52 protein-coding genes and 1 pseudogene (2 of these 53 cut by a window edge) are annotated in these 55,603 nt (G+C 72.3%); 34 read left to right on the top strand and 19 right to left on the bottom strand.

The window, feature by feature from the left end:
* From ACZ3II_RS23500 to ACZ3II_RS23490, 3 genes are all read right to left on the bottom strand, one after another.
* Positions 1 to 160: the 5' portion of an efflux RND transporter periplasmic adaptor subunit gene (locus tag ACZ3II_RS23500; protein WP_465519845.1), read on the bottom strand. It extends 1,184 nt beyond the left edge of the window; 160 of the gene's 1,344 nt are visible here — the first part of the coding sequence; the start codon lies at positions 158 to 160; its stop codon lies beyond the left edge, outside the window.
* Between the two features lie 110 nt (positions 161 to 270).
* Positions 271 to 972 (bottom strand): L,D-transpeptidase family protein, encoded by a 702-nt coding sequence (locus ACZ3II_RS23495; RefSeq protein ID WP_465519887.1) that lies wholly within the window; start codon positions 970 to 972, stop codon positions 271 to 273.
* 172 nt (positions 973 to 1,144) lie between these two features.
* The gene (locus ACZ3II_RS23490) at positions 1,145 to 1,693 is read right to left on the bottom strand and encodes a CAP domain-containing protein (RefSeq protein ID WP_465519844.1); all 549 of its coding nucleotides are present in this window, start codon (positions 1,691 to 1,693) and stop codon (positions 1,145 to 1,147) included.
* 204 nt (positions 1,694 to 1,897) lie between these two features.
* Between ACZ3II_RS23490 and ACZ3II_RS23485 the strand changes: the two genes are divergently transcribed.
* The 8 genes from ACZ3II_RS23485 to ACZ3II_RS23450 all read left to right on the top strand — a co-directional run bounded on the left by ACZ3II_RS23485 (position 1,898) and on the right by ACZ3II_RS23450 (position 12,298).
* Positions 1,898 to 3,193 carry an acyltransferase family protein gene (locus ACZ3II_RS23485; RefSeq protein ID WP_465519843.1) on the top strand — a complete coding sequence of 432 codons (1,296 nt, stop codon included), beginning with the start codon at positions 1,898 to 1,900 and terminating at the stop codon, positions 3,191 to 3,193.
* A 100-nt stretch (positions 3,194 to 3,293) separates the two neighbouring features.
* The gene (locus ACZ3II_RS23480; protein ID WP_465519842.1) at positions 3,294 to 3,785 is read left to right on the top strand and encodes a chemotaxis protein CheW; all 492 of its coding nucleotides are present in this window, start codon (positions 3,294 to 3,296) and stop codon (positions 3,783 to 3,785) included.
* Positions 3,782 to 5,173, top strand: coding sequence for a CheR family methyltransferase (locus ACZ3II_RS23475; protein WP_465519841.1), 1,392 nt, complete (start codon positions 3,782 to 3,784; stop codon positions 5,171 to 5,173). Before ACZ3II_RS23480 ends, ACZ3II_RS23475 begins: the two co-directional genes overlap by 4 nt.
* Positions 5,170 to 5,700: a chemotaxis protein CheW gene (locus ACZ3II_RS23470; protein ID WP_465519840.1), complete on the top strand. Its 531-nt coding sequence runs from the start codon at positions 5,170 to 5,172 to the stop codon at positions 5,698 to 5,700. Before ACZ3II_RS23475 ends, ACZ3II_RS23470 begins: the two co-directional genes overlap by 4 nt.
* Entirely contained in the window at positions 5,697 to 7,166 is a 1,470-nt protein-coding gene (locus ACZ3II_RS23465; protein ID WP_465519839.1) for a methyl-accepting chemotaxis protein, read from the top strand. Before ACZ3II_RS23470 ends, ACZ3II_RS23465 begins: the two co-directional genes overlap by 4 nt.
* Before the next feature lie 10 nt (positions 7,167 to 7,176).
* Entirely contained in the window at positions 7,177 to 9,249 is a 2,073-nt protein-coding gene (locus tag ACZ3II_RS23460; RefSeq protein ID WP_465519838.1) for a hybrid sensor histidine kinase/response regulator, read from the top strand.
* On the top strand, positions 9,246 to 10,313 hold the full coding sequence (gene cheB, locus ACZ3II_RS23455) for a chemotaxis-specific protein-glutamate methyltransferase CheB (RefSeq protein WP_465519837.1): 1,068 nt from the start codon (positions 9,246 to 9,248) through the stop codon (positions 10,311 to 10,313). Before ACZ3II_RS23460 ends, cheB begins: the two co-directional genes overlap by 4 nt.
* A complete protein-coding gene (locus ACZ3II_RS23450) occupies positions 10,310 to 12,298 on the top strand; it encodes a response regulator (protein ID WP_465519836.1) in 1,989 nt (662 codons plus the stop codon). The genes cheB and ACZ3II_RS23450 overlap by 4 nt, the downstream gene beginning before the upstream one ends.
* A 3-nt stretch (positions 12,299 to 12,301) precedes the next feature.
* On the opposite strand, the gene ACZ3II_RS23445 is transcribed toward ACZ3II_RS23450, so the two are convergent.
* The 3 genes from ACZ3II_RS23445 to ACZ3II_RS23435 all read right to left on the bottom strand — a co-directional run bounded on the left by ACZ3II_RS23445 (position 12,302) and on the right by ACZ3II_RS23435 (position 17,866).
* Positions 12,302 to 14,473 carry an N-acetylmuramoyl-L-alanine amidase gene (locus ACZ3II_RS23445; protein WP_465519835.1) on the bottom strand — a complete coding sequence of 724 codons (2,172 nt, stop codon included), beginning with the start codon at positions 14,471 to 14,473 and terminating at the stop codon, positions 12,302 to 12,304.
* Positions 14,474 to 14,594: 121 nt separating this feature from the next.
* Positions 14,595 to 17,102, bottom strand: coding sequence for an FtsX-like permease family protein (locus tag ACZ3II_RS23440; protein WP_465519834.1), 2,508 nt, complete (start codon positions 17,100 to 17,102; stop codon positions 14,595 to 14,597).
* The gene (locus ACZ3II_RS23435; RefSeq protein ID WP_465519833.1) at positions 17,099 to 17,866 is read right to left on the bottom strand and encodes an ABC transporter ATP-binding protein; all 768 of its coding nucleotides are present in this window, start codon (positions 17,864 to 17,866) and stop codon (positions 17,099 to 17,101) included. The genes ACZ3II_RS23440 and ACZ3II_RS23435 overlap by 4 nt, the downstream gene beginning before the upstream one ends.
* 139 nt (positions 17,867 to 18,005) lie before the next feature.
* On the opposite strand from ACZ3II_RS23435, the gene ACZ3II_RS23430 reads away from it, so the two are divergent.
* Both ACZ3II_RS23430 and ACZ3II_RS23425 read left to right on the top strand, forming a co-directional pair.
* Positions 18,006 to 19,172, top strand: coding sequence for a sensor histidine kinase (locus ACZ3II_RS23430; RefSeq protein ID WP_465519832.1), 1,167 nt, complete (start codon positions 18,006 to 18,008; stop codon positions 19,170 to 19,172).
* The gene (locus ACZ3II_RS23425; protein WP_465519831.1) at positions 19,169 to 19,807 is read left to right on the top strand and encodes a response regulator; all 639 of its coding nucleotides are present in this window, start codon (positions 19,169 to 19,171) and stop codon (positions 19,805 to 19,807) included. The genes ACZ3II_RS23430 and ACZ3II_RS23425 overlap by 4 nt, the downstream gene beginning before the upstream one ends.
* 70 nt (positions 19,808 to 19,877) lie before the next feature.
* Here ACZ3II_RS23425 and ACZ3II_RS23420 read toward each other — a convergent pair whose 3' ends face one another.
* Positions 19,878 to 20,780, bottom strand: coding sequence for a DMT family transporter (locus ACZ3II_RS23420; RefSeq protein WP_465519830.1), 903 nt, complete (start codon positions 20,778 to 20,780; stop codon positions 19,878 to 19,880).
* A 70-nt stretch (positions 20,781 to 20,850) separates the two neighbouring features.
* Here ACZ3II_RS23420 and ACZ3II_RS23415 point away from each other — a divergent pair, with 70 nt between their 5' ends.
* Positions 20,851 to 21,765, top strand: coding sequence for a LysR family transcriptional regulator (locus ACZ3II_RS23415; RefSeq protein ID WP_465519829.1), 915 nt, complete (start codon positions 20,851 to 20,853; stop codon positions 21,763 to 21,765).
* Positions 21,766 to 21,841: 76 nt separating this feature from the next.
* On the opposite strand, the gene ACZ3II_RS23410 is transcribed toward ACZ3II_RS23415, so the two are convergent.
* Together ACZ3II_RS23410 and ACZ3II_RS23405 are read right to left on the bottom strand one after the other, a co-directional pair.
* Positions 21,842 to 22,366, bottom strand: a complete 525-nt coding sequence (locus ACZ3II_RS23410) for a DUF305 domain-containing protein (protein ID WP_465519828.1) — start codon at positions 22,364 to 22,366, stop codon at positions 21,842 to 21,844.
* A gap of 71 nt (positions 22,367 to 22,437) precedes the next feature.
* Positions 22,438 to 23,193 (bottom strand): lytic polysaccharide monooxygenase, encoded by a 756-nt coding sequence (locus ACZ3II_RS23405; protein ID WP_465519827.1) that lies wholly within the window; start codon positions 23,191 to 23,193, stop codon positions 22,438 to 22,440.
* 122 nt (positions 23,194 to 23,315) lie between these two features.
* On the opposite strand from ACZ3II_RS23405, the gene ACZ3II_RS23400 reads away from it, so the two are divergent.
* Both ACZ3II_RS23400 and ACZ3II_RS23395 read left to right on the top strand, forming a co-directional pair.
* Complete coding sequence (locus ACZ3II_RS23400) at positions 23,316 to 23,663, top strand: VOC family protein (protein ID WP_465519826.1); 348 nt, start codon at positions 23,316 to 23,318, stop codon at positions 23,661 to 23,663.
* Positions 23,664 to 23,672: 9 nt separating this feature from the next.
* Complete coding sequence (locus ACZ3II_RS23395; protein ID WP_465519825.1) at positions 23,673 to 23,975, top strand: DUF1905 domain-containing protein; 303 nt, start codon at positions 23,673 to 23,675, stop codon at positions 23,973 to 23,975.
* A gap of 45 nt (positions 23,976 to 24,020) precedes the next feature.
* On the opposite strand, the pseudogene ACZ3II_RS23390 reads toward ACZ3II_RS23395, so the two are convergent.
* Positions 24,021 to 25,205, bottom strand: a pseudogene (locus ACZ3II_RS23390) (putative bifunctional diguanylate cyclase/phosphodiesterase); the annotation flags it as partial.
* Between the two features lie 1,041 nt (positions 25,206 to 26,246).
* Between ACZ3II_RS23390 and ACZ3II_RS23385 the strand changes: the two are divergent.
* Complete coding sequence (locus tag ACZ3II_RS23385; RefSeq protein WP_465519824.1) at positions 26,247 to 28,007, top strand: methyl-accepting chemotaxis protein; 1,761 nt, start codon at positions 26,247 to 26,249, stop codon at positions 28,005 to 28,007.
* Between the two features lie 23 nt (positions 28,008 to 28,030).
* Positions 28,031 to 28,690, top strand: coding sequence for a phosphatase PAP2 family protein (locus ACZ3II_RS23380; RefSeq protein WP_465519823.1), 660 nt, complete (start codon positions 28,031 to 28,033; stop codon positions 28,688 to 28,690).
* Between the two features lie 453 nt (positions 28,691 to 29,143).
* Here ACZ3II_RS23380 and ACZ3II_RS23375 read toward each other — a convergent pair whose 3' ends face one another.
* The 3 genes from ACZ3II_RS23375 to ACZ3II_RS23365 all read right to left on the bottom strand — a co-directional run bounded on the left by ACZ3II_RS23375 (position 29,144) and on the right by ACZ3II_RS23365 (position 33,359).
* A complete protein-coding gene (locus ACZ3II_RS23375; protein WP_465519822.1) occupies positions 29,144 to 29,527 on the bottom strand; it encodes a DoxX family protein in 384 nt (127 codons plus the stop codon).
* Between the two features lie 346 nt (positions 29,528 to 29,873).
* Positions 29,874 to 31,247 (bottom strand): hypothetical protein, encoded by a 1,374-nt coding sequence (locus ACZ3II_RS23370; protein ID WP_465519821.1) that lies wholly within the window; start codon positions 31,245 to 31,247, stop codon positions 29,874 to 29,876.
* Between the two features lie 84 nt (positions 31,248 to 31,331).
* Positions 31,332 to 33,359: a hypothetical protein gene (locus tag ACZ3II_RS23365; protein WP_465519820.1), complete on the bottom strand. Its 2,028-nt coding sequence runs from the start codon at positions 33,357 to 33,359 to the stop codon at positions 31,332 to 31,334.
* A gap of 31 nt (positions 33,360 to 33,390) precedes the next feature.
* Between ACZ3II_RS23365 and ACZ3II_RS23360 the strand changes: the two genes are divergently transcribed.
* On the top strand, positions 33,391 to 34,446 hold the full coding sequence (locus ACZ3II_RS23360; protein WP_465519819.1) for a hypothetical protein: 1,056 nt from the start codon (positions 33,391 to 33,393) through the stop codon (positions 34,444 to 34,446).
* 16 nt (positions 34,447 to 34,462) lie between these two features.
* Positions 34,463 to 35,101, top strand: coding sequence for a 4a-hydroxytetrahydrobiopterin dehydratase (locus ACZ3II_RS23355; RefSeq protein WP_465519818.1), 639 nt, complete (start codon positions 34,463 to 34,465; stop codon positions 35,099 to 35,101).
* Positions 35,102 to 35,209: 108 nt separating this feature from the next.
* Here ACZ3II_RS23355 and aceB read toward each other — a convergent pair whose 3' ends face one another.
* Together aceB and aceA are read right to left on the bottom strand one after the other, a co-directional pair.
* Positions 35,210 to 36,835 (bottom strand): malate synthase A, encoded by a 1,626-nt coding sequence (gene aceB / locus ACZ3II_RS23350; RefSeq protein WP_465519817.1) that lies wholly within the window; start codon positions 36,833 to 36,835, stop codon positions 35,210 to 35,212.
* A gap of 22 nt (positions 36,836 to 36,857) precedes the next feature.
* Positions 36,858 to 38,141, bottom strand: a complete 1,284-nt coding sequence (gene aceA / locus ACZ3II_RS23345; RefSeq protein ID WP_465519816.1) for an isocitrate lyase — start codon at positions 38,139 to 38,141, stop codon at positions 36,858 to 36,860.
* 128 nt (positions 38,142 to 38,269) lie between these two features.
* On the opposite strand from aceA, the gene ACZ3II_RS23340 reads away from it, so the two are divergent.
* From ACZ3II_RS23340 to ACZ3II_RS23320, 5 genes are all read left to right on the top strand, one after another.
* The gene (locus tag ACZ3II_RS23340; protein ID WP_465519815.1) at positions 38,270 to 39,727 is read left to right on the top strand and encodes a helix-turn-helix domain-containing protein; all 1,458 of its coding nucleotides are present in this window, start codon (positions 38,270 to 38,272) and stop codon (positions 39,725 to 39,727) included.
* Between the two features lie 54 nt (positions 39,728 to 39,781).
* Positions 39,782 to 40,447 carry a response regulator transcription factor gene (locus tag ACZ3II_RS23335; RefSeq protein ID WP_465519814.1) on the top strand — a complete coding sequence of 222 codons (666 nt, stop codon included), beginning with the start codon at positions 39,782 to 39,784 and terminating at the stop codon, positions 40,445 to 40,447.
* Complete coding sequence (locus tag ACZ3II_RS23330) at positions 40,444 to 42,162, top strand: HAMP domain-containing sensor histidine kinase (RefSeq protein ID WP_465519813.1); 1,719 nt, start codon at positions 40,444 to 40,446, stop codon at positions 42,160 to 42,162. The genes ACZ3II_RS23335 and ACZ3II_RS23330 overlap by 4 nt, the downstream gene beginning before the upstream one ends.
* Positions 42,163 to 42,335: 173 nt before the next feature.
* The gene (locus ACZ3II_RS23325; protein ID WP_465519812.1) at positions 42,336 to 43,268 is read left to right on the top strand and encodes an ATP-binding cassette domain-containing protein; all 933 of its coding nucleotides are present in this window, start codon (positions 42,336 to 42,338) and stop codon (positions 43,266 to 43,268) included.
* Positions 43,265 to 44,017 (top strand): ABC transporter permease, encoded by a 753-nt coding sequence (locus tag ACZ3II_RS23320; RefSeq protein ID WP_465519811.1) that lies wholly within the window; start codon positions 43,265 to 43,267, stop codon positions 44,015 to 44,017. Before ACZ3II_RS23325 ends, ACZ3II_RS23320 begins: the two co-directional genes overlap by 4 nt.
* 160 nt (positions 44,018 to 44,177) lie before the next feature.
* On the opposite strand, the gene ACZ3II_RS23315 is transcribed toward ACZ3II_RS23320, so the two are convergent.
* Positions 44,178 to 44,579 (bottom strand): RidA family protein, encoded by a 402-nt coding sequence (locus tag ACZ3II_RS23315; RefSeq protein ID WP_465519810.1) that lies wholly within the window; start codon positions 44,577 to 44,579, stop codon positions 44,178 to 44,180.
* Between the two features lie 14 nt (positions 44,580 to 44,593).
* On the bottom strand, positions 44,594 to 46,033 hold the full coding sequence (locus ACZ3II_RS23310) for an ATP-binding protein (RefSeq protein ID WP_465519809.1): 1,440 nt from the start codon (positions 46,031 to 46,033) through the stop codon (positions 44,594 to 44,596).
* Positions 46,034 to 46,097: 64 nt separating this feature from the next.
* Between ACZ3II_RS23310 and ACZ3II_RS23305 the strand changes: the two genes are divergently transcribed.
* From ACZ3II_RS23305 to ACZ3II_RS23285, 5 genes are read left to right on the top strand one after another with little or no spacing between them, the layout of a single operon-like run.
* Complete coding sequence (locus tag ACZ3II_RS23305) at positions 46,098 to 46,559, top strand: hypothetical protein (protein WP_465519808.1); 462 nt, start codon at positions 46,098 to 46,100, stop codon at positions 46,557 to 46,559.
* 28 nt (positions 46,560 to 46,587) lie between these two features.
* Positions 46,588 to 46,773, top strand: coding sequence for an antitoxin (locus ACZ3II_RS23300; protein ID WP_043533728.1), 186 nt, complete (start codon positions 46,588 to 46,590; stop codon positions 46,771 to 46,773).
* Positions 46,774 to 46,781: 8 nt separating this feature from the next.
* The gene (locus ACZ3II_RS23295) at positions 46,782 to 48,584 is read left to right on the top strand and encodes a glycoside hydrolase family 15 protein (protein WP_465519807.1); all 1,803 of its coding nucleotides are present in this window, start codon (positions 46,782 to 46,784) and stop codon (positions 48,582 to 48,584) included.
* 43 nt (positions 48,585 to 48,627) lie between these two features.
* Positions 48,628 to 48,906, top strand: coding sequence for a hypothetical protein (locus tag ACZ3II_RS23290; protein ID WP_465519806.1), 279 nt, complete (start codon positions 48,628 to 48,630; stop codon positions 48,904 to 48,906).
* Between the two features lie 53 nt (positions 48,907 to 48,959).
* Positions 48,960 to 49,517 (top strand): hypothetical protein, encoded by a 558-nt coding sequence (locus ACZ3II_RS23285; protein WP_465519805.1) that lies wholly within the window; start codon positions 48,960 to 48,962, stop codon positions 49,515 to 49,517.
* 21 nt (positions 49,518 to 49,538) lie between these two features.
* Here the strand turns inward: ACZ3II_RS23285 and ACZ3II_RS23280 are convergent, their stop codons facing one another.
* Positions 49,539 to 50,465: an alpha/beta hydrolase family protein gene (locus ACZ3II_RS23280; protein WP_465519804.1), complete on the bottom strand. Its 927-nt coding sequence runs from the start codon at positions 50,463 to 50,465 to the stop codon at positions 49,539 to 49,541.
* Between the two features lie 66 nt (positions 50,466 to 50,531).
* Here ACZ3II_RS23280 and ACZ3II_RS23275 point away from each other — a divergent pair, with 66 nt between their 5' ends.
* Together ACZ3II_RS23275 and ACZ3II_RS23270 are read left to right on the top strand one after the other, a co-directional pair.
* Complete coding sequence (locus ACZ3II_RS23275) at positions 50,532 to 50,930, top strand: SRPBCC family protein (protein WP_465519803.1); 399 nt, start codon at positions 50,532 to 50,534, stop codon at positions 50,928 to 50,930.
* 43 nt (positions 50,931 to 50,973) lie between these two features.
* The gene (locus ACZ3II_RS23270) at positions 50,974 to 51,618 is read left to right on the top strand and encodes a LysE family translocator (protein ID WP_465519802.1); all 645 of its coding nucleotides are present in this window, start codon (positions 50,974 to 50,976) and stop codon (positions 51,616 to 51,618) included.
* A 152-nt stretch (positions 51,619 to 51,770) separates the two neighbouring features.
* Here ACZ3II_RS23270 and ACZ3II_RS23265 read toward each other — a convergent pair whose 3' ends face one another.
* On the bottom strand, positions 51,771 to 52,157 hold the full coding sequence (locus tag ACZ3II_RS23265) for a hypothetical protein (RefSeq protein ID WP_465519801.1): 387 nt from the start codon (positions 52,155 to 52,157) through the stop codon (positions 51,771 to 51,773).
* Between the two features lie 347 nt (positions 52,158 to 52,504).
* On the opposite strand from ACZ3II_RS23265, the gene ACZ3II_RS23260 reads away from it, so the two are divergent.
* The 5 genes from ACZ3II_RS23260 to ACZ3II_RS23240 all read left to right on the top strand — a co-directional run.
* Positions 52,505 to 53,908 carry a cellulase family glycosylhydrolase gene (locus tag ACZ3II_RS23260; protein ID WP_465519800.1) on the top strand — a complete coding sequence of 468 codons (1,404 nt, stop codon included), beginning with the start codon at positions 52,505 to 52,507 and terminating at the stop codon, positions 53,906 to 53,908.
* Positions 53,909 to 54,020: 112 nt separating this feature from the next.
* A complete protein-coding gene (locus ACZ3II_RS23255; protein ID WP_465519799.1) occupies positions 54,021 to 54,389 on the top strand; it encodes an ArsR/SmtB family transcription factor in 369 nt (122 codons plus the stop codon).
* Positions 54,386 to 55,018: an SRPBCC family protein gene (locus ACZ3II_RS23250; protein WP_465519798.1), complete on the top strand. Its 633-nt coding sequence runs from the start codon at positions 54,386 to 54,388 to the stop codon at positions 55,016 to 55,018. Before ACZ3II_RS23255 ends, ACZ3II_RS23250 begins: the two co-directional genes overlap by 4 nt.
* Positions 55,015 to 55,365: an MmcQ/YjbR family DNA-binding protein gene (locus ACZ3II_RS23245; RefSeq protein WP_465519797.1), complete on the top strand. Its 351-nt coding sequence runs from the start codon at positions 55,015 to 55,017 to the stop codon at positions 55,363 to 55,365. The genes ACZ3II_RS23250 and ACZ3II_RS23245 overlap by 4 nt, the downstream gene beginning before the upstream one ends.
* Before the next feature lie 69 nt (positions 55,366 to 55,434).
* On the top strand, positions 55,435 to 55,603 hold the beginning of the coding sequence (locus ACZ3II_RS23240) for an arylamine N-acetyltransferase family protein (RefSeq protein ID WP_465519796.1). It continues 596 nt past the right edge of the window; the window shows 169 of its 765 coding nt (coding positions 1–169); it begins with the start codon at positions 55,435 to 55,437; its stop codon lies off the right edge, out of view.

Here is a 55,603-nt window from a genome sequence, read left to right as displayed (position 1 = left end):
TCACCGAGCCGGGCGCCTCGACGATCTCGTCGACGGTGCCGAGCTGGGCGGACCCGAGCCGGACGGAACTGGCCGGGTCGTCGCACGAGGCCGCGGTGAGCGGCATCAGGACCAGGACACCGGCGGCGATGATCACTGCACGTGAACGGCTGCGATACACAGTGGCCACTGTAGGCCGCCGTCCGCCGATCCTCATCCAACCGTGGGTTGATATGCGGAACGGGCCGTCCCCGATGGTCTCGGAGACGGCCCGTACGTGGCGGAAAAGGATCAGGTGCCGGGACGGCGCCCGAACGTCTTCACCGTCATGCCGATCGCGCCGAGGTCGTAGTACCGCTTCGCGTCAGCCGGCAGCAGGTTCACGCAGCCGTGCGACCCGCGCCACTTGTCGTGGATGTAGGTCGTGGTCTGGTGGAAGCCCATCCCGCCCTTGAAGCGCTGCCAGAACGGCAGCCACACCTCGTACGGGTCGGACCATTCCTTCTTCGTCCGCTTGTTGATCTTGTAGGTGCCGGCCGGCGTCCGGTACCCCTTCATGCCGGTACGGACGACGGTGGGCGTGGTGAGCACCTTGCCGTTCTTCATGACCCAGCTGGTCTGCAGGGTCAGGTTGACGCAGAAGGTGATGCCCGTCTTCTTGGCGCCGCAGGACGCCGTGTTCGACGCCGCGATCCGCTGCGCCACGTCGAACGTGGTCGGGCCGGCCAGACCCTTCGCCGGCTGGATGCCGAAACGCTTCTGGAACTTCACGATCGCGGCGCAGTCGGCGGCCGACTGCTTGCCGTCGACGGTGACCGGACCGTAGGCGCCGGACTTCTTGAGGTACGTCTCGAGCTGCCTCTGGTACTTACCGGTCGCGCACGACGCGGCAGCCGCCTTGGTGACCACCGCGGTGGTCACCGGCGCGGCCGCGCCGGCACTCGCCGGCGTCAGCGCGATCGCGCCGAGACCTCCACCGACCAGCACCGACATGACGGTGCCGGCGAGGCGGGCGGTAACCCGTCCCGTTGCCACAACTTCCTCCCCAGGAACTGATGTCCGCACATCGAAGCACAGCCGTCCCACCGATGACCTTCCGGAGAGGGGCAGTGACACGAAACCGGTATGCCATCGGCGCGCGCGGGCAGTCAGTTGAGGGAAGGAGTCACCGGGGAGTGGCGAACTCCTGCACCCAGTACGGGGTGCCGTCGGACGACAGGGCCAGGCCGACGCCCATCTGGTCCAGGCGGCAGTCGACGATGTTCTCCCGGTGGCCGGGGCTGTTCATCCAGTCGGTCATCACCTCGAACGGGCTGTCCTGGCCGCGGGCGATGTTCTCGCCGTACCGGCTCCACACGTACCCCGCGTCGGCGACCCGGCGGCCGGCCCGCTCCCCGCCCGGCGACTCGTGGTCGAAGTACCCGCGCCGGGCCATGTCGGCGGCGTGCCGGCTGGCCGCCGTGATCAGCCGCTGGTCGATCGTGATGGTCCCGCACCCGGCCGCCCGCCGGTTCCGGTTGACCAGCGCCAGCACCTGCTGCTGAACCGGGGCCTGCGGGCTGGTCGAGACGGACGCGGCGGTGACCGCGGTCCGCGACGCCACGATCGGGTCCGCTCCGGAGTCGCTCACCTGTCGCATCTCCAGTGTGTTCGCCTGCTGTGCCGCCGCCGCCATCAGGACGGCCGCACCGAGCACTACCAGAGGTTTCCGCATGTCCGCGCTGATTCCCTTCGGTCCGCCGGCGCCCCGGCCGATCCGGGGCGCTCGCCAGTTGACCAACGGCGGGCCGAGCACACGGGTCGCACAGTCGCACAGGATTCCGGCGTTCTTCCCACTACCGGGGTAATCCGCTCAGTCCACATGTATCGACCGCCCGTACGGTGCCGGCACCCGACCGGCCGCCGCTACCTTTCCCCGGTGCGAAATCGATACCTGGACCTGCTCCGTGCCGCAGCCATCGTCCGGGTCGTCGTCTATCACTCGTACGGCTGGCCCTGGCTGTCCATCGTGTTCCCTGCCATGGGCGTCATGTTCGCCGTGGCCGGCTCGCTGACCGCCGCGTCGCTGGACAACCGCCCCGCCGCGCAGGTGGTCACCTCCCGGGTGCGCCGCCTGCTCCCGCCGGTGTGGCTGCTCGGTCTGGTGGCCGTACCGGTGATGCTCCATCTCGGATGGCGGGCCGAGACCGGCGGGACCCACCCGTTCCAGCCGGCCACCCTGGGTTTCTGGATCCTGCCGCTGGGCGACCCGCCGGGCAGCGACGACGCCGCCTTCCTCTGGGACGCGCTCTGGTACGTGCGCACCTACCTGTGGCTGGTGCTGCTCTCCCCGCTGCTGTACCCGGTGTTCAAACGGGTCGGCTGGCCGCTGCTCGCGGCGCCGCTGGCGGGCATGGCGCTGCTGGGGCACGGCGACTTCGGCATGCCCGCGGCGGTCGAGTCGGCGTTGTGGGATTTGACCACCTACGGCGCGTGCTGGCTGGCCGGGTTCGCGCACCGGGACGGCAGGCTGTCCCGGCTGCACCCGGCGCTGACCGTGGCGGCGGCCGTGGCCCTCGGCGGGCTCGGCCTGCACTGGCTGTCCCAGGACGGCGCGGAGAACGGCTGGGACCTGAACAACGCCTCCGAGGCGCAGGCCGTGTACTGCCTGGCCGGGGTGCTGCTCCTGCTGCGCTGGCAGCCGTCGACGGACTGGCTGGGCCGGGCCGCGCCGGTCCGCAAGCTGGTCACGCTGCTGAACTCGCGCGCGGTGACGATCTACCTGTGGCACGGCGCCGCGATCGCCGCGACCTGGCCGGTGCTGGAGCGCGTCGGCATGGACGACCTGGGCGGCATGGAGGCGCCGGTGACGCTCGCCGTCACGTTCGCGCTCACCGCGGTGGCGGTGGCGGTCTTCGGCTGGGCCGAGGACCTGGCGGCCCGGCGGCGGCCCCGGCTGTGGCCGGCCGGCGGCTCCGGGAACCCGGCTCCGGAGAAGGCCGCCCCGGAGCCGGCCACCGGGATCACCCCGCTGCCGGCCGGCTGGCCGGAGAACGCGCCGCAGCGGGAGCCGGTCACCCAGCGGCTCCCGCGGGAGCTGCCGGTGGCGGGACGGCAGCCGGAGAGCCTGCCGGACGGGTACGAGGGCGTGCCGTGGAGCGGGCAGAACGCGCCACCCCAGGGCGGGCACCCGCTGCCGATGCGGTTCACCGGCGGTGACCGTGACCAACCATGAGCAGGCCGGTCCCGGTGGAGCGGGTACGGTTGTCCGACGTACCCCCACCTAATGCCTGAAAGGCGAGCGAAGCTCGCAAAACGCTGGCTAGCCTGAGGCCGTGGGGGGGCAGCCAGGCGGTGTGGACGAGGCGGTGGACTCCAAGGTCCTCGCGCTGGTCTTCCGTGCCGGGCCGGTGTTCTGCGCGATCGCGCTGGACGAGGTCGTGGAGACCATGCGGCCGCTGGCGACCCGGCCGCTCGCCGGGACGCCGCCCTACGTGCGCGGGCTGACCATCCTGCGCGGCGCCCCGGCCCCGGTGATCGACGTGACCCGGCTGCTGACCGGCGTCGACGGCGAGATCGATCGCTATGTCGCGGTGCGGGCCGGCCGGGGGCCGATCGCCTGCGCCACCGGGCCGGTGCTGGGTGTCCAGGACGTCCGGGTGGCGCCGCCGGACGGGCCGGCCGCGCTGTTCACCGGCGTCTCCAAGGCCCTGATCGCGGCGGTCGGCACGATCGGCGCGGAGCCGCTGCTGTTGCTGCGCAGCATCAGCGCGGTGCCGGACGAGGTCTGGGAGGCCGCCGGGCAGGCGGCGGAGGATCCGCCATGATCAGCGCGGCGACGCTGACCCGGTTCAGGGAGCTGCTGCAGAAGCGGCTGGGCTGGTCGTTCGCCGACAACGATCTGGGACCGGCGACCCAGGTGCTGGCCGCCCGGGCCCGGGCGCACGGGCTGACCGAGCGGGAGTACCTGGACCGGCTCGGCGGGCGGCGCTGGACCGCCGAGATCGCCGAGCTGGCGCAGGCGCTGAGCATCACCGAGACCTACTTCTTCCGGCACCAGGAGCAGTTCCAGGTGCTGCGCGAACAGGTGCTGCCGGAGCTGGTGACGGCCCGGGCCGGCCAGCGGGTGCTGCGGCTGTTCTCGGTCGGGTGCTCGTCCGGCGAGGAGGCGTACTCGCTGGCCATCACCGCCGCCGCCGGCCGCCCCTCCCCCGACTGGATCATCTCGGTCACCGGCGTCGACGCCAACCGGGAGATGCTGGCCCGGGCCCGGTCGGCGACCTACTCGGCGTGGTCGTTGCGGGACACCCCAGCGGAGGTACGGGAACGCTGGTTCCAGGACACCGCGGAGGGTCTCCGGGTGGCGCCCGAGGTGGTGTCCACGGTCCGGTTCGCCGAGCACAACGTCGCCACCGACGACCCGCAGCTCTGGCATCCCGCCCGCTACGACGTGATCTTCTGCCGGAACCTGCTGATGTACCTGACCGGCGAGGTCGCCGCCGCGCTGGTCCGGAAGATGACCCGGGCCCTGACCGACGGCGGGTACCTCTTCCTCGGGCACACCGATTCGCTCGGCAGCCGGCCCGACGGGCTGACCGTGCGCCACGCCGGCGGGACCGTGTACTACCAGCGGCGGCCGGACCCGGCGGACGTGACGCCCGCACTCTCCGCCCGCCCGGGCCGGACCGCCCGGCCCGCGCCTCCCGCCCGGCCGGCGCCTCCCGCCCGGCCGGCGCCGAAGCAGGACGACGGGCGGCGGGCGTACGGGCTGCTGCGCGAGGACCGGTTCGCCGAGGCCCTCGAGGTCCTCGGCGACCACGACATGCTGCTGCGCGGGGTGCTGCTGGCCCAGCTCGGGCGGGTCGACGAGGCCCGGGCCACCGCGCACCGGCTGATCGACGCCGGCGGGCCGCAGCCGGACGCCCACCAGCTGCTCGGCGTGTGTCACGAGCTGGACTGCGCGGATCAGGCGGTCGGGCAGTACCGGCTGGCGGCGTACCTCGATCCGCAGTTCGCCATGCCGCGGCTGCGGATGGGCCTGCTGGCCCGGCGGCGCGGCGACACCCGGGGCGCCGCCGACCACCTGGAAGCGGCGCTGCGGCTGCTGATCCGCGAGTCCGAGGACCGGATCGCGCTGTTCGGCGGCGGGTTCGGCCGGCTCGCGCTGACCACCCTGTGCCGCACCGAACTCGACGCCTGCGGGGTACGCCGATGATCGAGATCAAGGTCGCGGAGCGGGTGGCGCGGCTGCGCAGCGACTTCGACAGGTCGTTCGCCGAGCCGGCCCGGGTGTCCGGCGGGGAGTCGATCGAGCTGCTCGCGGTCAACGCCGGTGGCCGCCCGTACGCCTTCAAGCTCACCCAGGCCTCCGGGGTGCACCCGGACCGCCCGGTCACCGCGCTGCCGACCACCGTCCGGGCCCTGCTCGGGGTGGCCGGTTTCGCCGGTGTCGTGCTGCCCGTCTACGACCTGGCCGCCCTGCTCGGCCACCCGATCCCGGAGCGGCCGCGCTGGCTGCTGCTGACCGCCGGGACCCCACCGCTGGCGCTGGCCTTCCACGAGCTGGACCGGCATCTGCGGGTGCCGGTCGGCAGCGTGATCGACAGTGCCGCCGGTGACGGCTGCCTGCGCGGGGTGGTCCGGCTGCCGGACGGCGACCGGGCGATCGTCGACGTCCCGGCGGCCCGCGCACTCGTCCACGAACTGGCCGGACAGCGGCCCGTCCCCGAGGAGATCCGATGATGGCTGGACGAACGTACGGCCGCAAGCTGGCCGTGGGTGTCGGTGTGACGATCTGCTGCACCCTGCTCACCATCATCACCGCCCTGATCGGCCTGGGTGTGGTGGTGAGCGCCAAGGACGCGACGATCGCGTCGGCGACCGGGGACCTGACCGGCGCGGAGAACCTCAGCCGCACCATGGAGGCCCGGATCGCCGACTACCGGGCGTACCTGCTGGACGCCTCGGCCGAGAACAGCAGGCTGACCGACGACAACCACACCAAGTTCCGTGAGCAGCTCGACGACCTGCGCGGCACCGTCACCGACGAGGACGCCCGGGGCCTGCTGGACCGGATCGCCGGCCTGGACGACCGGCACGCGGCGGCCAGCCTGACGGTGATGAACGCCCGCGCCGAGAACGCCGACATACCCACCATCAACCGGCTCAACGACACCGAGGTGGTGCCGATCCGCAAGCAGCTGCAGAGCGCCCTCGCCGAGCTGATCGCGCGGGTGCAGGCGCGGGTCGCCGCCGACCGTACGGCGTCCTCGGAACGCGCCACCCAGGTGATGGCCCTGGTCATCGGGCTGGGTGCGCTGACCACCGGCAGCGCGATCGTGGTGGCCTGGCGGCTGGCCCGCGACCTGAAGCGTGAGGTCGGCGCGGCGGTCGGGCACATCCAGAGCTCCTCGGCGCAGCTGGAGGCCGCCGCCGCGCAGCAGGTCAGCGGCGGCCGGGACCAGGCCAGCGCGATGAACGAGATCACCACGACGATCAGCGAGCTGCTGATCACCTCGCGGCAGATCGCCGAGGCGGCGCAGCGGGTCTCGAAGATCGCCGAGGACACCGAGGCGGCGGCCCGGACCGGGGACGCCACCATCGACCAGACCCGCAACTCGATCATCGCGATCCGGTCCCAGGTCGACCAGATCGTGCAGCACATGCTGGCCCTCGGCGAGAAGTCGCAGCAGATCGGGCTGGTCGTGGACCTGGTGTCGGAACTCGCCGAACAGACCAACATCCTGGCCATCAACGCGACCATCGAGGCCAGCGGGGCCGGCGAGTGGGGACGCCGGTTCGCGGTGGTGGCCGAGGAGATCCGGAAGCTGGCGGACCGTACCGCGGCGTCGGCCAAGGAGATCCGGGCGCTGATCGAGGACGTCCGCGGCGCGGTCAACACCACGGTGATGGCCACCGAGATCGGGGCCAAGGCGGTCGACGCCGGGGCCCGGCAGTTCGACGACGCGACCGACAGCTTCCGGCAGATCGTGCAGCTCGTCGCGACCACCAACGACGCCACCCGCGAGATCGAGCTGTCCACCAAGCAGCAGACCACCGCGGTGGAGCAGGTCAACGTGGCCGCCTCGGACACCGCCCGGGTGTCACGGGAGACCGAGGCCAGCGCCGTGCAGACCAAGCAGACCGCCACCCACCTCTCCACCCTCTCCGGCGACCTGCTCGAACTCGTCGGCACCGGACGGCACTGAGAGGCCCCTGATGCCAGAACCGAAGGACCCGCTGCGCTACTTCCGGATCGAGGCGCGGGAACTGGTCGACCAGATCAGCTCCGGCGTGCTCGACCTGGACCAGCGGCCCGGGCCGGAGCCGGTGGCGCAACTGCTGCGGGCCGCGCACACCCTCAAGGGTGCGGCCCGCGTGGTCAAGCAGAAGGAGATCGCCGACCACGCGCACGCGTTCGAGGAGATCCTGGTCCCGCACCGCGGTGAGGCCGCCGCGCCGCTGGCCGCCGAGCAGATGCGGGAGCTGCTGCGGCTCAACGACGAGATCGCGGCCCGGGTCGGCCTGCTGGAGAAGCCGCCGGAGCCGCCCGCCGCGGCCGGCGCCGCCACCGCCACCGCGACGCCCGCCGTGCCGGAGCGGGAGGAGATCGTGGTCAACCCGCGGGCGGCGACCGCGGACCTCGACGAACTGCTCGACGCGATCGGTGAGACCAACGCCCGGATGGCGCCGCTGCGAACCGGCTGCGCCACCGTCGAACGGCTGCACCGCACCGCGGCCGGGCTCGCCGACCAGTTGCGCGCCGGCCGGGGCGCGTCCACCGCGCACGCCTCGGCGGAACGGCTCGCCGGGGAGCTGGGCTCGGCCAGCCGCCGTTTCACCGACGCCGTCGACCAGATCGAACGGGAACTCGACGACGTCCGGGCCAAGGCCGAGGGGCTGCGGCTGGTGCCGGTCAGCACGATCTTCACGGCGCTGCGGCGGGCGGTCCGGGACGCGGCCGACGCCGAGGGCAAGCGGGTCCGGTTCGACGCCCGAGGCGGCCGGATCCGGATGGGCGCGCACCTGCTCGGGCCGGTCAGCGGCGCCTTCCTGCACGTGGTCCGGAACGCCGTGGTGCACGGGATCGAACCGGAGGACGTCCGGCTGGCCGCCGGGAAACCGGCCGAGGGGACGATCACCCTGGAGGTGGAGCGGCGGGGCCGGTACGCGGCGTTCCGGTGCGTCGACGACGGGCGCGGGTTCGATCTGGAGGCGTTACGGCGTACCGCGCAGGATCGTGGTCTTCTCGCGCCGTCCGGCGCGCCGGACGCCGGGGACCTGCTCGATCTGGTGCTGCACGGCGGGATCAGCACGGCGCCGGCGGTGACCGAGGTGTCCGGGCGGGGCATCGGCATGGACGCGGTCCGGGAGGTCGCCGTCCAGCTCAAGGGCGACGTGCGGGTACGCAGCGAGCCGGGTGCGGGCGCCACCGTCGAGCTGGTGTTCCCGCTGGCCCTGCTCGCCATGACCGGGCTGAACGTGGAGGCGGGCAGCACCCTCGCGACAGTGCCGCTGGACGCGGTGCGCGGCTGTGTGCGGCTGAACGCCGAGGAGGCGGCGGGCGCGGCGGTCACCGGCCGGATCGTGTACGACGGCAGCGCCGCCCCCTTCCTGCCGCTGGCCGAGGCCCTGTACGCCGGCTCGACCGTCCCCGGCGACGCCCCCGGTCTCGGCGCCGCCGTCGTCATGACCGGCCCGGCCGGCCTGTTCGCGATCGGCGTGGACCGGCTGGCCGGCACGTCCGCCCTGGTCGCCCGGCCGCTGCCGGACCTGGCCCCGGCCTCGCCGGTGATCGGCAGCGTGTCGGTCGACGCCGACGGCAACCCGCGGCTGGTGCTGGACCCGCAAGGGCTGGCCGAGGAGGTGGCCCGCGGGCACGCCACCGGGGCCCGGCCGGAGGCGGCCGCGGCGTCGGTGCCGCTGCCGGTCCTGGTGGTGGACGACTCGCTGACCACCCGGATGCTGGAACGCAGCATCCTGGAGTCGGCCGGGTACGAGGTCGACCTGGCCGCGTCCGCCGAGGAGGCCCTGGAGATGGCCCGGGCCCGCCGGTACGGGCTGTTCCTCAGCGACATCGACATGCCCGGCCTCAACGGCTTCCAGTTCGTCGAACGGACCCGCGCCGACCCGGCGCTGGCCGGTGTCCCGGCGATCCTGGTCAGCTCGCGGGCCGGCGCCGCCGACCGGGACCGCGGCCGGGCCGCCGGGGCAAGCGCCTACGTGGTCAAGGGCGAGTTCGACCAGGAGCAGCTGCTGGCGCACATCCGGCGACTGGTGGTCCGCACGTGACCCGGGTGCTGATCGTCGAGGACTCCGCGACCATGCGGCACCACCTGCGGGAGGCGCTCGCCCCGGACCCGCAGCTGGAGGTCGTCGGGGAGGCAGCCGACGGGGTGCGGGCGGTGCAGATGACCGCGCGGCTGCGGCCCGACGTGATCACGATGGACATGATGCTGCCCGGGATCAGCGGGCTGGCCGCCACCGAACAGATCATGGCCGAGCATCCGACGCCGATCCTGGTGGTGTCGTCGGCGGACCGGGAGGAGTCGTTCAGCACGTACAACGCGCTGGCCGCCGGGGCGGTGGACGTGCTGGAGAAGCCGCGCGGGGACGACTCGGACGCGGACTGGGCGATGCGGTTGCGGACCTCGCTGCGGCTGGTCGCCCGGATCCGGGTGATCACCCATCCGCGGGCCCGGCTGGACGGCAGGGTCGCCACGCCGGTCCCGGCCGCCGCGCCGGCCTCCCTGCCCGCCGCGGCCGGCAACGGCCTGTCCGTGGTCGCGGTCGGCGCCTCCACCGGCGGGCCGGCCGCGCTCACCGAGCTGCTGCGCACGCTGCCCCGTACCTTCCACCCGCCGGTGCTGTGCGTGCAGCACATCGCGGCGAGCGAGCAGTTCGCTGTCGCGTTCTCCGACTGGCTGGCCGGGCAGACGTCCCGGAACGTGCGGTACGCGGTCGACGGCACCCCGATCGGCCGGTGCAACGGGCAGATCCTGCTCGCTCCCCCGGACCGGCACCTGTTCGTCCGCGACCAGCTGCTGCGGCTCAGCGTGAGCCCGCCCCGGCACTCCTGCCGGCCGTCGGTGGACGTGCTGTTCGAGTCGGTGGCCGAGGAGTTCGGGCCGAGCGCCGCCGGCTGCCTGCTCACCGGGATGGGCCGGGACGGCGCGTCCGGGCTGCTGGCGATGCGGGCCCGGGGCGCGGTCACGTTCGCCCAGGACGAGGGCAGCTGCACGGTGTACGGGATGCCGCGGGAGGCGGCGCTGATCGGGGCGGCGCAACACGTGCTGCCGCCGGCCCGGATCGCCGCCCGGCTGGGCGAGCTGCACCCCGCGGCGGTGTGGCGATGACCCCGACCGTGCTGATCGTCGACGACAGCCTGACCGTGCGGATGGATCTGCACGAGGCGTTCTCCGACGACGGGTTCGCGACCATCCTGTGCGCCACCGGGGCGGAGGCGCGGACCGCGTTCGCGGGGACGCCGTTCGACGCGGCGGTGCTGGACGTGCTGCTGCCCGACGCCGACGGCCTGGAGCTGCTCACCGAACTGCGCCGCACCCCCGGCCGGGACGGGGTGGTGACGATGCTGCTGTCCAGCGAGAACGAGGTGAACGACCGGCTGGCCGGGCTGCGGATCGGCGCCGACGAGTACGTGGGGAAGCCCTACGACGCGGGGTACGTGGTGGCCCGTACGCGGCAGTTGCTCGGGGAGATCCCGGACCGGGCCGCCGACCGCACCACCGTCCTGGTCATCGACGACAGCATGACGTTCCGGGAGGAACTGCGGGACCTGCTGGAGCCCGAGGGGTACACGGTGCTGACCGCGTCCGGCGGCGAGGAGGGCCTGCGGATGGCCGCCGACCGCCGCCCGCACGCGATCATCGTGGACGGGGTGATGCCCGGCATCGACGGCGCCACCGTGATCCGCCGGATCCGCCTCGACCCGGCGCTGCGGGACACCCCGTGCCTGCTGATGACGGCCGCCGACGACTACGCGACCGAGATGCAGATGCTGGACGCCGGCGCCGACGCGTTCGTGCGCAAGCAGCAGGATCTCGCGGTGGTGCTGGCCAAGCTGGCGGTGGTGCTGCGGCAGAGCGCCGAGCAGCTGCCGATCGAGGCGATCGGTGGCGTGCACGGGCCGGGCAAGGTGCTGACCGTCAGCCCGGACCGGACCACGCTGGAGCTGTGGGCCGACTCGCTGCGCGCCGACGGCTACGACGTCGTCCGGGCCACCGGCATCGAGGAGACCCTGGAACTGCTCGCCGCCCAGCCGGTCGACTGCATCGTCCTCGGTTTCGACCACGACATCGACCGGGCCCGCGACGACTGCAAGAAGCTGCGCGCCGTCCCGGAGATCGGTGACCTGCCACTGGTGATGACCGGGGCCGAGGAGCGGATGCTGGACTGCCTGGCGGCCGGCGCCGACGACTACGTGTGCGACACCGACGTGCTGGAGGGCCTGCGGATCCACGTGCGCGCGCAGATCCGCCGCAAGCAGTCGCACGACGAGGCCCGCCGGATCCGTGAGGAGCTGATGCGCCGGGAGCTGGACGCCGCCGAGGAGCGGGCCGCCCGGCAGCTCGCCGAGACCCGGGCGGCGCTGGTCGAGGAGCTGGAGTGGCGCAACCGGGAGCTGGAGGCGTTCTCCGGCTCGGTCTCCCACGACCTGCGGGGGCCGCTGCAGGTGATCAGCAGTTTCGCCGAGCACCTCCTGGAAGAGGAGGAGGAGCCGATCGGCGAGATCACCCGGCACCGGCTGACCCGGATCCACGCCGCCGCGATGCGGATGGCCGACCTGGTGGAGTCACTGCTGATCCTGGCCCGTGCCAGCCGCGGCGACCTGCGCCGGGCGGAGTTCGACATGACGGCGACGGCACGCCAGGTGGTCGCCGAGGTCGCGGCCCGCGACCCCGACCGTCAGGTCGCCTTCACGGTACGGGAGGACATGACCGCCGACGCCGACGAGGGCCTGGTCCGGGTGATCCTGGAGAACCTGATCAACAACGCGGTGAAGTTCAGCGGCCGGGTCGAGCAGCCCGCCGTCGAGGTGGGCAGCGACGGCGACCGGTTCTACGTGCGGGACAACGGCGCGGGGTTCCCGGCCGAGCAGGCGGGCTCGCTGTTCCGCCCGTTCGCGCGGCTGCACGACGCCCGCGAGTTCCCCGGCACCGGCATCGGCCTGACCACCGTGCACCGGGCGGTGGAGCGGCACGGCGGCGAGATCTGGGCGGAGAGCGAGATCGGGCGGGGCGCGACCTTCTGGTTCACGCTCCCGCCCGCCCAGGACCACCCCGGCCCGGAGCGGCGCGGTCAGCCACGCCGCTCCGGGTGAGGGTCACTTGACGTACGCGAGGCCGTCCGAGATCACCCACGGTCGGCCGGTGGTGCCCTGCGCGACGACGGCGACGGTGTGCTTGCCGTAGGTCAGGCTGCGGGTCCACACCGCCTGCCGGTACAGCGTCGACGCCGACTTCAGGTCCACGGTCGCCACCTTCACGTTGTCGACGTAGATGTCGGCCAGGCCGGAGACGCTCGTCCTCTGGAACAGCAGCGCCGCCGAGTTGCCGGTGAAGGTCCAGGTCAGCTTGCTGTTCTTGACCTTGGTGGAGAGGACGTTGCTGTTCAGGTTGGACGTGCCGCCGCCCGCCGACCAGGTGCCCGCGCGGGTCGCCGTCGTCTCCGGGGCGAGGACCACGGTGCGGGTGTACGGGTACGGGCGGGCGTTGCCCACGTAGTCCCGCGCGGTCAGGCTGTAGTTGGTGGCGACGCCCGGCTTGACGGTCGGCGACCAGCTGGTGACGGTGCCGGCCAGGGCGGCGGTCTGCGGCTGGGTCACCTGGATCCAGCTCACCTTGACGTTGTCGGCGGCCCGGAACCAGACCGTGACCGGCGCGGCCGTGGCGCTGTAGGTGCCGGTCCGCAGGACGGTGAACGGCGGCGTGGTGAACGTCGGGGCGGCCGGGTCACCGGTCACCGGGTGGCCCGCGCCGGTCAGCGTGACTCCGGAGGAGTGCACCGCGCGTACCGACACGGTGTGCCTGCCCGCCGGGACCGCCACGGCGGCGCTGCGGGCGGCGGGCAGCGCGGAACCGGCCTTCGTGCCGTCGACCAGCAGGTCGAAGCCGGTCAGGCCGGCCGCCGGGTTGGCGGTGTACGACCAGTTCGCGGTCACCGACTTCTGCACGTACGGCGCGCCGTCGATCATCGTGACGCCGGTCAGCGGCGCGGCCGTGAAGTTCGCGGCGGTCCGGATCCGCAGCGACGGCAGCTGGGCGTAGAGCTGGTCGCCGGGGCACTCGGTGGCGTAGCCGTCCCGGTGCCCGGAGATCCGCTCGAAGGAGTGCACGGTGCCCTCCGGCCACTTGCCCGCGGTGCCGCGCTGGGTCAGCTCGACGGTCGTCATCGGGTCGAAGCCGTACGCGCCGAGCCGGGCCGCGGCCACCTTGGCGACGGTCGCCTGGGCGGCCTCGCTCGCCTGGATCGAGGTGTAGGTGCCGATCACCGCGATGCCCGTGGTGTCGGTGTTGAAGCCGTAGGTGTGCGCGCCGATCACCGGCTTGTCCACCCCGCCGACCCGGCCCTCGAAGAGGGTGCCGCACTTGTCGACCAGGTAGTTGTAGCCGATGTCGGACCACTTCTCGACGTTGACGTGCCAGCGCTGGATGCCACGGACGATGTCGTCGGACTGGTCGCAGCTGTAGTCGTCGCCCGCCGGGTCGGCGGTGTGGTGCACGAACACGGCCCGGACCGCGGTGCCGACGGTGATGTCGGGGATCACGATGCTCTCGTCGGCGCCCCACTGGGCGCGCGAGACGTAGCTCGGCAGCGCCGGGACGGCGGCGGCCGCGGCAGCCGCGGCGGCGGACGGCGACCCGGTGGGCTCGGCCAGGCCGCCGCCCTGACCGCCGGTGCCCGCCTTCTCCTCACCGGTGTCGATCATGGCGACCCGCAGGCCGGCCGGCAGCGGCTTCGCCGCACCCGCCGGCGGGACGATCCGGGCGGCCACGCCGTTCGACGGGCCCACCCACAGCGGCGAGGTCGCCCCGGCGCCCGGCCGCTCCGCCTCGCTGCCCCGGTCGGGGCCGCGCTCGGAGACCTCCAGGGTCCGCCAGCCCGACCAGCGGCCGGTCGACGCGCTCCGGGTCTTCACCTGGATCACGCCGGCCGGCACGGCGTCCGGGTCGGTCCAGGCGATGCCGAGCATGCTGAACGTCTCGGCCGGGCGCTCCGGCACGTCGAGCTTGGTGGCCGCGGTGCTCTTCGGCGCGATGTCGAGCGAGCGCACGGCGGTCTCGACCTTCGGCGGCGCGGTGGTGGCGGCCGGTTTCGGCAGCGCGACCGGCTCCACCTCCCGGTCGGTGACCGGCACCGACGCCACCGGCTTCGCGGGCGCGGCCGTCGCCGCCGCCGGATCCTGCTCCGCCGGGCGGCTCAGGGCGTAGGCGCCCCCGCCCGCCGCGAGCACGGCCACCGCCGTGCCGATTCCGATCGCCAGCTTGCGCCGCATCCCTGTGTCCCCCGCATTGATCGACAAACGTTGCGGCCGGAACGCTACCGGATGGTCGCATCCCCCGGTCACCCCCGGCCGGTTTCCGGCGGCGCCGGAACCGGCCGGGGGTCGTCCCCCGTCAGTCGGTGCCGAGCGCGGTCACCGGGCTCACCTTCGCCGCGCGGCGGGCCGGCAGCACCCCGGCCAGCGCGGTCAGCGCCACCAGCACGGCGAACACGGCGAGAAGCTGCCACCCCGGGAAGGTGAGCGGCGCGTCCAGGCCGATGGCGGAGACGGCGAGCCAGGCGTACGGGACCCCGAGCACCAGCCCGAGCACCGCGCCGATCACCCCGTACAGGGCGGATTCGGTGGTGAGCATGGCGTGCAGGCTGCCGCGGGTCATCCCGACCGCCCGGAGCAGGCCGGACTCGCGGACCCGTTCCACCACCGACAGCGCGGTCGTGGCGCCCACCCCGACGACGGCGATCAGGACGGTCAGCCCGATCAGCGCCAGGGCGATCACCATCAGCATCGTGAACGCCTCGTCCACCTGGTCGCGCTGGTCGGCGAGGACCTCGACGCTGAGCCCGGGCTGGACCCCGGCGGCGGCCCGCAGCGCCCGCAGGCCCTCGGTCCGGCCGTTCTCGCCGTCACCGGCCGCGTCGGCGAGCACCCCGGTCGGCGCGGCGGGCACGCCGAGACCGGTCAGGTCGGCCGGGTCGACGAGCACGTAACTGTGCAGCGGGGCGTCGCCGCCGAGGATCGCGGCGATCGTCACCCGTACCTGCTTGCCCTGGTGGGAGACGGTGAGCGGGTCGCCCACGCCGAGGCCTTCGCTCTCGGCGATCCAGCCGGCGACGGCGGCCCTGCCGGGGCCCAGGCCGGTGATCGCGCCGTCCCGGACGTCCAGGTCACCGAGCCGGGGCACGGCGGTCATCGACACGTCGGTGACGATCGCCTCCTCGATGGCGCCGACCTTGGGACCGATGACCCAGCGGTACGCCGTGACGTGCGTCAGCTCGCCGCTCTGTGCCACCCGCTCGGCGATGCCGGGCCGCAGCGTGGTCCCGGGAGCGCCCTTGAGCTCGAAGTCGGCCGGCGCGGACGCCACCGTCTCCCGTTCGGCGAGCACCCGCATCGAGTCGCCGCCGACCAGCACCCCGGCGACCAGGGTGACGCCGAGCGACACCACCACCGACACCGCCGCCGCGCGGCGGGCGCTGCCGCCGACCCCGCCGACGGCCAGCTTCCCGACCGGGCCGAACCAGCTCAGCGGTTTCCCGGCGAGCAGCAGCACCGGCCGGACCAGCACCGGGCCGAGCGCGATCAGGGCGATGAACGCGAGCCCACCGGAGGCGACGACGGCGAGCAGCATCTCCTGCGCGGGGTAGTCCTGCTGGTTCGGCGTGGGCAGGTTGGCCCCCACGTAGCCGGCGAGACCGGCGGCGGCCAGGGCGAACAGCAGCCCGGTGGCCGCGCGGAGCCGGCCGATGCCCCGCTTGGCGCCGGTGCTCGCGGCGGAGCGCAGCGCCTCCAGCGGCGCCACCCGGGCCGCGGAGATCGCCGGGGCGAGCACGGCGACGACCGTGATCGCGACAGCGAGCAGGATCGTCCCGGCGGCTTCGGCGAGGGGATATCCGGGCCGGGCCACCTCGTAGCCGGCGGCGCCGAGCCCGAGCGGGATCAGGTGGCCGGCGGCGAGGGCCGCGAGCACCCCGGTGACACCGGCGACCAGGCCGGTGAGCACGCCCTCGGCGGCCAGCGCCCGGGCCAGTGCGCCGCGGCTCGCGCCGACCGCGCGGAGCAGGGCCAGCTGCCGCATCCGCTGGGCGAAGACGATCCGGAAGGTGGAGGCGGCGATCAGCCCGGCCGCGACCACGGCGACCGCGACGAACACGCCGACCACGATGAACAGTTCGTCGAGCTGGTCGGCGGAGGCGCGGGCCTCCTGCAACCGGACGTCGGCCCCGGTGGCCACCTTCGGCGACGCGTCGGGGACCTTGTTCTTCGTGAGCGCCAGGATCCCGGTGCTGATCGCGTCCGGGTCGGCGCCGGGGTCGAGGCGCACGTCCAGGCGGTACTGGAAGTCGCCGCCGTTGACCCGGTTGATCGTCGCCACCGGCCCGAACGCCAGGTAGCCGAAGTCGTCGCGGGGCTGTGCCACCCCGACCACGGTGAGCTTCACCGGCTTGCCGTCGCCGCCCTCGACGGTGGTGGTGACGCCGACGCCGAGCGCCATCCGCTCGACGGTGCGCGGCGTGACGGCGATCTCGCCGGCCGCCACCGGGAACCGGCCCTCGGTGAGGGTGACCGTGCTCAGCGGGCCGCTGCCCGGGTCGGTCTGCAGGATCAGCGGGCCGGCCGGGGTGCGTACACCGGCCTCGTTGCGGGCGGCCACCTCGGCGACCCCGGGCAGCTCGCTGATCGCGGCCAGGTGCTTGGAGGTGATCTCCCCCTCCTGGACGACCAGGTCGACCGTCTCCGGGGTGCCGCTGAGCCCGTTGACGGCGCTGCGCTCGGTGATCTGCTGGGCCAGCACTGTCGCGTACACCACGAACGAGGCGACCAGCACGGCCAGGCCGGTGAGCAGCAGCCGGGCCGGGCGTTTGCCCACCCCGGCGAGCTGGGTGCGCAGGACGGCGTTCACCGGCGGGCCGCCAGGTTCTGCAGGGCCTCGGTGACGGCGGCGATGCTCGGCTGCCGGATCTCCCCGGCGAGCTGCCCGTCGGCGAGCATGACGACCCGGTCGGCGTACGCCGCCGCAGCCGGATCGTGGGTGACCATGACGATCGTCTGCCCCAGGTCCCGCGCCGAGTCCCGGAGCAGGCTCAGCACCTCGGCGCCGGACCGGGAGTCGAGGTTGCCGGTCGGCTCGTCGGCGAACACCACCTCCGGGCGGGAGACCAGCGCCCGGGCCAGCGCGACCCGCTGCTGCTGACCGCCGGACAGCTCGCTGGGCAGGTGGCCGAGCCGCCCGGCCAGCCCGAGCGTGGTGATCAGCCGGTCCTGGAACTCGGTGTCCGGCTTGCGGCCGGCCAGGTCCAGCGGAAGCGTGATGTTGGCGGCCGCGGTGAGCTGCGGCAGCAGGTTGAACGACTGGAAGACGAACCCGATCCGCTCCCGGCGGGCCTTGGTGAGCGCCTTGTCCGGCTGCTTCGTCAGGTCGGTGCCGCCGAGCAGCACCTGACCGGAGGTGGCCGTGTCGAGCCCCGCCAGGCAGTGCATGAGGGTGGACTTGCCGGAGCCGGACGGGCCCATGATGGCGGTGAACCGGCCGCGCTCGAAGCCCACGGTGACGCCGTCGAGCGCGCGGACCGCGGTGTCGCCGGCGCCGTACACCTTCACCAGGTCCACGGCCGCGACCGCCGCCAGGCCGTCACGGTCCACGACGGGTGAGGGATGCCTCTGCATGAATGCTCCAAGCTCGCTGGGAAACGACTCGATGGATCCTGGTTGATCGGCGCAACCACCACATCCACCCGGCGTCAGGGAGCCCACTCTTACTTTCGGCCGATGGAGGCCCGATCCCTCCCGACTACTGTGGGTCACGATGATGAACGACACCCTGTTCAAGCTGGGCCAGCTGGCGGCCCTCGGCGCCCTCGCCGTGCTCGGCCTGATCGACGTGCAGGGCGGCATCCTCAGCAACGGCGTGGACGTCGGGCTGTGGCGGGTGGCGACCGCGGTCGTCACGGCGGCGGTGTGGCTGCCCGCGCACCGGCCGGACTCGGAGTTCCTGCCCCGGGCCGGGTTCCTGCTGGGCGCGCACGCGCTGCTGCTGACCGCCGTCCTCTTCCGGCATTCCGACAGTGACAGCATCTGGGGTCTGGCCGAGTCGGCGGCGCTGCTCGGGGTGCTGATGGTGACCGCGCGCCGGGGACGGGCGCTGACCGCCGTGCCCGCGGTGGCGGTGCTGCTGATGGCGGTGTCCACCATCCCCCTGCGGTCCGGTGACACGTTCAGTCAGACCGTGGTGTTCTGCCTGATGCAGGCGCTCGCCGGGACAGCCGCGATCGGTGTCGGGGTCTATCTGCGCACCCTCGAGGGCAACCGGCAGCGCGCCGTCGACACGGTCCGGGCCGAGCAGCGCGCCGAGTTCGCCCGCGACCTGCACGACTTCATCGCCCACCACGTGACCGGGATCGTGGTGCAGGCGCAGGGCGCCCGGTTCATCGCCGAGCAGGACCCGCAGCGGGTGCTGCTGGCCCTGGAGCAGATCGAGCAGGCGGGCGCCGAGACGATGGCGTCGATGCGGCGGATGGTCGGGGTGCTGCGGGACTCCGAGTCGCGGCCGGACGCGCCGCTCGCGCCGATCGCCGGGGTGGACGATCTGGAGGCGCTGATCGGGCAGTTCACGGCGGCCGGTGGGCCGCCGTGCCGGCTGCACCGGGACGCCGACGTCTCGGGGCTGGCGGTGGAGGTGTCGACGTCGGCGTACCGGGTGGTGATGGAGGCGCTCACCAACGCCCGGCAGCACGCGCGGGACGCGACGGTGGTGGACGTGTGGCTCACCCGTACGCCCACGCACCTGATGGTCCGGGTGACCAACGACGGACCCGCACCCCGGCCGCCCACCCCGCGTGACCGGCAGGGTTATGGTCTCGTCGGCCTCGCCGAACGGGTCCGCGCGGTGGGTGGGCGGATCACCGCGGGGCCCGGCGTCGGCGGCGGATGGGTCGTCGACGCGGTGCTGCCGCTGGAGTGGAGTGAATCGTGATCAGGGTGATGATCGCCGACGACCAGGCCATGGTCCGGACCGGCTTCGGGATGATCATCGGCGCGCAGCCGGACATGGAGGTCGTCGGGGAGGCCGCCGACGGGGTCGAGGCGGTCGAGGCCGCTCGCCGGCTGCGGCCGGACGTGGCGCTGATGGACATCCGGATGCCGCGGATGGACGGGCTGCAGGCGCTGCGGCTGCTGGCCGGCCCGGACGTGCCGGACCCGGTGAAGGTGGTCGTGGTGACCACCTTCGACCTCGACGAGTACGTGCATCAGGCGCTGCTCGGCGGCGCGGCCGGGTTCCTGCTCAAGGACTCCGGCCCGGCGCTGCTGATCGAGGCGGTCCGTGCGGCGGCCTCCGGGGACGCGCTGGTCAGCCCGTCGATCACGGTACGGCTGTTGCGTCACCTGGCGGCCCCGCAACCGTCCGGCGACGACGGCGGCCTGTCCCCGCGCGAGCTGGAGGTGGTCCGGCTGACCGCCCGCGGCCAGACCAACGCGGAGATCGCCGGGGAGCTGTTCATCTCGGTCGGGACCGTGAAGACCCACCTCGGCAGCATCCACGGCAAGCTCGGCACCCGGAACCGGGTGGAGATCGCCGCGTGGGCCTGGGAACGCCGTTTGGTCTCCTGACGGGGGATCTTTTCCCCTAAAGCCCCCGAAGCCGCTTGATCCGTTATACAAAGGTCCTGGTCAGAGCCGATCAGATGGGGAGATCGGCCCGGTCTTCGAGCCGGTCTCCCCGCCTCTGCGCCGCCCGTGCCGGCCGGGTGCACAGCCAGCATCCGGCGACCACGAGCGCGAACCCGGCGATCGTGCCGGGACCGATCGGCTCGTTCAGCAGGATCACCCCGAGCAGCACCGCGACCACCGGGTTGACGTAGGTGACCAGGCCCGCCTTGTTGGAGCCGGCCAGCCCGATCAGCTGGTAGAACGCGAGCAGCGCGACCGCCGTGCAGAACACGCCGAGCACCGCGAGGGAAGCCCACGCCTGACCGCTGACCGGTTCGGTGGGCAGCGCGAACAGGCTGATCGGGATCAGCACCAGCGAGGTGGTCACGGTGGTGCCGACGGTCAGCGCCTCCGGCGGCAGGTGCGCGGCGCGGCGCTGCACCAGGATGGTGGCGTACGCGTAACTGACCGCGGCCGCCAGCACCATCGCCGCGCCGAGCAGCCCGTAGGTGTCGCCGCCCAGGTCCAGGCCGACCAGCACGACCACCCCGGCGAACCCGGCGACCAGCCCGGCGATCCGGGTTGGGGAGAGCGGCTCGGTGTTGGCCAGCAGCAGCGCGATGACCACCGGCTCGACGGCGATCAGGATGCCGGTCAGCGACGAGGTGATGTGCTGCTCGCCGTACGTGATCAGCAGGAACGGCCCGATGATGTGCACCGCCGAGATCAGCGCCACCACCTTGAGATGGCCGCGCAGCGCGCCGAGGGTGCCGCGGAGCAGGGCGACCGGGATGAGCACGGCGGCGGCGATGGCGGCGCGCCCCGCGACCACCAGCACCGGCGACAGATCGTCGATCGCGATCTTGATGAGGAAGTACGGGATGCCCCAGAGGAACGAGACCGCGGCGAACAGCAACCAGGCTTGACGATTCACACGCTCAGACTGCCCCCGTACGGTAGTAAGCGGAAGCGGTCACTTACTGATGCCGTGTTAAGGAAAACTGATGATCGACAGTCGTCGTCTCCAGGTTCTCACCGAGGTCGCCCGGCACGGCAGCTTCAACCGCGCCGCCGCCGAGCTGCGGCTCACCCCGTCCGCCGTCTCCCAGCAGATCAGCGCTCTGGAACGCGCCGTCGGCACCGCCGTGGTCCGGCGCAGCACCCGCGGCGTCGAGTTGACCGAGGCCGGCCGGGTCCTCACCGAGACCGCCGAGACCATCGCCGCCGAGCTGCTCACCGCGGAACGGGAGATCGCCCGGCTGGCCACCGCCCGGCGGTTCACCGTCGCCACCTTCACCAGCGGCGGCCAGCGGATCCTGCCGCCCGCGCTGACCCGGTTCACCGCCGAGCACCCGGAGGTGGAGCTGACCGTGATCGAGAGCGAGCCGGAGGACAGCCTGCCGCTGCTGCGGACCGGCGGCGCCGACCTGGCGCTGCTCTACCACTTCGAGACCGGGCCGCTGCCGATGCCGCCCGGGGTGGAGTGGACGCCGCTGGCCGACGACCCGATGTGGATCGTGGTGCCGGCCGGGCACCGGTTCGCCGGGCGGGACAGCCTGACCATCGCCGAGCTGGCCGGGGAGCGCTGGGTGCACGGCTGCCTGTCGGTCGGCGAGATGCTGGAGCACTACGCGGCGCTGGCCGGTTTCGAGGTGCGGACCGCGTGCCGGGGCACCGACTACCAGTTCGCGCAGTCGCTGGTCCGGGCCGGGGTGGGCATCTCGATGATCCCGGAGGTGGCGCTCACCGCCGACGCGTCCGGGCTGACCGCGGCCCGCCTCCTGCCGCCGGGGCCGTGCCGTTTCGTGGGGGTGGCGACCAGCCGCCGCCGGCGCACCGACCCGCTGGTGGCGACCCTGCTGCGGATGCTGCGCGAGACCGTGGACGCGCTGCCGGCGGCGCCCCTGACCACACCCTGACCCGATACCTCCGGAGGGTGCCGATCCCGGTGTCCCGGATGTCCTCCGGCACCCTCGATCCCGCCCCTCCCCCGCCTCATCCCCCGGCGAGCGCGAGGAGGCGCTGGATCTGCCTCTGCCGCGCCTCGCGCATGCGTTCGGCGAGATCGACGGCTTGCGGGTACGCACCACCGGCGACCTCCATCCCGATGGTCTCCATGCCGTTGTGCAGGTTGCCGAGCAGCAGCGCCACGGCCGCGCGGTCGAAGTCGGCGCCCTGCTGCGCGCCGAGCCCCTGGAAGTCCTCCTCGCGCAGCGCGTGCAGATCGCCGTGCCCGGCGTGCGTGCCGCCGGACGGGTCGGCGGTCTCCGGGCGCTCCCACCGCCGCAGCCAGTCCCGCATGGTCGCGGCCTCGGCCGTCCACTGCCCCCGCAGTTCGGCCGCGATCGTACGGATCTCGGGCCGCCCCGCTCGCGTCTCCGCGATCCCGGCGAGCCGCTCCCCCTCGGCGATCTGGGTGAGCCCCATCTGCAGGAACATCACGTCGGTGTCGTTGTGCGCCGCATCGGCGGGTCCCGCCGGACTGCCACACGCTCCCGACAGCAGCACCAGCAGGAACACGAGGACGAGGCGCAGACCGGCGTGTGGAGTTCGGGCGCTATGCGCGCCCGAACTCCACACGCCGAAGGGTGCTAGACGGCGGCCCACAGCGCCGCGGTGTACGGGGGCTCCCAGCCGGCGAGCGCGGTGTGCGCCTGCCGGCACTGGTACGAGGCGCCGTTGTAGGTGACCCGGTCACCCACCTTGTACGCCTTGCCGGCCGCCCACGTCGTCGTGCCGGACGTGGCGGTCGGCGTCGGGGTCGGGTTGCCGGTCGGCGTGACGGTCGGCGTCGGGGTGGGGGTGGTCGGGGTCGGGGTGGGGTTGCCGCCGGTGCCGCCGATGTTCAGGTCCACGCACGAGTAGAAGGCGTTGATCGTGTCGGAGATGTTCCATCGGGCCAGCACCGTCTGCCGTCCGCTGTAGCCGGACAGGTTGACGGTGTGCGACTTGGTCGCCCCCGGCTGCTGCCCGCCGTCGTTGAACGACGCGACGAGCTTGTTGCCGATGAAGTACTCCCACGTCGAGGTGGAGTGGCGGGCGGTCAGCACCCAGTTGAAGGTGACGCTGGTGCCGACGGTCGCCGCCGGCCAGTTCTTGGAGTTGTCGTTGAGGACGGTGAACCGGCTGGTCCCGCCGTTGCACTGCATCGAGCCCTTGGGAGCCTCGACGCTCTGCGGCTCGTACACGATGTCGCCGCAGCCGGAGACCGCGCCGCTGGCGCAGTTGGCCTGCCGGCTGGGCGGCGACGAGACGTAGCCGTGGGCGGCCGCCGGGGCGACGGCCACCATCAGGGATCCGCCGACCGCGGCGACGGTCAGCGCGGGAAGTGTGAACCTGCGTCGCATGAACTTCTCCTTGTCCAGGACCGCACGAAGGGGGGAAGGTGTTCACCAACGTAAATTAAAGAGACCTAACAGTAAACACTGTTAAGGATTCTTTAGGGTTGTTGCACGGATAGGCTCGGGGCATGTCCGTGGACCTGTTCGCCGGGATCTCCGTCAGCGACTACCCGAGGGCGCTCGGCTGGTACGAGCGGCTGCTCGGCGGCCCGCCCGCGTTCTCCCCCAACGACGTGGAGTCGGTGTGGGAGGTGGCCGGGCACCGCTTCGTCTACGTCGAGCACCGGCCGGCCCACGCCGGGCACGCCCTGCTCACCCTCTTCGTCGACGACTTCGACACCCGGCTGGCGGCGATCGCCGCACGCGGGCTGACCCCCGCCACCACGGAGACCTACGACAACGGCGTCCGCAAGGCCACGTTCACCGACCCGGACGGCAACGAGATCGGTTTCGGCGGCGCCCCGGCCGGCTCCTAGGATCGGCCCATGCTGGTGGAGTTCGAGAGCGAGTTGTGGACCTGGGACGCGCGCCGCGAGGACACGTGGACGTTCGTCAGCCTGCCGGCCGACGCCTCCGAGGACATCCGGCATCTGACCAGCGGGCTGACCCGGGGCTTCGGCTCGCTGCGGGTACGGGCCTCACTCGGCGGCAGCTCCTGGACGACGTCGATCTTCCCCGACAAGGCCCGCGACGCCTACGTGCTGCCGGTCAAACGCGCCATCCGCACCGCCGAGTCCCTGACCCCCGGCGACACCACCACCGTGACCGTGGAGCTCCTGGACGTGTGACCCCGTGTGAGTGGCGGTGAGCTGGGCGGGGGCGGGGCGGCCGAAGTGGTACCCCTGCGCGCGGCGATAACCCAGGCGGTACAGCTCGGCCGCCTGTTCGGCGGTCTCCACGCCCTCGGCGACGGCGATCAGGCCGAGGCCGTCGGCGACCTGGATCAGCGAGGTGGCGATGACGGCGTGCCGGCCGGCCATCGTGACGTTCTCGACGAACGACTTGTCGACCTTGAGGATGCGGACCGGGAGGGTCTGCAGCAGGCCCAGTGACGAGTGGCCGGTGCCGAAGTCGTCGAGGGCGATGGCGATGCCCAGGTCGCTGAGTTCGTGCACGGCGCGGACGGCGGCGCCGCCACCGAAGACGGCGGTCTCGGTCACCTCGACGACGAGACGGGCCGGGTGCACGCCGGTCTCGGCGAGGATGGCGGTGACCAGGTCGGTGAAGCCGGGTTCGGCGAGTTGCCGGGCGGACACGTTGACGCCGAAACGTTCCGGGGCGACGCCCTGCCGCCACCAGTCGGCGTACTGCAGGCACGCGGTCCGCAGGATCCACTCGCCCAGCTCGACGATGAGACCGCTGCGTTCGGCGACCGGGATGAAGACGTCCGGGCTGACGTACCCGCGCTCCGGGTGCCACCAGCGGACCAGGCTCTCCACCGCGGCGACGTCACCGTGCGGCAGTTCCACGATCGGCTGGTAGACCAGATGGAACTCGCCCCGGTCGAGGGCGGTGCGCAGTTCGGCGCCGAGGCGCGCCTCCTCGTCGGTACGGTCGTCGAGCCCCGGCGCGTACCGCCGGTACCGTCCACCGTCGGCCTTGGCGGCGTACATCGCCACGTCGGCCCGGCGCAGGATCTCCACCTGGTCGCCGCCGTCGGCGATGCCGATGCTGGCACCGACCAGCAGGTCGTGCCCGCCTGCGTGGACCGGCCGGTGGATCGCCGACCGCAGCCGGGCGGCCAGGTCCTCGCCGTCGGCGGCGCAGGCGGGCAGCAGCACGGCGAACTCGTCGCCGCCCATCCGGGCCGCCACCGCCCCGGCCGGCATCGCGGCCCGGATCCGTCCGGCGACCGCGGCGAGCAGCTCGTCGCCGACGGCGTGCCCGAACCGGTCGTTGACCGCTTTGAACCCGTTCAGGTCGAGCAGCAGCACGGTCGGCGTCCCGGCCGCGACGGCGTCGCCGAGCCGTTCCTCGAAGGCGCGCCGGTTGGCCAGCCCGGTCAGCTCGTCGTGCATGGCCAGGTCGCCGAGCCGCCTGGCCTGCGACGTGACCTGCTGGACGAGGCCCCACATCCGCAGCACGACCAGCAGGAACAGCACCACCGCGCCGGTGCCGAGGGACATCCAGGCGATCGCGGTGGGGTCGGCGGCGCCCTGGTGGAACAGCAGGCCGGGGGCGATCAGCGTGAACAGCGCCAGCATGGCCATCCGGGCCCGGCCGATGCTGTGCGTGCCGAGGGTGGTGTCCGGCCGCTGCCGCATCGACGGGTGCAGGGCGGCGGCGCCCCAGCAGGCGTACGCCATCAGGAACCCGGAGTCGACGTACCCGCCGGTGTACTCGGCCGTGCTGGACATCGTGGTGTAGACGAGATCGCAGGTCAGCATGATGATCGCGCCGATCGACAGCAGGCGCAGGCTGGGCGTGCGGTTCTCCGGGCGGGTGAGCATCCGGGCGACGGCGGTGGTGAGCAGCACGTCGGCGAGCGGGTACCCGATGGTGACGAGGCGTTCCAGCAGCGGCGCGCCGACGTCGGCGAGGGTCGGCCCGACCACCGACACCCAGAAGACCAGCCCGATCGCCACCGAGATGATCGCGGCGTCGACGAGGCCGCCGCGCTCCCGGTCGCCGTGGCCCCGGCCGAGCTTCGACAGGGCGGCCCAGAGCAGCGGGTACGCGCCGAGATAGAGAGCGTCGGCCCAGGACGGGTACGGGTACTCGCCGAGCCGCAGCTCGGTCACGTCGTACGTGATGTCCCCGCTGACGAAGGTCAGCACCCCGGCCGCGAACAGCAGCCACGCGCCCCGGTGTTCCGGCCGGTTGCGCCGGACCCCGGCGAGCATCGCCGCGACCGACGACAGCCCCACCGTGTTGACGTAGATCTTGGCCTGTAGCGAGTCGTCGGGCAGGAGCGGAAAGCACAGGGCGGCGGTGGCCGCCACCGCCAGCCAGCCCGCCCACAGCGGCACCCTCGTCTGCACGTCCCCGCAATCGACAGCGCCGGGCGGCGGTTGAGGCGCGCGGCTCAGTACGTCCGGGAAAGTGCCGAACCATTCCGTGTGGGGCGATTGCGTCGGGGTGAACTGCTGCCCGCACTCGGGCTGGTGGCGGTGATGCTGCTGCTCCTCGGCGTACCGGTCTACCTGATCACGGTTCCGGCGTTCGACCGGCTGGAACGTACCGAGCTGAGCCGCGAGGCGGAGGAGCTGCGGGTCGCGATCAGCGCCCAGGCGCAGCGGCTGAAGGACTTCGGTGTCACCAACTCGATCTGGACCGCCCTGTACGACGACCTCGCCGCCGGTGACGGGGAGCGGTTCGCCGTGGACCTGCCGCCGGAGCTGCTGACGAAGCAGTACCAGATCTCCGCCGCGGCGATCGTCGACCCGGCCGGGCGGCTGCGGGGCGGCGGCCTGATCGACGGCGCCCGGTACGTCACGCTGCCGGCGCCGCTGGACGATCCGGCGGTCCTCCGCGGCCACCTCCGGGACGGGGCGGCGCCCGGCGTGTCGTACTGCGGGCTGACCAGCGTGACCGGGACGCCGGCCGAGTTCTGCTCGTTCCCGGTCTACCGGGACGAGGGGGTCGGCTCGCCGAACGGGTCGCTGATGCTGATCCGGATCCTGGACGAGACCGGCCTGGCGGCGCTGGCCGGGCAGACCGACGACGAGATCACGCTGCGGGACCGGCCGCGGGACGGCGCCGAGCGGCAGGGCTCGCTGGACTCCCTGTTCGGCACGATCGAGGTCAGCACCGCCGCCGTCGGCGACCAGATCGCGGTGGCCTGCACGATCACCGGCGTGGACGGGGTCGCGATCACCTTCGAGGGCCTCAACGCCAGGCCGATCCGTGGTCAGGCCCAGACGACGCTGTTCCAGCTCAGCGTCGTGGTCGTGCTGGCGGTGATCATCGCGGCGGTGGCGATCGGCGTGGCGATGCGCCGCGCGGTCCGGCGGCGGGTGCAGCCGCTACGGCATACCACCGAGAAGATCCGCAAATCCGGTGACCTGGCGCTGCGGATGCCGCCGTCCGGCGACCCGGACATCGACGGGATCGGCGAGGCGATCAACGGGATGCTCGCGTCGATCGCCCGGCACGCCGTCGAACTCGTCGAGATGCGCACCGAGCAGGAGGAGGAGCGCATGCGGGAGCTGGCCGAGCAGGAGGCCCGGCGGGAGGAGACGCTGCGCCGGGTGGAGGCCGAGTCGGAGCAGATCATCGGCGGGGTGGCGTACCAGCTCGGCGACGCGGTCCGCGGCGTCGACGCGGTCAAGACCTCGGTGCAGGAGATCAACCAGGGGGCGGCCGCGGCCCACACGGCGACCGAGCTGATGGCCGGGCACGCGGCCCGCGCCGATCAGGCCGCCGAGGCGCTCACCGTCAGCCTGCCGGCGACCCGGGAGATGGTGGCGATGATCGCGTCGATCGCCGGGCAGACCCGGATGCTGGCCCTCAACGCGACCATCGAGGCGGCCCGGGCCGGGCACGCCGGCCTCGGTTTCGCGGTGGTCGCCGACGAGGTGCGCAAACTCGCCGACGACACCGCCGAGTCCACCGAGCGGATCACGGCGACCCTGGCCACGCTGACGACGACGGCCACCGACGTGTCCGGCGCGGTGGCCACCATGACGGACACGATCGCGAGCGTACGGGAGGCGATCAGCCAGGTCCGTACCGTCGCCGACGTCCAGCACCGGTCCATCAGCGGCCTGGTCGACCAGGTCCGCAACGCGATCAGCCAGATCGACGACTTCTCCGCGGACCGGACCCGGCTCACCGCGGGGCCCTCCGGTTCCGACGACCACGAGTTGGAGTTGTTCTGACCGATATGGGGTAATGGCTCGTGATGCGGTCTGATCTTCCGGAGGTACGCGCCGGGGCCGCCGCCGGCGCGGCGATCCTGCTCCTGGTCCCGTTCGCGCTGCTCGCGGCCCTGGTGGCGGGCGGCTGGGCGCCCTTGGACGACCTGGATCGGACGGTCACCGACGGCCTCAACCGGGCCGCCCTGGACCATCCCGCGCTGACCACGGCGATGACCTGGCTGACGAACATCTTCCAGCCCAACGTCTTCCGGCTGGCCGCGCTGATCCTGGTGATCTGGCTGGTCCGGGCCGGCCACCGCGGCCCCGCCGTCTGGGTGGCCGTCACGATGATCGCCGGCGGCGTGCTCGGCGCCCTGCTGAAGCTCCTGGTCGGCCGGGACCGCCCGGAGCTGCTGGAGCCGGTGTCCTCCGCGGTCGGGCACGCCTTCCCGTCCGGTCACGCCCTCAACGCGGTCCTCGGCGTCGCGGTGTTCCTGGTGCTGTTCCCGCACAGCGTGGCGCTGCGGATCGCCGCCGTGGTGATCCCGGTGGTGACCGCGATCAGCCGGGTCGTCCTCGGCGTGCACTGGACCAGCGACGTCGTCGCCGGCCTGATCCTCGGCGTGGCCGTGGTGGTCGTGTCGCTCGCCGTCTTCCAGCGCCTCGCCGGCCGGCGGCGTGTCCCGGAGAACGTCGCTGGTTAGATTGCGGCGGACCGGCTGGACGCCGGCCCGCATCCCACGGCCCCGGGCAGCGGTACCGCAGCAGCGGGGCGTCGATCTCCTCCCACCGGCGGCGTAGTTCGGCGGCCAGCTCCGGCTGCTTGGCGGCCAGGTTCGCCTGCTCGCGCGGGTCGGCCTCGATGTCGTACAGCGCGTCCGCGCCGGAGGTGGCCAGGCGCAGGTACTTGTACCTGCCGCGGCGCAGGGCGCGGCCGGAACGGCCTCTCCTGCTCCTGCCGGCCGCCGCCCGCGAGGGCGGCTTCCGGGGCGAGGGTGGTCGCGGCGGCGGCGCCGGCGAGAGCGCCGAAAACCCCGCGCCTGCTGGTAGCAGGGTTCGTCACGTCATCTCCTGTGGATCGAGGAAGTGCGTCCGCACATTATCTATCGAAACGGTAGGACTAATCGGTACCTGCCAGACTCCGGGACGCCCCTGGGCTACCGCCGGATCGAGGCGCGGCGGCCCCCGGCGATGAGCACGAAGAACACGAACAACAGCACCGGCGTGATCGTCAGCGCGCCGCCGCGCAGGATGAAGAACTGGGTCACGGCCGCTCCGATCATCAGCAGCGCGAGGCCCACCGCGGCGAGCCCGGCCAGGCGCGGCACCAGCAGGCCGATGCCACCGGCCAGCTCGACGAGCCCGACGAAGTACCGGAGCCAGGTGGCGGCGCCCATGTCCTCGAACGTCTGCACCGCTGTCGCCTCCCCCACCAGCTTGGGCGCGGCCGACGCAACGATCATGAACACCCCGACCAGCACCTGCAGAACCCACAACGTCCTGTTGAACCGAACAACGGCGACGGGGGCGATGACAGTCATGACGTGATCCTTCTTCCGAGCTGAACGCCGTACCGAACTCTTCGGTGGCATCCACTCAGACCTGCGGGACCCTCCGGACTCATCGCTCCCGGGAACTTCTTCTCCCGCGCCACGCCCGGAGGATCCCGCCCCGGAGGCCTCGGCGAAGCGCCAGTTGTGGCCGGTCACGCCCCCGTTGCCATAGTTGGCGCTGAGACGTTGAATGCAGCCTTTCGATCAGCCGGGAACAAGGGGGAACAGCGGACGCCATCGGCCCGATAGGGTGACGACACGATCATGAACGGTTCCGTCCGGCTGGTTCTCAGGGCTGTCTCGACCGCCTCGAGACAGCCCTGACGACCAGCCTTCAGCCGGTGGCGGCGAAACGGCCCAGCAGACCGGGGCGAGGGCTCGACTCGCGGACGTCGAGGCTGGTCGGGTCGATGCTCCAGGCACCGGCGACCCGCATGACGTCGTCCTGGTCGCCCCAGCCCGCTGACGGATCCGTGGCCGAGAAACCGATCTCGATCTCGACCGGGGTGGGTTCGCCGGCCTGCTCGGCGTCCTCCAGGCCCTCGCCGCAGAGAACGTGGCGCACGAGCCGCCCGTCGACGGCACGCGCCCACTCCGCGTAGTCGGACACCCGATGGTTGCCGAAGAACTGCACCTCGGCGCCGAGCCGGGCGCTGAGGTCCGCCACCGACGCGGCGCCGAACCCGTGCGCCGCGTTGACCACGAAGATCCAGCCGTCGACCGGCGGGGAGATGAAGACCTGCTTCCGGTCGGCGGAGCCCACTCCCTCGTCCCAGCCGGCGTCTCGGGTACCGGTGAGACCGACCGCGCCGGCGATCTCCTCCACAGTGCTGCCGCGCACCGCCAGCCAAGTGCGCTTGATGCCGAAGCTCGCAGCGAGACTCGTGCCCGGCGGCGGATGCTTCACCGGCAATTCCTTGATCATCCGGAGCGCCTCGTCGCACGCCGCGGCGAGATCGCCGGCGTGGCCCGGCCAGGTCCGGTCAGGGGTATGCCAGTAGCCCTCGCTGCCCGTGCCGGCGAGACGGAACGACCCGTCGGCCAGCTCGTCCAGGCGCACCTGGGCGCCGCCACGAAGCAGGTACGGATCGATGCCCTCGGCCGCGAGCGCCACCCAGTACGACGCTGCGACCGTGTCCATCAGCTCGAGGTGTGGCGAGTCGTCCGCCTCCAGCCGGCCGGACTCGGGAAGCGCGGCCCGGACCGCCGTGAGCAGCGCATGCGGCTCGGCATCGATCGCATATGCCGGGCTTGCGGCGAACCAGCTGTCGAACCCCGGCATGACGACCAGCCCGCCGGTCGCCACCGTCATGATCACCGCGCTGCGGACGCGCGGCCACTGCGGCGTTTGGGCATCGAGTCGGCTCCGGACCAGGGCGCCGAGCCGCTGCGGGAGGTCGAAGGCAGGCTCCGCAGGCGTCCGCGCCTCCGTGCCGGGCACTTTGGAATCGACATGCCAGCTGCCGTCGCTCAGGAGGACCCGTGCCTGTTTCTCCGGCGAGTATCTCCGGCGCGGGACACCGGCGACATCCGCACAGAAGGCGTGCCACGACGGCCCGGAATAGTTCATGGAGGGGGCGGGCCGGGCATGGAACTCGAGGATCGTCTCACCCAGCCGCGCGTCGGACAGATCATCCGCAACGTGCACGCCGGTGGTCCCCAGGCCATACGTGACGAACATCCGCCCGTCGAAGACATCAACCTGCATGGTGGCCCCCGTCCGTCGATGGGCGGACACTATCGCCGGGGTCCGACGGAATCCGCTCGGAATCTCGGCCCTGGAATGTGACGCTCAGCTCAGGGCGGCGATCGTCGCGTGGATCCGGTGGCGGAGCAGGTCGTCGTCCCAGGACGGGTCGGTGAACCGGGTGGCGTGCAGCCGCTCGTCGCGCCCGGCCAGTTCGGTCAGCGCCGGGACGGCGGTGACCGCCCCGATCGTGACGAGCGCGCCGAGCGCCGGGTCGGCGGTCTGCCAGCCCGCGGCGACAGCGCCGGCGAGCGGCCCGGCCAGTTCGGCCCCGGGCACACCGAGCCGGTGCAGGGCCAGGGCGGCGCCGACCCGGGCGGCCGGCTCGGCCTTGAGGAGCCGCTGCAGCGCGGGGAGCAGGTCCGGGGCCGCGCCGGTCTCGGCCAGGACCTCCGCCGCGACGCCGGCCGGCGCGAAACCACTGCCGATCACCGCCCGCAGGGTGGGCAGCACCAGGTCCGGGTCGCCGGTGGCGCGCCAGGCCACCCGGGCCGCGGCCACCTGCTCGTACCGACGTGAGTGGTCCTCCTCGGCGGTGCCGGTGAGCCGGCGGGCCAGCAGCGGCAGGAGCGGGGCCGCCGCCGGGCCCGCCGCGGCGATCAGTTCGAGCTGGTAGCCGAAGTCCCGGTGGCGGCCGGCGAGGCTGATCTCCGCGGCGCCGATGAGCGGACCGGCGTCACCGGTGATCCGGAGCACGGCGTGGCCGGAGCGGATGTCGCCGCCCGCCGCGCGTTCGGTCAGCAGCGGCACCGCGGCAAGCGCGGCCGGGCCGATGCCGGCGAGGGCATGTGCCGCGGCCACCGGATGGTCCGGGAGCGCGGCGAGGATCTCCGGGACCGCTGCGGCGGCGTACGGGCCCCAGGCGCCGAGAAGCCGGAGCAGGTCGCTGGTCCCGTTCGAGGCGTCCGCCCGCCGGTTCGGCATGTCCGGCTCGGCCGCGAGACGGCGCCGGATCACCGCGAGGAGGTCCGGGGCGAAGGTCGGCGGTGACTCGATCATCCGCGCGAAGATCTCCAGGCCGTGACCGGCTGCCCACGCGCTCTCCAGGGCTTCGGCGTGACCCGGATGCCCGAGCCGGAGCACGGTCTCCAGCGCGGCCCCGTCACCGGCCGATGCCGGCGAGATCAGCAGCTCACCGACGGGAGCGGCGGCTTCCCCGGCGGCCAGGGCGCTCCTGGCGGCGGCCTCGCGGACCGCCGGATCGGGGTCGGTGAGCAGCCGCCGGAGCACCGGGACGAGAGCCGCGGGCGCCGATCGCGAGTCGTGGAAGCGCACGGTCAGCGACCATGCCAGCATCTCCCGCGCGGATGGCCCGCCGGCCTCCGCCGTCCGGCCGGCCAGGACCACGGCCGCCGCGTCGTCCACCGCGTGGAAGACCCGATCCCAGGCGCTCCGCTCCCCCGCCCACGGGTCGTCGTGACGCTCCAGCCGGGCGAACGCATCGGCGACCGGCGCCAGGGCCGCGTCCGGCAGCGGGCGCCCGGCGGTCACGGTGGCCAGCGCGGCGCCGGCCCTCATCTCGGGCGACGGGTCGTGCAGGGCGGCGGCGAGATCACGCTCGGTGGCGGCCGGCTCCAGGTGGGCGAGACCGGCGAGCACGGCGGCCCGTACCCCCGGATCGGTCTCAGCAGCCCAGCGCTCCCGCAAGCCGTCGGCGAAGTGCGGGCCGCTCCACGCGGCCGCATAGGCGGCGTGGAGCCGGATCGCCGGATCGGCATCGGACAGCAGCGGCAGCAAGGGACCGCTGTGCACGGCGACGGCGGCCCGGGCCGACGGCTGGTCGCGCCCGTTGGCCTGGCCGGGGTCGCAGAGGACGCCGAGGGTGCGCAGCAGATGGTCGCGGCGGTGCACGCCGGGGGTGGTGGCGAGTTCGACCAGGAACGGGACGACCTCGGCGGTCACCGGGTACACCGTGCCCTGATGCCAGATGCTGGAGAAGAACTCGTACCGCCCCTCGCCGGCGACCTCCGGATCGGGTGAGGCGATGGCGCGGAGGATGTCGGGGGCCTCCGTGCACGGGCCGTAGGCGCCGTCGAACGCGGACCAGTCGATGTCGTCGATTCCCTGCAGCACGTGATCAAGGTACGCGTGATCGAATGACCGGATGCGTCGATGGATCATCACCCTGGCAGCCGCCCTGCCCCTGTTCGCGGCGAGCGCGTGCGGTGACACCGGCGAGGCGGAGGCCACCGCGGTCTTTCCCGCCGGGACGGTACGAGTCCTGAACTCCACCGAGGACTGGCGGACGAATCCGGTCCCCGGACACCGTGACATGAAGGATCTCGGGCTGGTCGGCGCGAACTCCGCTCTCCGGGTGCATCAAACCTCGGCGGTGACCGAGGTGAACGCCGCCGCCGGGGAGACGTGGGGCCTGGACGGGCCGGTGCGGGCGGCCGACGGGCAGGAGCTGTTCTGGGCGTCGCTGCGCGCCTCGCCGATGCCGTGGACGTCCGAGGAGACGCCGGAGACCCAGTTCACCCTGGTCGCCGGGGACGTGTCGATGAAGCTCGGCATCCCGGAGCCGGACGCCTCCAACGATGCCGTGCTGTTCACCGACGCCGTGGTGGTCAGCGTCCCGAAGGGCGGCCCGGTGTCGCTGCGGATGACCGACGGCGGGGTCACCCAGACCCTCGATCTGCGGGCCGGCAAACGCGGCCCGGACGCTCGCGGCCGTTACCCGCTGCCGTCGCAGAGCACCGGCGTCAAGGAGTTCGACGCTCCGGGCGTCACTCCCGATCCGTTCGCGGAGGGCCGCCCGTCACCCAGCTACTTCACCCTCGACACCAGCGGATACTCGCTGATCCCGTGGGCGCCCGGCAAGGCGAACGGCTGGGCGGGGAAAGGCCGCGCGTGGCTGCGGCTGAACGGCGTCTCGGTGTCCGGCAACATGTCGGCCGTCATCGGATACCGCCTCCACTCGCAGCAGTTCTTCACCGTGACCGCCGCGGACGGCAGGAAGTACCGGCCGGCGAAGGCGTCGCTGTCGGTGGCGACGATTCCCGGCGGCACCTACGGCGTGTACGTGGACGTGCCGGAGTCGTTCCGGGCCGGGACCCTGACCGTCGATCCGGTCGCCGGCCTGAGGGAGCCCGACGGCGACACCATCACGTGGATCACCAAGCCGAAGGGCGCGAGCTTCCCGATCGAACTGGCCGGATGACGGGCAGGATGGCGATATGACGAAGCTGACGGTACGGGAGGCGGCGGAACGGGCGCCGCAAGGCTGGGTCGTGCTGCCGGGAGTCCTGCGGACGCGGCTGCGGACCGGGTCCTTCGCCGCCGGGCTGGAGCTGGTGAACGCGATCGGCGCCGCCGCCGAGAAGGCCGACCACCACCCCGATCTGGACCTGCGGTACACCTATCTGGACATCACGCTGAGCAGCCACGACGTCGGCGGGATCACCGGCCGCGACCTGCGGCTGGCGGCGACGGTCAACGACCTGGCGGCGGCAGCGGGCGTCGCGCTGGACCCGGCCGGCGCGGTGCTGCTGGAGTGGGCCCTCGACAGCCCGGAGTCGTCGGCGGTGCTGCCGTTCTGGCGGGCGCTGCTGGCCGGGGAGGAGCGGGACGGCGAGGTCGTCGATCCGGACGGGCGGCTGCCGACGGTCTGGTTCCAGGACTCCGGCAGCGCGGAGCCGCGCCAGCGCTGGCACCCCGACCTGTGGCTGGACCCGGCCCAGGTGCAGCCACGGATCGACGCGGCGGTGGCCGCCGGCGGCACCCTGGTCAGCGACGAGGCGGCGCCGAGCTTCTGGGTCCTCGCCGACCCGGAGGGCAACCGGGTCTGCCTGTGCACCTGGCAGGAGCGGGGCTGACGGTCGATGCCGTGTGTGGAGTTCGGGCGCGATAGACGGCCGAACCCCACACACGGAGAAGCGGGGCGGGGTGGACCGAGACCACCCCGCCCCGCTTCTCGTTACCGATCAGGCCGCGACAGTAGCCTGTTCGGTGACCGGAGCCGCCGTCCCGCCGGACAGGTGCCGAAGGTAGGCCGGCAGGGTCAGGAACTCCGGGCAGGTCCGCTCGGACAGCAACACGCTCAGCAGGGTGCGCGCCTGGCCGAAGCAGCGGGCCCCTTCCTCGTCCAGGGCGCCGGTCTCGCTGAGCACGTCGAGTTCCTCCCGCAGCATCCGGTTGACCAGGGCGGCCGAGATCGGCACGCCGTAATCGGTCGGGGTGCCCGACGAGATCCACTGCCAGAGCTGGGCCCGGCAGATCTCGGCGGTCGCCGCGTCCTCCATCAGGCCGCCGAGCGCCACCGCGCCCCGGCCGCCGAGCCAGGCGGCGATGTAGCGCAGCGCCACGCTGACGTTGGTGCGCAACGCGACCTCGCTGACGCTGACCGCGGTGGCCTTGACGTCGAGCAGGTCGGCGGCGGTGACCCGCACGTCCTCGCGCTTGCGCACGATCTGGTGCGGTTCGTCGCCGAGCCACTGGTCGAACACGTCACGGCAGGTCTCGACCAGGCCGGGGTGCGCGACCCAGGAGCCGTCGAAGCCGTCGCCGACCTCGCGCCGCTTGTCCTGGCGCACCTGGTTGAGCGCCCGCTTCGCGGCGACCGGGTCCCGGCTGGGGACCACGGCGGCCATCCCGCCGATGGCGTGGGCGCCGCGCTTGTGGCACGTACGGACCAGCAGTTCGGTGTAGGCCCGCATGAACGGCGCGGTCATGGTGACCTGGGACCGTTCCGGCAGGACCACGTCAGGACGGTTCTTGATCATGCTGAACAGGTAGTCCCAGCGGCCCGCGTTCAGGCCGGCCGAGTGCTCGCGCAGCTCGTACAGGATCTCTTCCATCTCGAACGCCGCGTTGATCGTCTCGATCAGGACGGTGGCCCGGATCGTGCCGCGGGGGATGCCGAGGTACTCCTGGGCGAAGACGAAGACGTCGTTCCAGAGGCGGGCCTCCAGGTGCGACTCCATCTTCGGCAGGTAGAAGTACGGTCCGCTGCCCCGGTCGATCTGCCGCTGCCCGCAGTGGAACAGGTACAGGCCGAAGTCGAACAGCGAGGCCGAGACGGCCCGGCCGCCGATGCGCAGGTGGCATTCCGGCAGATGCCAGCCCCGCGGCCGGACCATGATCGTCGGCGTGGTCGCGCCGATCTCGTAACGCTTGCCGTCGGCGGCGGTGAAGTCGAGCGTCCCGTCCAGCGCGTCGCGCAGGTTGAGCTGCCCGAGGATCACGTTGTCCCAGGTCGGCGCGGTGGCGTCCTCGAAGTCGGCCATCCACACCTTGGCGCCCGAGTTGAGCGCGTTGATGGTCATCTTCCGTTCCGGCGGGCCGGTGATCTCGACCCGCCGGTCGCGGAGGTCCGGCGCGGCCGGGGCGACCTGCCAGGACAGGTCGTCCCGGATGTGCCGGGTGGAGGTGAGGAAGTCCAGGTCGGTGGTGCGGGTCGCCCGGCGGCGCCGGCGGCGCTCCAGCAGCTGGACCCGGCGGGCGCCGAACTCGCGGTCAAGCGCCACGATGAACTCGACGGCCTCAGCGGTCAGGATCTCGGAGTAACGGCCGGCCAGCGTACCGGTGATGGTGATCTCTTCGGCGCCCATGGTCTTCATCCCGTCCTGACTACTAGAACTGCTCGGCTTCGGTGGAACCCGACAGCGCCGTGGTGGAGCTGTCCGGGTTCAGGGCGGTGGAGACGGCGTCGAAGTAACCAGTGCCGACCTCGGCCTGGTGCTTGGTCGCGGTGTAGCCGTCGGCCTCGGCCGCGAACTCGGCCTCCTGCAGCTTCACGTACGCGCTCATGCCGGTCTGGGCGTAACCGCGGGCCAGCTCGTACATCGAGTGGTTGAGCGCGTGGAAGCCCGCCAGGGTGACGAACTGGAACTTGTAGCCCATCGCCCCGAGCTCCTTCTGGAAGCGGGCGATGGTGTCGTCGTCCAGGTTCTTCTTCCAGTTGAACGACGGCGAGCAGTTGTACGACAGCAGCTTGCCGGGGTGCTTGGCGTGCACGGCCTCGGCGAACTTGCGGGCGAACGCGAGGTCCGGCTTGCCGGTCTCGACCCACAGCATGTCCGCGTAGTCGGCGTACGCGACACCGCGGGCGATGGCCGCGTCGTCGCCGGGGGTGACCCGGAAGAAGCCCTCGGAGGTACGCTCCCCGGTCACGAACGGCTTGTCACGCTCGTCCACGTCGGTGGTGAGCAGGTCAGCGGCGAGCGCGTCGGTGCGGGCGATGACCAGCGTCGGCACACCGGCCACGTCGGCCGCGAGGCGGGCGGCGTTCAGGGTGCGGACGTGCTGCTGGGTCGGGATGAGCACCTTGCCGCCCAGGTGGCCGCACTTCTTCTCGCTGGCCAGCTGGTCCTCCCAGTGCACGCCCGCGGCGCCGGCCGCGATCATGCCCTTCATCAGCTCGAACGCGTTGAGCGGGCCACCGAAGCCGGCCTCCGCGTCGGCGACGATCGGGGCGAACCAGTCACGCTCGTACTTGCCGTTCGAGGTGTCGATCTGGTCGGCGCGGATCAGCGCGTTGTTGATCCGGCGGACCACCGCGGGCACCGAGTTCGCCGGGTACAGCGACTGGTCCGGGTAGGTGTGGCCGGAGAGGTTGGCGTCCGCGGCGACCTGCCAGCCGGACAGGTAGATCGCTTTGAGGCCGGCGCGCACCATCTGGGTCGCCTGGCCGCCGGAGAGAGCGCCGAGAGCGTTGATGTAGTCCTCGGTGTGCAGCAGGTCCCACAGCTTCGCGGCGCCCCGTTCGGCGAGGGTGTGCCGCTCCTGCAGGGTGCCCCGCAGCCGGACGACGTCCTGCGCGGTGTAGTCACGCTTGATGCCGGCCCAGCGGGGGTTGTCGGCCCACTCCCGGGTGAGGTCCTCAGCGGTACCGCCCCGGTTCTCGAACTCAGCCATCAGAAGATCCCTTTCGTGCCCTGTCGCGTTCTTCCTCGTGGAAGAACTTCACTCTCAGGGATCCCACCAGCCCCAATGAAGGGGTAGATCGAGGAAAGAATCGCAAAAATTCTGATAAGGTGAAACCCGTGACCGCTTCACCTTCTGATGAGCCCGCTGTCGATCTGGTGACCCTCGGGCAGCGCCTGCGACACCTCCGGCGCACCCGGGGCCTGACCCTCGACCAGCTCAGCGACGCCGTCGGCCGGGCGCCCTCGCAGCTGTCGCTGATCGAGAACGGCAAGCGGGAGCCGAAACTGTCGGTGCTGCAGGCGATCGCGGGCGCGCTCGGCGTACCCATGCAGGATCTTCTGCGCCCGGAGGCGCCCAGCCGGCGCGCCGCCCTGGAGATCGAGCTGGCCCGCTTCCAGCAGAGCCCCACCTATCACGCGCTCGGCCTGCCGGCGGTGAAGGCCGGGCGGCGGCTGCCGGCCGACGCCCTGGAGTCGCTGATCGGGCTGCACCGGGAGATCAACCGGGTGCTCACCGAGCAGAGCGCCACCCCCGAGGTGGCGCGGCGGGCCAACGCCCAGCTGCGCGCCGACATGCGGCGGCGCAACAACTACTTCGCCGAGATCGAGGCGGCGGCGGCCAAGGTCCTGCAATCGGTACGCCACACCACCGGCCCGCTGTCCCAGCGCGGCATCCTCGACATCGCCGCGCAGATCGGGTTCAGCCTGCACTACGTCAACGACCTGCCGACCTCCACCCGGTCGGTCACCGACCTGAAGAACCGCCGGATCTATCTCCCCCAGGTCGCCAGCGGGAAGGGCCACGACCCGCGGGCCGTGGTGCTGCAGACGCTCGGGCACTTCGTGCTCGGGCACGCCGACCCCGCCGACTACGGCGACTTCCTGCGGCAGCGGGTCGAGGTCAACTACTTCGCGGCGGCGCTGCTGATGCCGGAGAAGTTCGCCGTGGACTTCCTCGCCGAGGCGAAAGCCGACCGGGCGCTGGCGATCGACGACTTCCGGGACGCGTTCGGGGTGTCCTACGAGACGGCGGCGCACCGGTTCACCAACCTGGCGACACACCACTTCGGCATCCCGGTGCACTTCGCGCGGGTGCACGAGAGCGGGATCGTCTACAAGGCGTACGAGAACGACAACGTGCGCTTCCCGTCGGACGTGACCGGGGCGATCGAGGGGCAGCCGGTGTGCCGCAAGTGGGCGTCCCGGACGGTCTTCGAGGCCGAGGATCCGTACTCGTCGTTCTACCAGTTCACCGACACCACCGCCGGGACGTACTGGTGCACGGTGCACGTGGAGGCGACCAGCTCGGGCCTGTTCTCGGTGACGGTGGGGACGCCGTACGAGCACGCCCGCTGGTTCCGCGGCGGCGACGTGTCCGGGCGTACCGTCTCGCACTGCCCCGACCCGGACTGCTGCCGCCGCCCGCCCACCGGCCTGGTGGACCGCTGGGCGGGCAACGCCTGGCCCAGCGCCCGGGTGCACTCGCACCTGCTCGCCGCCCTGCCCCCGGGCACCTTCCCCGGCGTCGACAACCGCGACGTGTACGACTTCCTGGAGCGGCGCGCCCTCGCCTGAGAGTTCTCTCAGAGTGGCCGGGAAATGTCGTAGGTGGACGATAGTTTCGCAGGCATGCGGCGGCTGTTGGTGGTGGACGACGAGGCGACCGTCCGTGAGCTGCTCTCCGAGGCGCTCCGGTTCGCCGGTTTCACCGTGGTGTCGGCGGCCACCGGCGCCGAGGCGGTGGCCCTGGCCGCCCGTGAGCCACCCGACCTGATCCTGCTCGACGTGATGCTGCCGGGCATGGACGGGTTCGAGGTGGTCCGGCGGCTGCGGGCGGCGGGCGGGCGGGTCCCGGTGCTGTTCCTCAGCGCCCGGGACGCGCCCGACGACAAGATCACCGGGCTCACCGCGGGTGGCGACGACTACGTGACCAAGCCGTTCCACCTGCGGGAGCTGATCGCCCGGATCGAGGCGGTGCTGCGGCGCGCCGGCGCGGGCGGGCAGACCGTCGGCGACCTCACCCTCGACGCCGAGCGGCAGGAGGTGACCCGGGCCGGGCGGGTGGTGCGCCTGTCCCCCACCGAGTTCCGGCTGCTCCGGTTCCTGGTGGCCAATGCCGGCCGGGTCGTCTCCAAGGAGCGGATCCTCGCCGAGGTGTGGCGTTACGACTTCGCCGGCGACACCAGCATCGTCGACACCTACGTGAGCTACCTCCGCCGCAAGATCGACAACACCGAGCCGCGGCTGATCCGGACCCGGCGTGGCGAGGGCTTCCTGCTGAAGGCCCCGCCATGAGGTCTCCTTCCCTCTGTCGTACGGCGACAGCCGCGCCCCTGGGCTCCCTGCGGATCCGGCTGGTCGGCATCGCGCTCGCGCTGCTGGTGGCCGGGATCGTGATCAGCGACGTGCTGGTGGCCGGGGTGCTGCGGCAGCACCTGGTCGACCGGGTGGACCGGCAGGTGACCGCCGTCGGCCAGCTGATGTCGCGGATCGACCTCGTCCTGCTGCGGCAGACCGACCGGGCCGCCTCGGACCGGCTGCTCGGCGGCCTCGACCTGGTCAGCGACCTGCACGCCGTCTACCTGGACGACCTCGGCCGGTTCGAGGGACAGACCCGGACCGTCCGGGACCCGCCGATGCCGGAGCCGCCCGCCGCCGGCGCGTCCCTGCCGCCGGCCGGCACGGTCACCGCGGCCACCGGCGCCGACGGTTCCCCGTGGCGGCGCATCGTCCTCCCGCGGCGGGACGGCGGGGTCGTCGCCGTCTCGGCCTCCCTCGCCGCCGTCGACGCCATCATGAACCGGCTACGGATGGTCTGCCTGATCACCGGCGCCGCGCTCGTGGTGGTGCTCGGCGCGGCCGGTTGGGCGGCGATCCGGACAGCGTTCCGGCCGTTGCGGGCCATCGAGGAGGCCGCACTCGCCATCTCCCACGGCGACCTGAGCAGACGCATCCCGACCCGGGCGGGCCCTGGCTCGCACGGCTTTCCGGCCTCTCTCGGGCGGCCTCGATCCTCCGACGCGTTCGGGTCTCTCGGCCCGCCGGGGTCCTCCGATGCGCCTGGGTCCTCCGGCCCGCCCAGCCCCTCCGACGCGCCCGGATCCCTCGGCCCGCCCAGCCCCTCCGGCACGCCTGGATCTCTCGGCCGGCCTGGATCTCTCGGCTTTTCGGGGTCGGAGGTGGATCGGCTCACCGATGTGCTCAACGGCATGCTCGATCAGATCGAACGTGGTGTCGCCGGGAAAGCCGCGTCCGAAGCGCGGATGCGGCGGTTCGTGGCCGATGTGAGCCACGAGTTGCGGACCCCGCTGTTCGGCATCGCCGGCTCGGCCGAACTCCATCTCATGGGCGGTGACACCGACGTCACCCGCACCATGCGGCGCATCGACACCGAGGCCCGCCGCCTCACCGACCTGGTCGAGAACCTGCTTCTGCTGGCCCGCCTCGACGAGGCGCACCACGACACCGCCCCACCCGGCGCCACTCCAGCCGGTGGGAACGCTGCGCTGCCGCTCGACATGGCGCCGATGGATCTACGGACGCTCGCCGTGGACGCGCTGGAGAGCCTGCGCGCGCTCGGCCCGGAGCGCCCGATCACCCTCAGCGGCCTGGCAGGCACCGGCCCACCCGAGGCCGCCCCGGTTCTCGGCGACGAGGCCCGCCTGCGCCAGGTCGTCACCAACCTGGTCGGCAACGTGCACGCGCACACCCCACCGGGCTCGCCGGTCCGGATCCGCTCCGGCACGAACGGCGACGAGTCCATCCTGGAGATCGCCGACAGCGGGCCCGGTGTGCCGTCCGGCCAGGCGGAGGCCATCTTCGAGCGGTTCCACCGCGGCGACACCGCCCGCACCCGCTCCGGCCGGGGTGGCGCCGGGCTCGGCCTGTCCATCGCCCGTTCCCTGGTCACCGCCCACGGCGGCCAGGTGCAGGCGCTCAGCCCACCGTCCGGCGGCGCCACCTTCCGCATCCGGCTGCCCGCCGCGTCCCGGCACCCACGCCCGCCCTGATCACCGACCCGCCCACGTCATGCCCCCGCTCGGGCAGGGATCGCCCGGGTCCGCCGACCGCGCCAGTTGTGTCAAGCGAGGCGATCGTGTCGGTGGGTGAGGGAGCCGGAGCTGCGGGAGGATTCACAGGGACTCTGCGGGAGTGGTCAGGAGGGCGGGCCACGCTTCCCGGCATGTTGGAGATTCGGGGACTGACGAAACGGTACGACGGCACGACCGCGGTCGATGAGCTGACGGTCGGGTTCCGGGCCGGGCGGGTGACCGGGTTCCTCGGGCCGAACGGGGCCGGGAAGACCACCACCATGCTGCTGGCGCTGGGGCTGCAACGGCCGGATGCGGGGAGCGCGCTGGTCGGCGGCCGGCGCTACACCCACCTGGCCGCGCCGATGCGGGAGGTGGGGGTGTTGCTGGACGCGCACGGCGTACATCCGCACCGGTCCGGTCTGGCGCATCTGCATGCGCTCGCCGCAAGCAATCGGGTGAGCACACGCCGCGTCGGTGAGGTTCTGGAACTGGTCGGCCTGACAGCGGTCGCCGGGAACCCGGCCGGCACCTACTCGCTCGGCATGAAGCAGCGGCTCGGGATCGCCGCCGCCCTGCTCGGGGATCCGCCGCTGCTGCTGCTCGACGAACCGATCAACGGTCTCGACCCGGCCGGCATCGCCTGGGTGCGCGGACTGCTGCGGGACCTCGCCGCCGAAGGCCGCACCGTCGTCCTGTCCAGCCATCTGATGAGCGAGATGGAACTGACCGCCGACCATCTCGTCGTGATCAACCGTGGGCGGCTGGTGGCCGACACGTCGCTGACCGGGTTCCTGGACCGTTCCGCGCCCGCTGAGCTGCTGGTCCGCGCGGAGGATGCGGCGTTCGGGGCGGCGCTGCGCACCGCCGGGGCGGAGGTTCGTGATCTCGCGGAGGGCGGGTGGCTGGTGTCCGGCTTCGACGCGTACGGGATCGGCCGCCTCGCCCTGATCAACCAGACCGTCCTCACCGGGTTGACACCGCACCGGCGTTCCCTCGAGGACGTCTTCATGTCCGCCACCGCCCCGCCCGCAGGCCCGGCAGCAGCCGTGCGCGATGCCCACATGGCCGGAGGGGCCCGATGACCGCCGCCCTGCACGCGGAGTGGATCAAGTTCTGGTCGTTGCGGGCGCCGGCGGTGCTGCTGGCCGCGCTGATCGCGGTGACCGGTGGGTTCGCGGCCCTGTTCGCGCACGCCCAGGCCCGGCAGTGGGACGGCGGCGACTTCGACCCGGTACGGGTCAGCCTCTCCGCGATCCTGATGACGCAGGTCATCGCCGGAACTCTGGGGCTGCTGGCGTTCACTGCCGAGACCGGCGGCGGCACGCTGCGGTCCACCTTGACCGCGGTCCCGAACCGGCCGCGTGTCCTGGCCGCCAAAGCCGTCACGGTCGGCATGACCACCCTGGCGGCCGGGACGGCGGCGGCGTTCACCGCCTTCCTCACCGCCCGGCAGGTGCTGGTCGGCCAGGAGACGCCGTCCGCGGTGCTCGGTGATCCGGGTACGTTCCGGGCCGTCTTCGGCGCCGGCCTCTACCTGACCGCGACCGCCCTGATCGGCCTCGCCCTCGGTGTGCTCACCCGGTCCTCGGCGGCCGCGCTGGCCATCGTGATCGGCGCGCTGCTGCTCGTCCCGATCTTCATCACGGCCCTGCCGGAGGCGCTGGCCCGCTGGATGATGCGGTTCTGGCCGTCCACCGCCGGTCTCCGGGTCGTCTCCACGACCGCGGATCCGTTCCTGCTGGATCCGTGGCCGGGTTTCGCCGTCCTGGCCGCCACCACCGTGGTCTTGCTGACCGCCGCGGCCGTCGTCCTGTCCCGCCGCGACACCTGACCACCGCAACGGCGCTCCAGAAAGCTGCCGCCCTCCCCACCGCAACCGCGCTCGAGGACGGTGTCGCCGGCGCCGTCTCCCATCGCAACGACGCTCAACGAAAGGGGCAAAAGGTGCGGTAGCGGCCAGGGCCGGCGAGGGGGAGGAGGGCGGGGATCGGTCAGGACGAAAGGGCGGCCACGGCTTCGATCTCGATCAGCAGGTCGTCGCGGAACAGGCCGGCGACCTCGACCAGGGAACTCGCCGGTGGCCGGGTCACGTCGACGAACTCGTCGCGGACCCGGCGCACCGTCGGCAGGTCGGGCGTGCCGGTCACGAAGTACGTCAGTTTGACCACGTCGGCCCAGGTCGCCCCGGCCGCGGCGAGGACCGACCCGAGGTTCTGGAACACCAGCCGGGTCTGAGCCTCCCAACCGTCCGGCGCCACACCGTCCGGCGCCACACCGTCCGCGCCGATCGCCACCTGTCCCGAGGTGTGCACCATCCGGCTGCCCGCCGCCACCACGACGGCGGGGCTGAACCCGTTCGGCGCCGGCGGCTGCGGGAACTCGAGGATCGTCATGCGTCCAACGTAGATCATCCGCCGTGCAGGGTCTCGATGGCCTTGATCAGGTCGTGCTGGGAGATCGGGGTGACAGCGCCGCCCCGCGCGTCCTGCATCGCCTTGGCCAGCTGCACCCGGCGCAACACCTCCTTGATGTCGGCGCCGGTCATCCCGCCGCTGGCCACCCCGAGCGCGGCCACGTCCAGGTCGTCGCCGAACATCCGGAAGCCGGGCGTCTCGTGCGCGCTGATCAGCCCGCGGATCATCTTGCGGAAGATCTCGGCACGGCTCGTCTCGTCCGGCCGGGGCACGCTGATCTTCACATCGAAACGGCCGGACCGGATCAGCGACTCGTCGACCCGCTGCGGGAAGTTGGTGGTGGCGACGACGATGACGTTCGGGTTCTCCTCGATCAGGTCGTTCATCTCCTGCTTGAAGATCCCGGCGACCGCGTTGAGGGCCTGGCTGGCCGCGTCTCCGCCCGCCCCGGCGTAGCTGACGATCGAGTCGAACTCGTCGAACAGCATGAGCGTCGGTGTCCGGTAGCGGCGGGCGTCCCGGAAGATCTGCTTGATGTTGCGCTCGGAGCCGCCGAGCCACTTGTCGAGGATCTCCGGGGTGCGGATCTCCCGGAAGTCGGCGCCGATCTCGTTGGCGAGCGCCCGGGACAGCATGGTCTTGCCGGTGCCGGGTGGCCCGTACATCAGCAGTCCCTGCGGGCGCCGCGCGCCCCACCGCGCCATCGCCTCCGGATGCCGGAACGAGACGGCGATCTGGCGCAGCTCGGCGACCACCTCGGTGAGCCCGCCGACCATGTCGAGGGTGACGGTCTGGGTGGTCGGCGGGGTCTTCGCGAAACCCTCCCGGCTGATCACGTACTGCCGGCCGGCCAGCGCGCCCGGCCCGGCCAGCTCGGCCACGGCCTGCAGGGTGAGGACGACGAACGCCCGCAGGTGCGCGGCGCCGACCTCGTCGCGCGGGACGCGGCTGCGCAGGGTGGCGACGCCGGCCTCGTACGTCACGGTGGCCTCGATACCGGCGGCGGCGTCGGCGAGAAGTTCCGGTTCGCGGTCGGCGGGCTTGTCGAGACCCAGTTTCCGGTACGCCGCCGCGGCGGCCGTGCCCACGCCGTCGACGAGCCGCGTCACCACCTGGTCCCCGTCGGCGATGCGGCGGGCCAGGATCGGGCCGAGCGGGTCGATGTTGAGCACGAACCCGCGCATCATCTTCTGCGTCTGGCTGGCGGACGGCACCGTGGTGATCCGGGCGGTGAACACGTGCTCGGGCCCGCCGGTCCCGTCGACGGTCAGGTCGACCCGCTGCACCGGCGCCGGCCAGGTGGCCCGGCGCAACAGCTCGACCGGGTTGACCCGGGCGGCGGCCAGCAGGGTGGACGCGTCGACGAGTTCGACGGTGGCGCCCGCGTGTTCGAAGGTCTCGGCACGCGGCCGGGCGAAACTCGCGTCGGTCATCTGGTCCTCCGCGTTCGACGGGGTCGGATGAACCAAGCGTGACACGGCATCGCACCATGTGCGCATGTCGATCCGTACCTACCGGCACGTCCCGTGGCTGCTCTGGTGCTCGTTCTTTCTGCTGGCGCTGGCGGGCGGCCTGGTCGCGGTGATCCTGTCGGTGGTGGCGGACCCGGCCGTCGACACCGTGTCGAAGGCGGTCTTCGGGATCTTCCTGATCGTGGTGTCCGCGCTCTTCCCGCTGGGTTCGTTCCGGGTGCGCACGGTGATCGACGACGAGGCGGTCACCCAGCACTGGATCACCCGCAGCTACCGGATCCCGCTGGACGAGATCACCGGGCTGGAGATCGGCGACGACGGCTCGCACCGCTGGTTCGTGCGGGTCTTCCAGGGCGAGAAGACGTTCGAGGTGATCCCGTGCCCGGTGATGTTCCGGCCGCGGGGCGCGTTCTTCCCCCGTCCGCCGCAGGCCGCGGTCGCGGTGCTGGCGGACCTGGAGGAGAGCGTGCCGGGCGAGTCTGTTTGAGTGGCGCGCCACCGGGAATCGTCGGTGCATGAGTGACTTCCTCGGCAAGGCCAAAGAGTTCGCGGACCAGCACGACGAGCAGGTGGATCAGGCTCTCGAGAAGGGCGGCGACCAGATCGACGACCGCACCGGCGGCAAGTACTCCCAGCACGTGGACCGGGGCGTCGACGAGGCGCAGAAGCGCACCGGCGACGGGGACACCATCCCGGGCTAGGCAGGATCATGGCGCTCCCGATCGAGGATTACGCGATCATCGCGGACACCCAGACGTGCGCGCTGGTCGGGCGCAACGGGTCGATCGACTGGCTCTGCGTGCCCCGGTTCGACTCCGGCGCGATCTTCGCGGCCCTGCTCGGGGACGCGGAGAACGGGCACTGGACGATCGCGCCGGCCGGCGAGCACACGGTGCGCCGGCGGTACCGCGACGAGACGATGGTCCTCGAGACGGAGTTCGAGACCGGCGGCGGCATGGTCCGCCTGATCGACTTCATGCCGCCGCGCACCACCGAGTCGCCGTCGCTGGTGCGGATCGTGGAGGGCGTACGCGGCCAGGTCGACCTGGAGATGACGCTGCGGCTGCGGTTCGACTACGGCAAGGTCGTCCCGTGGGTGTACCGCGAGCAGGACGCCCTGGTCGCGGTCGCCGGCCCGGATTCGGCCTGGCTGCACACCCCCGCCGAGCTGCACGGCGAGAACCTGTCGACCCGGGCCACCATCACGGTGAAGGCCGGCGACCGGGTGCCGTTCGTGCTCACCTGGCGACCGTCGCACCTGCCGGCGCCGGAGACGATCGACCCGGTGCACCAGCTCGGCGTCACCGAGGGTTACTGGCGTGGCTGGGTGTCGGCGTGCACGTACGAGGGCGAGTGGCGCGACGCCGTGGTCCGCTCGCTGCTCACGCTGAAGGCGCTGACGTACGCGCCGACCGGCGGGATCGTCGCGGCCGCCACCACCAGCCTGCCGGAGAAGCTGGGCGGCGTGCGCAACTGGGACTACCGGTTCTGCTGGCTGCGGGACGCCACGATCACCCTGCAGTCGCTGCTGTTCTCCGGGTTCCAGAGCGAGGCGAAGGCGTGGCGCAAGTGGTTGCTGCGGGCCATCGCCGGCAACCCGGACGAGCTGCAGATCATGTACGGGGTGGCCGGCGAGCGCCGCCTCGACGAGTACGTCGCCGGCTGGCTCACCGGGTACGACGGCAACCCGGTCCGGATCGGCAACGCCGCCGCCGACCAGTTCCAGCTGGACGTCTACGGCGAGGTGATGGACGCCCTGCACCAGGGCCGGCGGGCCGGTCTGAAGGCCGACGACCCGGCGTGGGGCCTGCAGGTCCAGTTGATGGAGTTCGTCGAGGAGCACTGGCGCGACCCGGACGAGGGCATCTGGGAGGTACGCGGCGAGTCGCGGCACTTCACCCACTCGAAGCTGATGGCGTGGGTGGCAGCGGACCGGGCGGTGAAGGCGGTCGACGAGTTCGGGCTGCCGGGGCCGCGCGAGCGCTGGGAGCGGTTGCGGGCCGAGATCCGCGAGGACATCCTGGCCAAGGGGTACGACGCCGAGCGCCGGACGTTCACCCAGTACTACGGCTCGGCCGAACTGGACGCCGCCCTGCTCATGGTGCCGCTGGTCGGTTTCCTGCCGGCCGGCGACGAACGGGTCCGCGGGACGGTCGCCGCGATCGAGGAGAACCTGCTCGTCGACGGTTTCGTCCAGCGGTACACGCAGCGGCACGACGTGGACGTGGACGGCCTGCCGCCGGGTGAGGGCGCGTTCCTGGCGTGCACGTTCTGGCTGGCCGACAACTACGCGCTGATGGGCCGGCAGGAGGAGGCCCGGGAGACGTTCGCCCGGCTGCTGGCGCTGCGCAACGACGTGGGCCTGCTGTCGGAGGAGTACGACACCGACGCCCGCCGCCTGGTCGGCAACTTCCCGCAGGCGTTCAGCCACGTCCCGCTGATCGACACCGCGCGCACGCTGACCGCCTGCACCGCGCCGTCCGAGGCCCGCGCCCGGGAGGGCCTGCGCTGATAAATCGCTGGCCGTCGCTGTCCGCGGCGGCCAGGCTTCCACCGTGGACGAGACGACGGCGGCGGTGCCGCCGGTCGACGCCGTCTTCGGGTTCACCCACGCCTACTTCCACCGCGTCGAGGAGCTGACCGGCGAGTTCCGGGCGGCCGGCCTCGCCGATCCCGTCGTGCACGGTGTGGAGGGTCCGCTGTGGGCGGCTGCCGAGGCCTCCGCGTCCCCGGAGATCTTCGCCGCCGCGCTGGAACTGGCCCGCGTCTACAGCACCGAGCCGGCCCTGATCGCGGCCAGCTCGCACCTGCTGGCCGTCGCCACCGTGCCGTAGGGTCGCCCGTCCGGACGGTTCTCGATCCCCGGCGTGGATGGCAGGATGGCGGCATGCTGGTCGTGTTCGCGCACAGCGGCACCGGTTCCACGGTCGCCACCCTGCACCGCGGCGACGGCGTGGTGCTGCAGTTACCCGGCTACGACCGGAAGTACCGGGTGCCGCATGATCTGGCCCACTTCGCCACCGAACGTACTTTCGCGATGCCCGGCGGCGTCTTCGGCTCGATCGCCGCGGGCGCCGTCTTCTCCAACATGCGCCTGATGAGCGGCCATCCCCGGCACGACGCGGCGGCCCGCAGCAAGCTGATCCTGGACGCCAACAAGCACTCGCTGAGCGTCGCCGAGGTCCTCGCCGGCATGATCCACCACGCGGTCGAGACCGGCGTTCCGGACCAGGCGCACGGTCTCACCCGCAAGGCCTGGGAGTCCATGGAGACCGACGGCTTCCCGTGGACCGGCGACCAGGTCTCCGACGCCGTCCGCCTGCTGACCGACCTGTCGGCGGAGTTCGAGGCCACCGGCACGGTCCGCGCCACCTGGCCCGCCGACCTCATGGCCACGCCGCCCCCGCCGCGCGGCATCAGGCGCGGACGGCGCGGCCGCACCTGAGGAGCGGCGGGCCGGGTTCCGCTACCTGACGTAGGTGACGGTGACGTTGCGGTCGATGGCGTCGCCCACGCCGTAGACGTACCACCTGGCGGCGCTGTCGCCGGTCTGGGCCAGCAGCCACTGGGCCGACCAGCGGGCGATGGTCTCGACGCCGACCGCCTGGTTCAGGGTCTGCGGGGAGGCGTCCGGCGCGGCGCCTGACGGGTTCTGGACGTCGGTGATGCCGTAGTGGTTGGTCCCGGTGACCTTGATCAGCGCTTTCGGGGTGCCGGCGGTGACGTCGTAGGTGCTCCGGCCCTCCTCCGGGGTCGCCACACCGTCGGCGAGACCCTGGATGTAGCCGACCGGCACGGTGTTGGGCACCGGCAGGGAGGCCGTGCCACCGGCGGGGACGTTGTTGCCGCCGTACGTGACGATCGCCTCGAGTTCGCTCGGCGCGGGCTCGGGGTTCATGCAGAACGGGATGGCGCAGAGGCCGGTGCTGAGGCTGAGCGCGGCCGCGGCGCCGAACGAGTGCCCGGCGATGACCAGCCTGTCCTCGTTGATCCGCTGGTGGAGCGGGGAGGCCGGGTTCGCGTCCTCGGCCTCGGCCCAGGCCACCGTCCAGCGGGCCTGGGCGCCCTCGGGGAAGAGGCCGCTCTGGCCGAAGATGCTGCGGCTGTGGTTGGGCACGACGACGACGAAGCCGTACGCGGCGAGTTTCGCGGCGTAGCCGGAGTACTGCGACTTGTCGACGTTCGCGCCCTGGAGCACGAGCGCGACCTTGAGCCGGTTGCCGTGCCGCGGGTGGTAGACGTCGGCGCTGTCACCGTTGATCGTCGTCGCGTAGGCGGCCACCCCGCGGCCGGAGGCAGCCTGCGCGGGCGCCGTGACGAGTGCCGTGGCGAGGACGGTGGCCGAGATGACCGCCGCCGACCGTTTCCAAGAACGGAACAATGTCACATTCATGGATACGGACTATGTCGATCAATCGGTACGCCGTCAAGGGGCCGGAATTTCTGCGAGGATGCCGGAGTGACTTCCGGATCCCGGTACCTCAGCGAGCGCATCGACCGCTCCGCCGACGCGGTGTACGCGTTCGCGGCCGACCCGGCCAACCTCCCCCGCTGGGCGTCCGGCCTGGCCACGACCGTGACGAGGGAGAACGACCGCTGGGTCATCGGCGACGACGGGGCTGAGCTGATCTTCACTCCGCGCAACGACCTGGGTGTGCTCGACCACTGGGTCCGGCCGCCCGGCGGCGCCGAGGTGTACGCGCCGATGCGGGTCATCGCGGACGGCGACCGCTCCGAGATCATGTTCACCTTGCGGCGCCTGCCGGACATGACCGACGAGGACTTCGAGCAGGACGCGGCGAGCGTCCAGGCCGACCTGGCCCGCCTCAAGGAGGTCCTCGAGGCCGCCGGCGACTGATTGGCTCTCGCCCGCCCGGACCGGGGCCGCGAGACTCGCAGACATGGTCACGCTGTCATCGGTCCTCGCCGTCTCCGCGCTCGCCCTCGGCATGGTCCTCACGCCCGGCCCGAACATGATGTACCTGGTGTCCCGCAGCATCACCCAGGGCCGCCGCGCCGGACTGGTGTCGCTGGCCGGGGTCGGACTCGGGTTCCTGGTCTACCTGACCGCCACCAACCTGGGGCTCTCGGTCCTGTTCGTGGCGGTTCCGGAGCTGTACCAGACTATCAAGATCGCCGGCGCGGCATACCTGGCGTGGCTCGCGTTCCAGACGTTGCGGCCGGGCGGCGCGTCGGTCTTCGAGCCCCGCCCGCTGGAACCGGACTCCGCGCGCCGGCTGTTCACCATGGGCCTGCTGACGAACCTGCTCAACCCCAAGGCCGCGGTGCTCTACCTGTCGCTGATCCCGCAGTTCGTCCGCCCGGAGAACGGTCACGTGATCGCGCAGGGCTTCCTCCTCGGCGGGGTGCAGATCGCCGTCAGCCTGGCCGTCAACCTGACCATCGTGGCCGCGGCCGGCACGATCGCGGTGTTCCTGGCCCGGCGGCCGGCCTGGCTGCGGGTCCAGCGGTACCTGATGGGCGGCGTGCTCGGCGTCATCGCCGTGAAGCTGGCCACCGATCGCACCCGCCCCGCGCTCGCCTAGCGCCTCCCCCGGTGTGTTGATTTGGGGCGCACATGACGGCCGAACTCAACACACCCGGTGTGTGTTGATTTGGGGCGCACATGACGGCCGAACTCAACACACCCGGCGTGTTGTTTTAGGGCGCACATGACGGCCGAACTCAACACGCGGGCTCAGCCGTACCGTCGCAAGGGGGGAAGCAGTGACGCCAGGCCCAGCAGAAGCTGGAGCGCCGGGACCGCGACGACCACCGCCAGCATCGGGCCGTCCGGGCGCATGCCCAGGTGCAGCAGCAGCATCAGACCGCTGAGCAGCAGCAACGTCGTCCAGGCGGCGCGGTCGCCGGGGCGGCGCCAGAGCGAGACGCCGCACGGCAGGCAGACCAGCGCGAGCGCGGCCACGGCGGCCAGGAGGACGGGCGCGTGCCCGGCGTGCTCCCCGGCGAGCGCGAGGTGCACGGCGAACCCGGCCGCCCCCACCGCCGCGGCGAGCCGGGCGGGCAGCACGGATCTGCCGGGGGCCTGTGCATTCCGTGGTGCGGCGTGGTCAACGGTCGTCACCGGACAGTCCTCGATGGATCGGCGGGTCGCGCCGACAGTCTGCCATTCGATCACCACGACAGACCGCAGTGAGATCCAGGTCACACCCGAGCAACCTCTGCGGGGCCCGCGGACACTGCCCGCACGGAAGGTCTCGTTCGCGCCCCTCCCGCCAGGGGGGCGCGGGCGGGACCTCCCCCGTCGCGAGCGAACAGCGAAGGTCACGATCCGGCCGGTGACGGTCGCCTCGGATAGACGGGGTTTAACGCAGGCGTTACAGTCGGAGACCCTGGGAGCGCTCCCAGCACGGGTTCCCCCACTGCCGTTCCCCAGCGGCGGCCCGTGTCCATCCCTCGAGGTGATGACTGGTGAAACGCCGAACAGCAACCATCCTGACCACGGTCCTGGCCGTGGCCGCAGCGTCGACCGCCGCCTTCTTCGCCCTCCCGGCCAGCGCGGAGACGGCAGCGTTCACCGTGCCCAACACGTGGAACGGTGGCTACCAGGGTGAGATCAAGGTCAGCAACACGTCGTCGTCGCCGATCAGCACGTGGAAGGTCGAGCTGACCCTTCCCGCGGGCTCGTCGGTCGGCCAGGCGTGGAACTCGACGCTCGCCTCCTCCGGCACCACCTTCACGTTCACGCCGGCCGGCTGGAACGCGACGATCGCGGCCGGGGCGTCGACCAGCTTCGGGTTCATCGTCAACGGCAACGGCCGCCCGACCAGCTGCCTGATCAACGGCCAGGCCTGCACCGGGACGACGACGCCGACCGGTTCTCCCACGTCGCCCAGCACGAGTGTCTCGCCGTCGGTCTCGGTGTCCCCCTCGACCTCCACTCTCCCGCCCACCACCGGCACGCCGGTCCAGGTCAACGGGCAGCTGAAGGTCTGCGGCACCAAGCTGTGCAACGAGAGCGGCAAGGCCGTCCAGCTCAAGGGCATGAGCACGCACGGGCTCCAGTGGTTCCCGAGCTGCTACACCGACGCCTCGCTCGACGTGCTCGCCAACGAGTGGAACTCCGACCTGTTCCGGATCGCCATGTACGTGCAGGAGCAGGGTTACGAGACCAACCCGGCAGCCTTCACCGCCAAGGTGAACAGCCTGGTCGACGAGGCCTCCGAGCGTGGCATGTACGCGCTGATCGACTTCCACATCCTCAACCCCGGCGACCCGGCCTACAACCTGGAGCGCGCCAAGACCTTCTTCCGGGAGGTCTCGGCCCGCAACGCCGCCAAGAAGAACGTGATCTACGAGATCGCCAACGAGCCGAACGGCGTCAGCTGGGCGCAGATCAAGGCGTACGCCGAGCAGGTCATCCCGGTCATCCGGGCGAACGACCCGGACGCCGTCGTGATCGTCGGCACTCGCGGATGGTCGTCGCTGGGCGTCTCGGAGGGCTCCAACTCCACCGAGATCATCAACAACCCGGTGAACGACTCGAACGTGATGTACACCTTCCACTTCTACGCGGCGTCCCACAAGGACAACTACCGCGCCGAGGTGGAGCGGGCCGCGGCCCGGCTGCCGCTGTTCGTGACCGAGTTCGGCACGGTCACCTACACCGGTGACGGCGCGGTCGACACGGCCAGCAGCAACGCCTGGTTCGACCTGATGGACCGGCTGCAGATCAGTTACGCCAACTGGACGTTCTCCGACGCGAACGAGGGCAGCGCGGCGCTCAGGCCGGGCACCTGCAACGCCGGCACGTTCAGCGGGACGGGTTCGCTGACCGAGTCCGGGGCGCTGCTCCGGAACCGCATCCGCGCCTGATGAAGCCGCCGGGTCCGCCTCCCTTCCACCGGGCGGGCCCGGCTCCTCATTTCCGTACCCCGCATGCTCTAAACGCTCCACTTATATAAGCGCAGTCTGATAGGGTGCCCTCGTGCATGCGTTCGACGTACTCGGCGATCCGGTCCGGCGCCGGATCCTCGAGCTGCTCGCCGAGGGTGAGCAGTCCTCCGGCGCCGTGACCGCCGTCATCCGCGCGGAGTTCGGCATCACCCAGCCTGCCGTGTCCCAGCACCTCAAGGTGCTGCGTGACAACGGATTCGCCACCGTGCGCCCGGACGGGGCACGCCGTCTCTACGCTGTCGATCACACCGCGTTGCGGCAGGTGGACGACTGGCTGGCGCCGTTCCGGAGGTTCTGGGCGCCGCACCTCGCCGCGATGGCCACCGAGGTGGCACGCGGCAAGCGCCTGCGGCGCCTGGCCGTCGGCGAGGAGCATCCCGATGTGAGGAGTGCGCGATGATCGACGTCAAAGAGCAGATCAGTGAGGTACGCCGTACGATCGGCGCCCGCACGCTCGAGGCCGGTGAGGCGCGGGTGATGACGATCAGCCAGGTCTACGACACCGACGTGGACGACCTGTGGGACGTCGTCACCAACCCCGAACGGATCCCCCGCTGGTTCCTGCCGGTCTCCGGAGACCTCCGCGAGGGCGGGACGTACCAGTTCGAGGGCAACGCCGGCGGCACGATCACGAAGTGCGACCGGCCCCGTGCGGTCGCCGCGACCTGGGAGTTCAACGGCGGCGTGAGCTGGGTCGAGGTGCGGCTCACGCCGGAGGGCGACGGCCGCGCCCGGTTCGAGCTGGAGCACGTGGCGCACGTCGACGACGAGCACTGGGAGCAGTACGGCCCGGGCGCCGTCGGCCTGGGCTGGGAGGGCGCCTTCTGGGGCCTGGCCAACCACCTGCGGACACCGGAGGCCACGATCACGCCGGAGGCCGCGATGGCGTGGGCGGCCTCCCCGGACGGCATCGCGTTCATGCGGCTCAGCGCGGACGCGTGGGCCGAGGCGGACATCGCGTTCGGCACCGAGCCGGACCGCGCCCGGGCACAGGCGGAGAACACCTTCCAGGCATACACCGGCCAATGACCGGCGCGGAGTTGCTCGCCTACTGCCTCGCCAAGCCCGGCGCCTGGCAGGACGAGCCGTGGGAGGGCGACGTCGTCGCCAAGGTCGGCACGAAGATCTTCGCGTTCCTCGGCAGCGGGGACACCGTCGGCGTGAAGTGCGGCACGGACCGGGACACCGCCGGCGAGTGGCTCGCCCGGTTCCCGGACGACGCGACGGCCAGCGCGTACATCGGCCGGCACGGGTGGAACACGCTGCGGGTCGGCGGCGCGATCCCGGACGACGAGCTTCTCGAGGCCATCGACGCGTCGTACGAGGCTGTGGTCGCCTCCCTCCCGAGGAAGGACCGCCCACAGCCGCTTCCGTGACAGCCCGGGCGCCCGGGTCCGGCCGTGCCGGGTTGACGTGAACCGGACTTGAGGTCCGATGCTGGGCGCATGGACGTCAACGCCTACCTCGACCGGATCCGGGCGCCGCACACCGCCCCCGCCGACCTGGCCCGGCTGCGCGCGCTCCACCACGCGCACCTCACCGCGGTCCCCTTCGAGAACCTCGACATCCACCGGGGCGTACGGCTCTCCCTCGCCCCGGAGGATCTCTTCGACA

The sequence above is a fragment of the Actinoplanes sp. NPDC019969 genome (genome assembly GCF_055562375.1).
The sequence above is the reverse complement of the archived record's forward strand: the minus strand, read 5'-3'. Positions and strand labels throughout refer to the sequence as shown.

What these genes read in the sequence shown, in the direction of transcription:
- ACZ3II_RS23315 (WP_465519810.1), bottom strand. Translation starts at nt 44,579, where the DNA reads ATGACGATCCTCGAGTTCCCGCAGCCGCCGGCGCCGAACGGGTTCAGC.
- ACZ3II_RS23405 (WP_465519827.1), bottom strand. Translation starts at nt 23,193, where the DNA reads ATGCGACGCAGGTTCACACTTCCCGCGCTGACCGTCGCCGCGGTCGGC.
- ACZ3II_RS23460 (WP_465519838.1), top strand. Translation starts at nt 7,177, where the DNA reads ATGCCAGAACCGAAGGACCCGCTGCGCTACTTCCGGATCGAGGCGCGG.
- aceB (WP_465519817.1), bottom strand. Translation starts at nt 36,835, where the DNA reads ATGGGCGCCGAAGAGATCACCATCACCGGTACGCTGGCCGGCCGTTAC.
- ACZ3II_RS23285 (WP_465519805.1), top strand. Translation starts at nt 48,960, where the DNA reads ATGCTGGTCGTGTTCGCGCACAGCGGCACCGGTTCCACGGTCGCCACC.
- ACZ3II_RS23320 (WP_465519811.1), top strand. Translation starts at nt 43,265, where the DNA reads ATGACCGCCGCCCTGCACGCGGAGTGGATCAAGTTCTGGTCGTTGCGG.
- ACZ3II_RS23310 (WP_465519809.1), bottom strand. Translation starts at nt 46,033, where the DNA reads ATGACCGACGCGAGTTTCGCCCGGCCGCGTGCCGAGACCTTCGAACAC.
- ACZ3II_RS23435 (WP_465519833.1), bottom strand. Translation starts at nt 17,866, where the DNA reads ATGCAGAGGCATCCCTCACCCGTCGTGGACCGTGACGGCCTGGCGGCG.
- ACZ3II_RS23470 (WP_465519840.1), top strand. Translation starts at nt 5,170, where the DNA reads ATGATCGAGATCAAGGTCGCGGAGCGGGTGGCGCGGCTGCGCAGCGAC.
- ACZ3II_RS23430 (WP_465519832.1), top strand. Translation starts at nt 18,006, where the DNA reads ATGATGAACGACACCCTGTTCAAGCTGGGCCAGCTGGCGGCCCTCGGC.
- ACZ3II_RS23450 (WP_465519836.1), top strand. Translation starts at nt 10,310, where the DNA reads ATGACCCCGACCGTGCTGATCGTCGACGACAGCCTGACCGTGCGGATG.
- ACZ3II_RS23250 (WP_465519798.1), top strand. Translation starts at nt 54,386, where the DNA reads ATGATCGACGTCAAAGAGCAGATCAGTGAGGTACGCCGTACGATCGGC.
- ACZ3II_RS23300 (WP_043533728.1), top strand. Translation starts at nt 46,588, where the DNA reads ATGAGTGACTTCCTCGGCAAGGCCAAAGAGTTCGCGGACCAGCACGAC.
- ACZ3II_RS23360 (WP_465519819.1), top strand. Translation starts at nt 33,391, where the DNA reads ATGCGTCGATGGATCATCACCCTGGCAGCCGCCCTGCCCCTGTTCGCG.
- ACZ3II_RS23445 (WP_465519835.1), bottom strand. Translation starts at nt 14,473, where the DNA reads ATGCGGCGCAAGCTGGCGATCGGAATCGGCACGGCGGTGGCCGTGCTC.
- ACZ3II_RS23355 (WP_465519818.1), top strand. Translation starts at nt 34,463, where the DNA reads ATGACGAAGCTGACGGTACGGGAGGCGGCGGAACGGGCGCCGCAAGGC.
- ACZ3II_RS23400 (WP_465519826.1), top strand. Translation starts at nt 23,316, where the DNA reads ATGTCCGTGGACCTGTTCGCCGGGATCTCCGTCAGCGACTACCCGAGG.
- ACZ3II_RS23415 (WP_465519829.1), top strand. Translation starts at nt 20,851, where the DNA reads ATGATCGACAGTCGTCGTCTCCAGGTTCTCACCGAGGTCGCCCGGCAC.
- ACZ3II_RS23380 (WP_465519823.1), top strand. Translation starts at nt 28,031, where the DNA reads ATGCGGTCTGATCTTCCGGAGGTACGCGCCGGGGCCGCCGCCGGCGCG.
- ACZ3II_RS23375 (WP_465519822.1), bottom strand. Translation starts at nt 29,527, where the DNA reads ATGACTGTCATCGCCCCCGTCGCCGTTGTTCGGTTCAACAGGACGTTG.
- ACZ3II_RS23335 (WP_465519814.1), top strand. Translation starts at nt 39,782, where the DNA reads ATGCGGCGGCTGTTGGTGGTGGACGACGAGGCGACCGTCCGTGAGCTG.
- aceA (WP_465519816.1), bottom strand. Translation starts at nt 38,141, where the DNA reads ATGGCTGAGTTCGAGAACCGGGGCGGTACCGCTGAGGACCTCACCCGG.
- ACZ3II_RS23370 (WP_465519821.1), bottom strand. Translation starts at nt 31,247, where the DNA reads ATGCAGGTTGATGTCTTCGACGGGCGGATGTTCGTCACGTATGGCCTG.
- ACZ3II_RS23490 (WP_465519844.1), bottom strand. Translation starts at nt 1,693, where the DNA reads ATGCGGAAACCTCTGGTAGTGCTCGGTGCGGCCGTCCTGATGGCGGCG.
- ACZ3II_RS23475 (WP_465519841.1), top strand. Translation starts at nt 3,782, where the DNA reads ATGATCAGCGCGGCGACGCTGACCCGGTTCAGGGAGCTGCTGCAGAAG.
- ACZ3II_RS23270 (WP_465519802.1), top strand. Translation starts at nt 50,974, where the DNA reads ATGGTCACGCTGTCATCGGTCCTCGCCGTCTCCGCGCTCGCCCTCGGC.
- ACZ3II_RS23325 (WP_465519812.1), top strand. Translation starts at nt 42,336, where the DNA reads ATGTTGGAGATTCGGGGACTGACGAAACGGTACGACGGCACGACCGCG.
- ACZ3II_RS23295 (WP_465519807.1), top strand. Translation starts at nt 46,782, where the DNA reads ATGGCGCTCCCGATCGAGGATTACGCGATCATCGCGGACACCCAGACG.
- ACZ3II_RS23395 (WP_465519825.1), top strand. Translation starts at nt 23,673, where the DNA reads ATGCTGGTGGAGTTCGAGAGCGAGTTGTGGACCTGGGACGCGCGCCGC.
- ACZ3II_RS23330 (WP_465519813.1), top strand. Translation starts at nt 40,444, where the DNA reads ATGAGGTCTCCTTCCCTCTGTCGTACGGCGACAGCCGCGCCCCTGGGC.
- ACZ3II_RS23495 (WP_465519887.1), bottom strand. Translation starts at nt 972, where the DNA reads ATGTCGGTGCTGGTCGGTGGAGGTCTCGGCGCGATCGCGCTGACGCCG.
- ACZ3II_RS23280 (WP_465519804.1), bottom strand. Translation starts at nt 50,465, where the DNA reads ATGAATGTGACATTGTTCCGTTCTTGGAAACGGTCGGCGGCGGTCATC.
- ACZ3II_RS23305 (WP_465519808.1), top strand. Translation starts at nt 46,098, where the DNA reads ATGTCGATCCGTACCTACCGGCACGTCCCGTGGCTGCTCTGGTGCTCG.
- ACZ3II_RS23465 (WP_465519839.1), top strand. Translation starts at nt 5,697, where the DNA reads ATGATGGCTGGACGAACGTACGGCCGCAAGCTGGCCGTGGGTGTCGGT.
- ACZ3II_RS23245 (WP_465519797.1), top strand. Translation starts at nt 55,015, where the DNA reads ATGACCGGCGCGGAGTTGCTCGCCTACTGCCTCGCCAAGCCCGGCGCC.